A 54803-nucleotide genomic window follows, 5' to 3' on the forward strand; every position below is an offset into this window, starting at 1 on the left:
TCATTCAACCCTCCTTCGGCTTTTCCGGCCGAAATAGAATCGAGCTTCGCCGCAAAGCGCAACCCAGATGTGTGAATGCGATAGCACTTTCGTGGGGGCGAGGAACCCAAGCTGGAGTGAAGCCGCAACCCTTTCCCTCTGCCGGGCCGAGGCAGATCGGCAAATTCGTCGAGGGCGCCACATTTTGTTCTTGCTTTGTGCCGGCAGCTATGCTACTAATTTGGGTATGGTGCCAGTTGGCTCCAACGACCCGCCCGCCGAGGCGGGTTTTTTATTTCTAGCCCTGGACCCTCCCCAACGTTGCCTGCCGACGCCGCCTTTCACATTAAGGCCGGAATTCAGCCTATAAGCGGTCGCACAGGGACATGCCAGACCGGAGCCGCCCGTCCGGTCGACAATCAAGGACCCGCCATGCCTCGTTCTTTCCTTCATGCCCTGATCGCGCTGTTGGCCGTCGCGCTGCCGACAACGGCTTCGGCCGCAGAACCGCAATCCTTCACGGGCGAGTATTCGGTGTCGTTCCTCGGCCTCTCCGTGGCCAAAGCGAAATTCTCCAGCCATTACGAGGGCGACACCTATTCTATCGAGGGCAGCGTTTCCGCCGCCGGGCTCGCCACTTTGTTCGACGATACGAAAGGCACGATCTCGTCGAAGGGCAAGATTTCGGGCAAGCAGTTGCAGCCGCAAGCGTTCCACGCCGACTACACGTCCGGCAAGAAGGCATCGATGATCGACATCCAGTTTGCCAACGGCGTCGTCACCTCGACCAAGGTCGTGCCTGAGCCGAAGAAGCGCAATCCCGAGAATTGGATACCGCTGGCCGGCAGCCATCTCGTATCGGTCCTCGATCCGATGGCCGCGACCGTTATCCATGCCGACAGCCTCGACCAGGTCTGCGGGCGCACGGTGAAGCTCTATGACGGCGAAATGCGTGCCGATCTGAAACTGACCTACGAGTCCAAAGGCTCGATCTCGGTGACCGGCTACAAGGGCGATACGGTCACCTGCAGGCTGGGCTTCGAGCCGGTGGCCGGCTACCGCAAGAACCGCAAGGCGCTGAACTACCTGAAGAAACGCAGCCGCATCATGGTGACGTTTGCACCAGTCGGCCAAAGCGGCGTATATGCGCCGATCCGCGCCACGGTCAGCACGCAAATCGGTCCGTTGACGATCAGCGCGGAGCGGTTCGAAGCGAACGAATAGGCGTGATGGTGCGCCGCCAACGGGCATGGGGGCGACGGGTATGGCGCGCGCAACACTGATCGGCTTCTCCGCGGTCGCCATGTGGGCGCTGCTGGCGCTGCTTACGGATGCTTCGGGCGCCGTGCCGCCGTTCCTGCTTTCGGCAATCACCTTTACGATCGGCACCTGCGTCGGGCTGGTTGCCCGGCTGTTCATGCCGGCAGCCGGCGGCGCCGCGAAGATACCACGCAAAGTCTGGGTGATCGGCATTGCCGGCCTGTTCGGCTACCACTTCTTCTACTTCACCGCGCTGCGCAATGCGCCGGCCGTCGAGGCCAGCCTGATCGCCTATCTGTGGCCGCTGCTGATCGTGCTGGGATCGGCGCTGATGCCTGGCGAGCGGCTGGCCTGGAACCACGTCGCCGGCGCGCTGCTCGGCCTTGCCGGCACGGTCCTGATCGTCACCAAGGGCGGCGGGCTTGCCTTCGACGCGCGTTATGCCTTCGGCTACGCCATGGCCGGCGTCTGTGCGGTGCTGTGGTCGTCCTATTCGCTGTTGTCGCGGCGTTTCCCGTCGGTGCCGACCAGCATCGTCACCTGGTTCTGCGCCGCCACCGCGGCCCTTTCGCTGGTCTGCCATCTGTTGCTTGAACAGACGGTGCTGCCCGCCGGCGCCGGCCAGTGGCTGGCCGTGCTCGGCCTCGGTCTGATGCCGGTGGGGGCGGCGTTCTATGCCTGGGACATCGGCGTCAAGCGCGGCAACATCCAGGTGCTGGGCGCGGCGAGCTACGCCGCGCCGCTGCTATCGACGCTCGTGCTGATTGCCGCGGGCTTCGCCGAGCCGTCATGGCGCATCCTCGCCGCCTGCGTGCTGATCACCGGCGGCGCGGCACTGGCGGCGAAATCGCTGTTCCTGGGCAAGAGGGCCACGAGCGAGGCAAACGCATGATGCCGTTTCCCGGCGGCATCGATGCCAGTGCCAATGCGACGCTGGTGTTTTCGCTGGCGGCGGCGGTGATTTACGCGTTCAGCCTCGGCATGCCGCCGCGCCTTTCGCGATCGGCTGCAAGGACATTGGCGGTTGCGATGTTGGCGGTGCTGGTCGTGCAACAGGGCGGCCCATGGCTGCTCGTCGCCGCGCTGGGCGTCAGCGCCGTCGGCGACGCCTTCCTGTCGCGCGACGGCGAGAAGGCATTTCTTGGCGGCACGGCCAGTTTTCTTGCCGCGCATGTGCTTTATGTCGTGCTGTTCCTGCGTGCCGGCGGCGGCCTCGGGCTGCTTTCGGCCGAGCCGTGGCGGGTAGCGATCGTGCTGGCGATGATCGTGTCGGTGCTGGCCATGCTTTTCGCGCTCCGGCGCCGCGTCGGCCCGGGCTTGCGTTTGCCGATCGGTGTGCATGCCGCGGCACTGCTTGCCATGGGCATTGCGGCGCTCAGCCTGAACAGCGTCTGGGTCGTCGGCGGCGTCGTCCTGCTCATGCTGTCCGACGGGCTGCACGCCGCGGAAAAGTTCCTGCTGCCGGCAATCTCGCCGCACCGCATCTGGGTGCGCCATGCGGTCTGGGCGCTGTATTACGTCGGCCAGCTAGCGATCACGCTGGGTTTCCTGCTGGGCTAGGTGCCTAGGGCGTTCCCGGCAGCCAGCCTGGTTCGGCCAATTCGAAGGCCGCGAAATCGAACCCCGGCGCCACGGTGCAGCCGACCAGGGTCCATTCGCCGAGGCTGCGTGCCGACTGCCACCAGCCTGCCGGCACGACGATCTGCGGCCGCTCGCCTGCGGCAAGCGCCGTACCGAGGATCTCCTCGATGACGGGACCGCCTTCTCGATGTATCGACAGCGCCAGCGGCGCACCGTCATAGAAATGCCAGACCTCGGCCGCGTCCTTGACCCGGTGCCAGGCCGACAATTGGTCCTTCTCGAGGAGGAAATAGATCGCCGTCGAATGGCCGCGCGTGCCTGTCGCGCCGTCGCGAAAGGTCTCGGCATACCAGCCGCCTTCCGGATGCGGCTTCAGGCCGAGCAGGGCGATGATTTCGGCGGAACTGGTCATGACCCTAGCTCCTGGCGCCGCTCAGAAATTGTCCTTGCGCTTGCGGATCTCGGCGAACACTTCGGCGTCGGAGGCCTTCTCCAGGCCGAGATGCCTGCGGATCGCCGGATCGTGCCAGCGCAGGAACGGATTGGTCGACAGTTCCTCGCCGATCGTCGTTGGCAGCGTCGGTTTGCCGTCGGCGCGCAGCGCCTCGATTTTCGCGGCGCGCTCTTTCAGCGCCGAATTGGTCGGGTCGACGGTGAGCGCGAAACGGGCGTTGGCCAGCGTATACTCATGGCCGCAATAGACGACCGTCTCGGCCGGCAGCGCCGCGAGCTTCTTCAGGGATTCGTACATCACCGGCGGCTTGCATTCGAGCAGCCGCCCGCAGCCGAGCGCAAACAGAGTGTCGGCGGCGAATGCCACTTTCGACGCCGGCAGATGATAGGTGACATGGCCGGCCGTGTGGCCGGGTGTGGCGATGACCTCGATCCGCTCGTCGCCGAGGTGGACGACCGAGCCTTGCTCGACAGTTTCGTCAATGCCGGGAATCTTTGCCTTTTCGGCTTCCGGCCCGACAATGCGCAGCTTGAAGCGCTCCTTCAGCGCCAGATTGGCCTCGACATGGTCGAGATGGTGGTGAGTGGTCAGGATCATCGTCGGGGTCCAGCCGGTGCGCTTGATCGCCGCCAGGATCGGCGCCTCCTCGGGCGCGTCGATGAGCGCCGTCTCACCGCTTTTCGGGTCATGCACCAGCACGCCGAAATTGTCGCTGCGGCACATGAATTGTTCGATCTCGACGGGCATCGTATCTCTCCCTTTATTGCCGCAGACATAGGGCGCCTGCCAGCCGATGTCATCTGCCTTTGTTGAACTTGGACTGCTTCGAAGCTACCGTTCCGCCCATGCATTCTGACATTGTCGATCTCCGTTCGTTTTATTCGACCACGCTCGGCCGCCTGGCCGAACGCTCGATCACCATGGCGCTGTCCTCGATATGGGCCGTCGTGCCCAACGAGCGGCTGGTCGGCCTCGGCTACACCTTGCCGTGGCTGGAGCGCTTCGGCAGCGATGCCGAGCGTGTCTTTGCCTTCATGCCGGCAACGCAGGGCGCGGTGGTCTGGCCGGCGACCGGGCCGACGGCGACCGCCCTGGTCTTCGACGAGGAACTGCCGCTGGTCGATTCCTGCATCGACCGCATGCTCCTCGTCCATTCGCTCGAACATGTCGAGAACCCGCGCGAGACGCTGAACGAGATCTGGCGGGTGCTGTCGCCGGCCGGCCGTGTCGTCATCGTCGTGCCCAACCGGCGCGGCGTCTGGGCGCGCTTCGAGCACACGCCTTTCGGCAATGGCCGGCCGTTCTCGCGCGGCCAGCTCACCGAATTGCTGCGCGAAGCGAATTTCACGCCGGCGGCGTGGTCCGATGCGCTGTTCTTCCCGCCGTCGCCGCGACGTTTCATGATGCAGTTTCACAATGTGCTGGAACGCGCCGGCCGGCGCTTCTGGCCGATCTTTTCGGGCGTTATCGTCGTCGAGGCGCAGAAGCGGCTCTATCAAGGCGTGCCGGTTGCCCAGCGCGCGTCCCGCCGTGTCTTCGTGCCGGTTCTCTCGCCGCATGGCGCGCCGACGCTTGGCCGGCTGTCGCGGACCGAACGTCTGGCGCCGCCAAGATGACGCGTTCGTGATCCGACGCAGGCTTTTTCTCACCTATCTGTCGCGGACAGGTTGGCTGCCCGATTGAAGGCATACGCGGTCGATTCTATGACCGGGTTTCAGCACCGCTTCCGAATGCAAGGATCCACTCATGGCTGATCTTCCGGATGTCGAGGCCAGTGCCCAGAAGCTTGCCACGTCGATTGAAGCCAGCAGCCTGCGTGAGCAGCTGGCAACAATCAAATTGGCGCTGACCACCTCGCCAGTGCGAAAGCAATTGTTTTGGGCCGCGATCGGCATCGTCGCAGTCATCGTGGCGAGCTCGATCGGGCAGATTCTGCTCAATCGCTGGAACCAGCCTTTCTACGACGCGCTGGCGCGGCGCGACATGCCGGCTTTCCTGCATCAGCTTCTGGTCTTTGCCGGCATCGCCGGCGGGCTTGTGGTGCTCAATGTCGGCCAGACCTGGCTCGACCAGATGCTCCGCCTGAAGCTGCGCGAGGCGCTGACGCTCGACCTGATCGACGAATGGATGCGGCCGGCGCGTGCCTTCCGGCTGACCCATGCCGGCGCCATCGGCGTCAATCCCGACCAGCGCCTGCAGCAGGATGCCGGGCATCTCTCCGATCTTTCCACCGGCCTCGGCATCGGCCTGCTGCAGTCCTGCATCCTGCTTGCCTCCTTTGTTGGGGTTCTGTGGTCGCTGTCTTCCGGCTTCGTCTTCCACATAGGAGGCCATTCGCTGGCCATACCCGGCTACATGGTCTGGGCGGCGATCCTTTATGCTGGCACCGCCTCCTGGTTGAGCTGGCTGGTCGGACGGCCGCTGATCCGCTTCAACAACGATCGCTATACGCGTGAAGCGGAGCTGCGCTCCTCGGTGGTTCGCGTCAACGAGAACGTCGATGCCATCGCGCTGGCGCATGGCGAGGCCGATGCCAGGCGCCGGCTCGAATTCGATCTCGGCATGGTGCTGGGCGCCATGCGGCGCATCTACAGCGCCCAGATCAATCTTTCCTGGGTTACCGACACCTATGGCTGGATCACTGTCGTCGCGCCGATCCTTGTCGCCTCACCGGTCTATTTTGCCGGCGATATCAGCTTTGGCGGCTTGATGATGGCAGTCGGCGCTTTCAACCAGGTCCATTCCTCGCTGCGCTGGTTCATCAACAATATCGGCGGCATCGCCGATTGGCGCGCTACGCTGATGCGGGTCGCCGACTTCCGCATCGCGCTTGGCGACACCGACGCGCTGCACCATACGGAAAGGCGCATTTCGTTCGGCGAAAACCCGGACGGCAGCCTGACCTTCGAGAAACTCGAGATCGCCTCGCCGGAGGGATGCACCAAGCTTGCCGAGCCGCATGTCGAAATCCGCGCCGGCGACCGGGTCATGCTCACCGGAGATCCGGGCGCCGGCAAGACGCTGTTCTTCCGGGCCATTGCCGGTCTGTGGCCATGGGGCAGCGGACGGATCGGCATGCCGGCCGGAGAAGCGCCGATCTTTGTTCCGCGTACCCCCTATTTCCCGCTAGGCAAGCTGCGCGAGGTGCTCAACCATTCAGACGGCGCTGCGGAGGCGAGCGATGCCGAGATCTCGGAGGTGCTGGCCGATGTCGGGCTGCAACGCCTGTCGTCCTCGCTCGATCGCTCGGCGCGCTGGGAGCGTGAGCTCAGCGACGACGAGCAGCGTCTGCTGGCCTTTGCCAGGCTGGCCTTGCGACGGCCGAAATGGGTGATCATCGACGAGGCGCTGGACGCGTTCGACGGCCCAACGCTGAGGCAAGTGCTGTCGATGCTGGAGAAGCGCCTTCCCGACGCCGGGATCCTCAATATCGGCCGCGGCCAGCACTATGCCCGCTTCTTCCGCCGGGCGTTGACCATCGTCAAGGATGCCGGCCAACCGCCACTCAAGCCGGCCCGTATCAGGGCAGGTGCCATCGAACCGCCCCCGGCTATCGCCTCGGCCGGCCGAAAGAAATAGAAGGCAAGCTTTATTTCGCCGCGATCGCGGCGAAAAACTGTCGCGATCGTTTCAGATGGGAACGTTCCGATCGGCCATGCTTGACGCTCTCGCCCTGCTCGCCTGCCTTGCCTGCACCCCGGCGGCACCTGCGGCCGCGCCGGCCAATGCAATTGTCGTCGATGTCGAGCTGGTGCTGGCCGTCGACATCTCGCAGTCGATGGATGAAAGGGAGTTTGCCCTGCAGCGCGCTGGCTATGTCGCGGCGCTGCGCCACCCCGACTTCATCAACGCCGTGCGTGCCGGCACCTCCGGCCGCATCGCCATCGCCTATTTCGAATGGGCTGGCACCATCCGCGACGATGGGGTCATTGCCTGGCAGGTCGTCGACAGCAAGGAGAGCGCCAACGCTTTCGCCGACAAGATCGCGGCCCGCCCGTTCAGGAGCTTTCGCGGCACCTCGATCTCCGGTGCAGTGGCTTTCGGCGCCGAGCTTTTCGACGGCACGGCCTTCGCCGGCAAGCGCCGCGTCATCGACGTCTCGGGCGACGGCCCAAACAACACCGGCCTGCCGGTCACAACGGCACGCGATGCGGCGCTGGCGAAGGGCATCGTCATAAATGGGCTGCCGATCCTGATCAGCCCGTCACCCACCTTCAGCCATCTCGACCGGTATTATGCCGAATGCGTTACCGGCGGGCCGGGCTCGTTCGTGCTGCCGATCTATGCTGCTTCCGAATTTTCCACCGCCACTCGCCGCAAACTGATCCTCGAGGTCAGCGGCATCGAGTATCCCAAGGTGGATCCGAGGACGATCCGCATCGACGCACCGATCGACTGCCTGCAAGGCGAGCGCGACCGGCGGTTTTTCTCGGACCCATATTTCCCGGAACTTGACCGGTAAGGCTGGCCCAGGCGTAGGCTAGGCTGGCGGCAGGCCGAAGGCCGGGAACAGAGATGGCCCGAGCGGCCCTATGAAGATCGTCAAGGAAGCGATCCCGCCCTCGGCCGCGTCGAACACATGCAGGGAATGGCCCCGCCATTCAGGGCCATCGTGGCTGCGGGAATAAACCCCGACCGCCGGCTGGGCATTGGCGCGGGTGGCCAATGTGCGGAAGCCGCCAAACCTCGGCCAGACGGTCTCGAAGAAACCGCGGATCGCTTCGCGGCCTTGATACCATTCGCGCCAGGGCGGCATTGTATAGATGGCGTCCTCGCGCAGCAGCTCGATCAAGCTGTCGAGATTGGCGGCCTGCCAGGCCTGCATGTAGCGTTCGAGCAGCAGGCCTTCTTCGGGGCTGGGCCGTGATCGGCTGGCCGGCCGTCCCTGAGGATAGCGCGCCGCCAGCGTTGCGCGGGCGCGCTGCAACGCGCTGTTGATCGAAGCCGTCGATCCTCCCAGCAAACGCGCCGTCTCGACAGCCGACCATCCGAGGACGTCGGCAAGCAGCAGCGCGGCGCGCTGCCTGGGCGGCAGATCCTGGATGGCGGCGACGAAGGCGAGCTGGACGGCCTCGCGGCTCTCGTAACGGGCTTCCGGACCTGGCTCGCTGCCGGCAATGTCTGGAAGCTCGGCGTCGGGGTAGGGCTCCAGCCAGGCGATGTCGGCTACCGGCCCGCCTATGGCCGCTCCGTGCGAGGGCGGCCGTCCGGGTTCCCGGAGAATGCGGTGCGCCCTCGACCTCGCCTTGATGGCGTTGAGGCAAGCGTTGGTCGCGATCATGTAGAGCCAACCGCGAACCGAACCTCGCCCGTCGAACTCCGACCTGGCGCGCCAGGCGCGAAGCAACGTGTCCTGGACGAGGTCGTCGGCCTCGTGCAACGAACCCATCATGCGATAGCAATGCAGCTTGAGCTCGCGGCGATGGGCGGCCGTGACCTTCTCGAAGGCCAGCCGATCGAGGATCGGCTGGCCTGCTGGTTCCAGAGGTGGTTGAGCGTCTGTCATGCTACTTTCGGGCTGCATCCGGATTCCGGGTCAGGTTCGCATTACGCGCGCCTCAGGCGGCCGGGGCAAGCCCGCTACCGCTCACCATGAAGGAACTGCCTTGCGGCTGACCGGTGGCCAGCGCGACCACCGCCCGTCCGACATCGGCCGGCGTTTGCATGTCGGTCATGGCGGCGATGAAGTCCGCCGGCTGGATGCCCATATAGGCCGCGATGCTGTCGACGCCGGCCTTGCCCACGCCGGTCTCCGGCATGATGCGCATCGGCGCGAGCGCCATGAAGCGCAGGCCGAGGCCAAGTCGATCGGCCTCCTTCTGGCTATGACCGGCCAGGAACATCTGCATGCGTTTTGCGCCGGCATAGCCGCCGGCGTTCGGTGGTCCGCCGGTCAAGGCCGCGCCGCTGGAGATCAAGACGATCCGGCTCCCCGGCTTGAGCGGACGCCGCAGAGCGGCCCGGCAAAACAGGAACGACGCCTTGACGTCCGTGTCCCAGTTTGCCGAGAACGCCTTCCAGTTCTGTTCGTGCACCGGCGCGGAAGGCGCCAGCGCGCCTGCGCAGATCACCAGCACGTCCGGCTCCAGCGCGCCGAATACCTTGTCGGGGGCGGAGTCCACCGTCGCATCGACCGCGAGCGTCTTCACGCCCGAGACCTCCCAGGCAAATTGCGCCAGGGCCTGTTTTCCGCGGGCGACGGCCAGCACCGTCGCTCTCTCCTTGAGGGCGGCCTCCGCGATCGAGCGGCCGACACCACGGCTGCCTCCGACGACGACGACATTCTGATTTTGCAACGATCCCATGGATCACCTCTCTGTTCCCGGCCGCCGGACCATCCAGGCGCGCTCATCGATAAGGACAGCGCAGGCGCGCCAAAATCATCGGTGCCAGGCAGAAATATCTTCAGGTGACGGCAGCGGCGCGCCGGTTTTGTATTCAGTGTCATTACCTCTGGGGTAATCGACCAGCGCACTAGGTCTCGGCAAACTGCTCCCATCAAGCCGGTTGTCCGGCTTTCGACCATCAGGGAGTTACGCCATGACCGCCTACGCCGTCGCCCATATGCGCCAGGTCACGCCGGGGCCGCAGATCGTCGAGTACCTGCACAAGATCGATGCCACGCTGGAGCCGTTTGGCGGGCGTTTCGTGGTGCACGGAGGCGAGGTGGAAGTCGTTGAAAACACCTGGCCGGGTTACCTCATAATCATCGAGTTCCCCGACAGGCAGCAGGCGCGCGCATGGTACGACTCGCCCGCCTATCAGGAGATATTGCCGCTGCGCACCGGCAATTCCCAATCCGACGTGGTCTTGGTCGACGGCGTCCAGCACCCGCACAAGGCCACCGACGTTCTCGAATAAGGGGGCGATTTGCTACGGTTGGCTTTTATCGTTTCAACAGGAACACCGCCTGCTGGCCGAAAAAGTTCCAGAACCACCACGGCATCGAGAAGCCGATCCGCTGACCGTTGGCGTCGAGCGCGGTTGCCTTTTCCACCGTCGCGCCAAGCTCGTCGCACAGATTGACGAAATCGCGAATGGTGCAGAAATGGATGTTGGGCGTGTCGTACCAGGAATAGGGCAGGTCCTTGGTCACCGGCATGCGGCCGTTGAAGAGCAGCGAAAAGCGCACCCGCCAATGGCCGAAATTGGGGAAGGAGACGATGGCGCGATTGCCGATCCGGAGTAACTCGTCGAGCACCAGCTTCGGATTGCGGGTCGCCTGCAAGGTCTGCGACAAGACGACGAAATCAAAACCCTTGTCGGGATAGAATTGGAGATCCTTGTCGGCATCGCCCTGGATGACCGACAGGCCCCGCGCCACGCATTCGTTGACGCCGCGCTGCGACAGTTCCAGCCCGCGGCCGTCGACCTTCTTGGTCTCCTGCAGCAATTCGAGCAGCAGGCCGTCGCCGGAACCGACGTCCAGCACCCGCGACTGCGGCGGGATGAGATCGGCGACGACTTCGAGGTCGACGCGCTGGGCGCGGTTGACGCTCATGCGTTCGGCTCTTGCCTGGCGCATGGTCCTGATCCGAAAAGTCTGCAACTTTTCGGGGTCATGCGCCAAGCCCTCTCGCGCGCGCGGCCGAGGCGATGAAGCCTCTGATGGCGGCGAACAGTTCCGGCTCGTCGAGCAGGAAGGCGTCGTGGCCGCGGTCGGTCTCGATCTCGACGAACGAGACCGAGGCGCCGGCCGCGTTCAGCGCGTGCACGACCGAGCGGCTCTCCTCGGTCGGGAACAGCCAGTCGCTGGTGAACGAAACCAGGCAGAAGCGCGTCTTGGTGCCGGCGAAGGCATCGGCCAGACGGCCGCCATGGTCGGCGGCGAGATCGAAATAGTCCATCGCCCGGGTCATGTAGAGATAGGAGTTGGCATCGAAGCGGTCGACGAAGGTCATGCCCTGATGGCGCAGATAGCTCTCGATCTGGAAGTCGGCATCGAAGCCGAAGGTCAGCGCTTCGCGGTCCTGCAGGTTGCGGCCGAACTTGCGGTGCAGCGCTGCTTCCGACAGATAGGTGATGTGGGCGGCCATGCGCGCCACAGCCAGCCCCTTTTCCGGCCGCTTGCCATGCTCGAAATACTTGCCGCCATGCCAGTCGGGGTCGGCCATCACCGCTTGCCTGCCGACCTCGTGGAAGGCGATGTTCTGCGAGGAATGGCGGGCGCCGGTGGCGATCGGCAGCGCCGAGAAAACGCGCTCGGGATAGCTGGACGCCCATTGCAGCACCTGCATGCCGCCCATCGAGCCGCCCAGCACGCTGAACAGCTGTTCGATCCCGAAATGCTCGACCAGCATCAACTGCGCCCGCACCATGTCGCGGATGGTGATGATCGGCAGGTCGAGCCCGTAAGGCTTGGCGGTGGCGGGATTGGTCGAGGCGGGGCCGGTGGAGCCGAGGCAGCCGCCGATGACGTTGGACGAGATGACGAAGAAACGGTCGGTGTCGATGATCTTGCCGGGGCCGATCAGCACTTCCCACCAGCCCGGCTTGCCGGTCACCGGATTGGTGTTGGCGACGTGCTGGTCGCCGGTCAGCGCATGGCAGACGAGGATTGCATTGGAGCGGGCGTCGTTGAGCGTGCCATAGGTCTGGTAGGCGATCTGGAACGGCGACAGCAGCGTGCCGGCGTCGAGCTTGAGCGGCTTGTCGGCGCCGAAACGCAACACCGGGCTCGACGGCTGGTCGGCCTCGTTGTTGGTTTTTCGCGCGCGCAAAGCGACCATCACATCTCCTTGCCCGGCCTTCAGCTGTCCACCGGTCTGGGCAACCGCCAGCCAGGGCAACAAAAAACCGGCCATGCCTTCGCAAAGCCGGTTACAGGATGCAAACGGCCCTTTAGCAAGTTGTTTAACGTGGCTGCAAGCCGACCGGCCAAATCACCACGGAACTTTCGCTGCTCTTCTAGGACTGACGCATGGCTTCGTCAACGGCAAGTTCTTGATCCCGAATTGCCGCCCCTCGACATTCCGGGCCACGGCTTGTATTTCCGCTGCGGCCTCCGGATGGAGGCACTCTCGACGGATTTCATGGAATGAGCCAGACACCGGATCAGACACGTCCAAGGCCCCGCGCCGGCATCATGGAGATCGAAGCCTATGTGCCCGGCAAGAGCGCGGCGCCTGAAGGTGTCGCCAAGGTCCACAAATTGTCGGCGAACGAAAACCCGCTCGGCCCTTCGCCAAAGGCGATAGAGGCCGCGCGCGCGGTCGCCGACAAGCTCGCGGTCTATCCCGACGGCAGCGCCAGGCGCCTGAGGGAAGCGATCGCGGAGGTGCACGGGCTCAACCCGGCGAACATCGTCTGCTCCAACGGCTCCGACGAGATTCTGGGCCTGCTTGCGCAGACCTACCTCGCGCCCGGCGATGAAGCCATCATCACCGAACACGGCTTCATGGTCTACAAGATCTACATACAGTCGGCCGGTGCCGTCCCGGTAACGGTCAAGGAGACCGATGAACGCGCCGACATCGATGCGATCCTAGCCGCGGTGACGCCGCGCACCAGGATCATCTTCCTTGCCAATCCAAACAATCCAACCGGCACCTACGTGCCGTTCCAGGAGGTGCGCCGCCTGCATGCCGGCCTGCCGCGAAACGTGCTTCTGGTGCTGGATGCCGCTTACGCCGAATACGTCCGGCGCAACGACTATGAAGCCGGCGTCGAGTTGGTGGGCAGCGCGGAAAACGTGGTCATGACCCGCACCTTCTCCAAATTGGGCCTGGGCGGCGCGCGGATCGGCTGGATGTATGCTCCAATGCACGTCATCGACGCGATCAACCGCGTGCGCGGGCCTTTCAACGTCAATGCGACGGCGATCGAGGCCGGCATCGCGGCGATCCGCGACCGCGCGCACATCGAACGCAGCGTCGCGCATAACGAGACCTGGCTGGCCTGGCTGAGCGAGCAATTGGCGGGGCTTGGGCTGCGGGTGACGCCGAGCGTCGGCAATTTCATCCTCATCCACTTTCCCGAGGACAAAAAGCATTCGGCGGCGGCCGCCGACGACTACCTCTGCCAGCGCGGCTACATATTGCGGCGCGTTTCCGGCTACGGTTTTCCCAACGCGCTGCGCATGAGCATCGGCACCGAAGAGGCCAATCGCGGCGTTGTCGCAGCACTCGCGACATTCCTGAAAAGCTAGAGCACCATGACTTCACCGATGTTCGAAAAGATCGCGCTGGTCGGCATCGGCCTGATCGGCTCGTCACTGGCCCGCGTCATCCGCCGCGAGGGGCTCGCCGGCCAAGTCGCGATTTCGACGCGCAGCGACGCGACGCTGGCAAGGGCGAGCCAACTCGGCCTTGGCGACACCTACACGACGGATGCCAAAGAGGCGGTTCGCGACGCCGATCTGGTTATCGTTTCGGTGCCGGTCGGCTCTTCAGGTACGGTCGCCGAGGAGATCGCGCCGGCGCTGAAGAAGGGCGCCATCCTCACCGATGTCGGCTCGACCAAGGCCTCGGTCATCGCGCAGATGCAGCCGCATGTGCCTGATGGCGTGCACTTCATCCCCGGCCATCCTTTGGCCGGCACCGAAAAATCGGGACCGGATGCCGGTTTTGCCGAACTGTTCGAGAACCGCTGGTGCATCTTCACGCCGCTGCCCGGCACCGATCCTGCGGCACTGGAAAAGCTCTCGGAATTCTGGCGCCGCTGCGGCTCCAACATCGACACGATGGACCCGCAGCATCACGACATGACGCTGGCCATCGTTTCGCACCTGCCGCACATCATCGCCTATAACATCGTTGGTACCGCCGATGATCTGGAGTCGGTGACCAAGTCCGAGGTCATCAAATACTCGGCTTCCGGCTTTCGCGACTTCACCCGTCTTGCGGCGTCCGACCCGACCATGTGGCGCGACGTCTGCCTGCACAACAAGGACGCCATTCTCGAAATGCTGGCGCGGTTTTCCGAGGATCTTTCCTCGCTGCAGCGGGCCATCCGCTGGGGCGACGGCGAAAAGCTGTTCGACCTGTTCACCCGCACCCGCGCCGTCCGCCGCTCGATCATCGAGGCCGGCCAGGATATCGACGTACCCGATTTCGGCCGCCAGGCAGTCGAACACCCGCCGAAGGGATAAGCCGCTGCAGGCCGGTTGCAGGCCAGACCTCTAGTCGAGCGGCTTGATCTTGCCGAGCGGGATGAAGCCGAGCGAGGCCTTGCCCCTGACGATCTTCAGCGGCATCGACGGCTGGTTGCCGAGCAGCGCCAGTCCGGCAAAGCCGGTTTGGATCTCTTTCTTCTGCTCGGGGATGGCGGTGGCGAGGATCGCCGCCACGGCCTTTGGATCATTGAGCCTGATCGTCAAGTCGGCATTTATGAGACCGTCGTCATCGACCGACAGGGGTCCGGAAACGGTGATGCGCGCAGTTCCGGACGACAGATCGAGCTCGTGGATTTCGGCCGCCTGGCCGCGCAGGCTCTTCGGATTTGCCTTGATCAGCGTCACGCCGTTCTTCAGCGTCACGTCGCCGCTGCCGTCGAGCGGCGGCAAGACGCGCCCGTCGATGGCCGCCGCGTCGATTTCGAGATCGGTGAAATTGCCGGCATAGTCGATGTCCGGGCCGTTTGGGCGCAATTGCCCGATGGCAGTTCCGGCGCTGAACAGCGAGACGGGATCGGTGTCGTCTGCCGGATCGGTCTGGCCGGACAGGCCTTCTGCCTGCAGCGAGAGGCGTCTCGGCAGCGGCCAGGAGAGCTTCATGTCGGCCCGCAGATTATCCCAGTCGATCCAGAGCGGGGTCATGCCGGGAACAGAGGTCCTGAGCGGCCCCCTGAGCTCGGCGGCAGGCGACAAAAGCCGGGTGATCTGCGTGGCGGCGTTGATCTTGCCTGTCGATGCCGCGACGTTGCGGCTGTCGTCCTCGTAAGCCAGGCTGTCGCAGGAAAGGGTGAAGCTGAAGGGATAGCCGCTGACCGCGAGATTGGCGCAGTCGGCCTTGATGCCGTTGCCGTCGAGATCGGCGACCGCCTTGTCGGTTGCACTCTCGACCAGGTCCGCCAGGTAGAACCAGCCGGCGCTGTAGATGCCGAACAGCACGAGGATGAAAGCAGCAAGCCACAACAAGCGGCGACGTTGGCTGGGCGGCGGGCGCTCGTCACTTGACGTCATGCTGCGGCTTTCGTTAACGCGGGTGGCACGGGCGGGCTGTCGCTTGCGGCAACAACAGGTAGACGGACTGAAACACCACCGGTGGAGTGGTTCGTCACAATCAGGCTTGGCGATATGGGCGATTTTTGGGTTTTTGGCTACGGCTCACTGATCTGGCGGCCCGGATTCGCGCATGTCGAGACGCGGCGTGCCCGCCTGCATGGCTACCGCCGTTCGCTCTGCGTTTATTCTTTCGTGCATCGCGGCACGCGCGAACGGCCGGGCCTGGTGCTCGGGCTCGACCGCGGCGGCTCCTGCATCGGGCTGGCGTTCCGGGTCCCAGGCGAGCTGCGCAACGAGGTCATCTCCTATCTGCGCGAGCGTGAACTGGTCACCAACGTCTATCTCGAACGTGTGCTCAGCGTTCGCCTCGACAAGAGTGAAACGGATGGGAGCGAGACGGTCGAAGCCGTTGCCTATGTCGTGGACCGCAGCCATGAGCAATATGCCGGTGCGCTCGACCCGGCCGAGGCGGCGGCCGTCGTTCGCGGCGCCGTCGGCCAGTCGGGCAGGAATGAGGATTACGTGCTCAGCACGCTGGAGCACCTCGAAGCACTGGGTATAAGCGATCACTGGCTGGAAGACGTGACGAGACGGATCGCGTCGTAGCTTCGGTGTCGTGACGCGGGCTACATCCTGAAAATCTGTTTGCCAAGATCGGCGCGATCCAGGCTGTTTGCCACGGCAAGCTTGAACCCGGTCAGCGCGTGGAGACCGCCGACAGGAATGTGGAAGCCCGGCTGGCCGAAGATGTCGATGATCTCGCGTAGGACAGGCCGGTCGGCTTCGGCCGGCGGCGAAAAGAAATAGCGATAGATATTCGCCCTGATCTCGACGCCGCTCAGCAAGACATCGAAATTGTGCAGTTCGAAGCGCTCGGCACTCATGCCGCCATTGATCACCATCTGTCCGCCAAGCGCCAGGGTGCGGATCAATTCGCCGCTGACAGGTCCGCCGACATTGTCGATAATCCCGTTCAATCCGGCGCCACCGGTGATATCCATCACCGCTTCCCGGATACTTGCCTTCAAGTCCGAAAGGTCAAGAATGGCGGCGACGCCAAGCGTTTTCAGGTCGAAGCTTTGGTGCGAGCGCCGCACAAGTGCGATGACGTTGATGCCGCGTCGTTGGGCGAACTGCATCACCATTGTCGAAATCGACGAATAGCCGGCCGTGACAGCCAACCACTGGCCGGGCCGCACACGGGAATCCGTCAGCAGATCCCACGCGGTAATGGGGTTCACCATCTGCCCGGCGCGTTCGACGGGATAGCCGGCAGGCAACAGGATCAGCCGTTCGGCGGGAATGGCCGCGTACTCGGCCCAACTGCCATAATAGCTGAACGCTACAAGCGTGCCCGGTTCCAACGGGACGTTTGCGCCGACGGCCTCGACGATGCCGGCGCCATGATTTCCGGCGATCTGCTGGGGAAAATGCGGCTTCTTCGGTTCGGGATAGAGGTTCTGGATAAACAGGAAGTCGCCCGGATTGATCGAGGCCGAGACCATCCTGACCAGCACCTCGCCGTCGCCGATCCGCGGCATCGGCAGGTCGCCCATGTAGAGCACGTCGCGCGGCGAACCGATGGCGTCAAATACAATTGCTTTCATGCCGTTCTCCATAACAAACGATCCGAGGCCAACAGTCTGGGCCCGGCCAGACCGTTCCGAGACTTGCGTCGGCGCCGCGGAACCTACGATCGGCCGGCAAAAGTCAGAATTGGCAGATTTGACAATCTATGTGCTAAACTTGCCAGATCGTTTCTTCAGAGGCTGCTGGTTTGGATATCCGGGACGCGGCGCGGCGGGTCGCGGTTTTGTGAAGCGCCGGCGGGCTGGAAAGGAGGCTATGCGTTTGACGTCGCCGCGGCGCGACATAGGTTAGCCCGGTCGGCGGCTCCCACCCGCCCCAGCATGAATCATCATGGAGATCAGCCTTGCAGAAGCGTCGTCTCGGTCGCACCGACCTATCCATCGCGCCATTGGTTCTGGGCGGCAACGTGTTCGGCTGGACTGCCGATGAGAAAACCTCGTTCGACTTGCTCGACCGCTTTGTCGACGCCGGTTTCAACGCCATCGATACGGCCGATTCCTATTCGCGCTGGATTGCCGGCCACCAGGGCGGCGAATCCGAAACCGTCATCGGCAAATGGATGAAGAGCCGTGGTAACCGCGACAAGGTTGTCGTCATCACCAAGGTCGGTTCGGATATGGGACAGGGCAAAAGGGACCTGTCCGCCGCCTATATCGAAAAGGCCATCGACGCCTCGCTGAAGAGGCTGCAGGTCGATACTGTCGACCTCTATCTGTCGCACTGGCCTGATCCGGCCACCCCTTATGAGGAAACGCTCGGCGCTTACCAGAAACTGCTCGACAAGGGCAAAATCCGCTATGCCGGCGCCTCCAACCTCGACGCCGCCCAGTTGCGCGCCGCACTCGACGTGGCAAGCCTGCGCGGCCTGCCGCGCTACGAGGTGCTGCAGCCGGAATACAATCTCCACGACCGCTCGTCCTTCGATGGTCCGCTGCGTGACCTGTGCGTGGCCGAGGACATCGGCGTCATCACCTATTTCAGCCTCGCCAAGGGATTTTTGAGCGGCAAGTACCGCAGCGAAGCCGACCTCGGCAAAAGCCCGCGCGGCGGCGGTGTGAAAGGCTATCTCAACGCGCGCGGCATGCGCATTCTCTCAGCGCTCGATGCCGTTTCAGCCAGACATTCGGCCAAGCCGGCGGAAGTGGCGCTTGCCTGGGTAATGGCGCGGCCCGGCGTCACCGCTCCGATCGCCAGCGCGACGACGCTCGACCAGGTCGACAGCCTGGTGCGTGCCGCGTCGTTGCAGCTCAGCCCGGACGATATCGCCGAGCTCGACAAGGCCAGCGCATAGCCGCGCACGATCGTTCAAGACCGGCACCGCTGCCTTGTCCTACCGTCCCTGCATCGTCACAGGATGCAGGACGCCGCATGGCCGGACAGGTTCTTCTCGATCAGCAGCTATGGCAGCAATTGCTGGCGCTCGTGCTGGCATCGGCCATCGTCATGGGCAGCCCGGGGCCGGCGACGATAAGTGTCACCGCGGTCGGTGCCGCGTTCGGCCTGCGCGATTCGCTCCGCTATGCCTCGGGGATCGTTGTCGGCACGGTCCTCGTGCTTTTGGTGGTGGCGACGGGCATCATGGCTGTTCTCACCGCGCTGCCAAAGGTCGCAGCGCTGCTGGCGGTTGCTTCGGCAGCCTACATCCTCTACCTGGCGTTCAAGATAGCGACGGCGCCGCCACTGACGGCGCGCGTCGGTGGAGTGGCGCTTCCCACCTTCCTTGGCGGGTTCCTTCTGGCGGTTGCCAACCCGAAAGCCTATGTGGCGATTGCCGCCGTGTTCGCCGGCGCGTCTTCCGGCGCCGGCGGTCTTGGTATTTCAGCCAAGCTGACGGTTCTCGCCTTGATGATCGTTGCCATTCATCTCTTGTGGCTTCTCGCCGGCGCGGCTTTTGCACGTTTGCTGCGCCAACCGCTGGCCTCGCGGATCATCAATCGGGTGTTTGCGGTGACGCTGATTGCAACAGCCGCCCTGGCTGCCCTGCCGTGAGCCCTTCTGGCATCCGCGGCCGTTGCCTCAGCCTTTCAATTCAGGTTTCGCGTCCAGCTCACCAAGCCGTTTCACCGCCGTCGGCGGCATCGGCGGCGGGTACGGCGTCTGCGACGCCTCGACGAGGAGCTGGTCGCAGGCGGCCTCCGTCTCGGCGATCAGCCGTTGCATGAATTCGTCCTTGCCGAGGCCGGGCGGGATCGGCGGCAGGAAGCGCGCCTTGATCGTGCCGGGATAGCGCAGGAATTTGCGGCGCGGCCAATAGAGGCCGGCGACGTGAGCGACCGGCACCACCGGAATGCCAAGTTGCGCATAGAGTTCGACGATGCCGTATTTGTAGACCGGTTCGTCGCCCGGCGCCCGGCGGGTGCCCTCGGGATAGATGATCAGCTGGCGCGGATTGCGCGCCAATTCCTGTTTGGTCGCGGCGATCACCGTCCTCAATGCCTTCGAGCGGCTGCCGCGGTCGACAGGAATCATCCGCATCTTCAAAATGTACCAGCCGAAGAACGGGATCCAGGTCAGCTCCCGCTTCAATATGTAAACGGGATCGTCGAGATACGGCAGGAAAGCGATCGTGTCCCAGAAGGACTGGTGCTTCGGCGCCAGGATGAAGGAGCCTTCAGGCAGGTTTTCCTGGCCCATGATCTCACTTCTGGTGCCGGCGATCTTGTCGTAGAGCCACATGCTGGTGCGCGACCAGAATTTCGGCACGAACCAGGCGCGATGGCGCGGCGACAGGAAATAATACGGGGTCCAGAGGATCATCTGGACGATCAAATTGAGGTAGAAGGCGAGATTGAACGCCAGCGAGCGGAGATAGAGCATACAGCGATTGCCCGGTGAGGAGGTGTGCGTTGGTTACACCAAGCGCCGGCAAAAAGGAAACGCTGCGAGGCGGGCGATCGGCCCGGCCTTGCGATGGGCCGTCTTCGTCACGTTTGCCACGCCGCCTGCAGCAGGCGCTGTCTCAGGCGCGGGGCGGCGAAGTCGAGGAATGCGCGCAGCTTCACCGGCAGTAGCCCCTGGCCGGCATGGACGAGGCTCACCGGCCATGGGTCTGGCTCAAACTCTTGCAACACCGGGCGCAGCGTACCCGACCGGACGGCGGTGGCGATCTGGTAGGAAAGCAGCCTCGTCACGCCGACGCCGGCAATCGCCGCATCGATTGCTGCCTCAGCCGTGTTGACCCGTAACCTGGAGCGGACCGGCACGCTGAATTCAGTCTTGCCGGTGGCGAAGCTCCAGGCTGCGGCGGTGAGCCCTTCGAAGGTGATGGCACTGTGTGCTGCAAGCTCTTGCGGCGTTTGCGGTGTGCCGTGCTCGGCGAGATAGGCCGGGCTCGCGCAAACGACGCGGCGGATCGAACCCAGGCGGGTGGCGATCAGGCTCGAATCGGCAAGCTCGCCGATGCGGATGGCGAGATCGATGTGCTCTTCGACCAACTGGGTTATCCGGTCGGCGAGTGTCAGCCGCACACTTACCTCAGGATAGACGGAGAGGAAGCCGGTGATGACCGGTAGCACATGCAGGCGGCCGAAGACGATCGGCGCAGTGACGATCAGTTCGCCGGTCGGGGCGCTGTATTCGCCGGCGGCTATTCGCTCGGCCTCGCCGACCTCATCGAGAATGCGACGACAGGCGGCGAGATACGCGTGGCCTGCATCGGTCAGCGACAGCTGCCGCGCCGAGCGGTTCAACAGCCGTGTCTTCAGGTGCCTTTCCAGGTCCGAAACCTTGCGGCTGACCGTCGTCAGCGGAATGCCGAAGCGGCGCCCGGCAGCCGAGAGGCTGCCTGTCTCCGCCGCGGCAACGAAAAGCGACATAGACTGGAGGCGATCCATAGTTCTCCCGAAAAATTTGCCCTTCCGAAAAACGGAAGGGTAGATTGCAGATATGGCATCTGCATCTCGAAGACGGAAGGCCCTATTTCGTGGGCGAACAATGCAGCGCAACTCGGCGCGTAAAGGAGGGCTTCCATGAACGCTCACACCAGCGATGTCGCCTTCACCCCGACGGTGAAGGCGATCCAGGCCCGCAAGGGCTCGCGCCAGGCCTATGCCCGTGTCGAGGAGCGTGGCGGCTGGCAGGCGGTAATCACGCCCGATCTCGCCGCCTTCATCGAGGGGCAGACCAGTGTCTTTCTGTCGACCGCCAATGCGGACGGGCAGCCTTACATCCAGCATCGCGGCGGGCCTGCCGGTTTCCTCAAGGTACTCGACCAGCGGACGATCGGCTTTGCCGATTTTTCCGGCAACAGGCAGTTCATCACCCAGGGCAACCTCAGCGACAACCCACAGGCTTTCCTGTTCCTGATCGATTATGCGCACCGGCAGCGCATCAAGATCTGGGGCAAAGCGCAAGTCGTCGAGGGCGATGCCGAGCTGACGGCAAAGCTGATGCCGCAAGACTATAAGGCGCGACCCGAGCAGATCATCCTGTTTACGGTTTCGGCTTGGGATTCAAATTGCTCGCAGCACATACCGCAGCGTTTCGAAGCGGCCGACGTGGCGGCGGCGCTCGGCGAACGCGACAAGCGCATCGAACGGCTCGAACGGGAGATCGCACGCTTGCGATCGGATGCAGCGGCCAGGGGATAAGAGCAAGGGAATAAAAGTGCCGGTGCCGTTCAGCTTCCGCCCGCGGCGTCGGCCAGCGTCACGCTGTCGGTTCGCTTCACCGGCATGATGCCGCGCGCCAGCGCCAGCAGGTATTTGTTGTATTCGGTGAACAGCACGCGCAGCGCTCCCGGTTTGGTCAGCCAGCCGCCATTCTCGAGGTTGGTGTTGACCACCGGATAGGGCTCGAGCCTTGCGCCGTGCAGCAGCCGGCCCATTTCCAGCAGGCTGCGCGGCATGTGATAATTGTTGGTGACGAGAATGACGGTGCCGTAGGCATGGTCCTCGACCCATTTGGCGCTTTCCTCGGCATTGCCGATCGTGTCGAGCGCGGCGCGGTCGATGTCGACGCAGCAGGAAAACAGCCTCTTGTCGCCGCCGGTCGCGGCCTGAAGCTGGCGGCGGCTGGCGGAGGGATGGACGCCGCTGATCAGCAGCCGCTCGCCCTTGCCTGAGGCAAGCAGGCCCATCGCAGCGTCGAGGCGCGACTGGCCGCCGGTCAGCACGATGATAGCGTCGGCCCTGGCCGGATTGGCGGGCGTCGTCAGACGGCTGACGGTATTGGCGAACCAGCCGAAGCCGGCGATAAACAGCGCCATAAAGGCGAGCAGAAGGAGAGCCGAGATGCGCAAGGAGCGGGCTGCCAGCAGCCGCCCATGTTTGGCGAACTGATCCGGCTTGGCAAATTCATCAGGCTCGGCGAATACGGGCGGGCGCGCAACCAGCACTGGCATGCATCCAGCGGTATCGGTCGAGTCCCGAACGTCCATCATGAAATGGTTAATCCCGAAAATACGGCCTTTGGTAGGAAAAAAATGCAATTTTCGTGACGATGAGTTTTCATCCGTGATCGATCTTTCCTTTAGCCGGCGTCCGGCTGGCGAATGTCGATGTCGCTGAGATAGGTAACCACGGTGAAATGGGAGGTTGCCGCCGTCAGCGCGCCGATCACCAGCACCATGACAGCGACCCCGAGATAACCCGCCGAGCCGATGGCGAAATTGCCGAACAGGGCAGTCGCCTGATCGGCCTGCGGTGTCGCCATGTTGCGTGACGACCACCAGGAGAAGACGATGAAGACGAGGATCGCCGCGGCGCCGCCTGCCGCGGCGCCCTTCATGCCGGTGACCAGAAAATGCCGGCGGAATTCGCGCGCGATGAAGCGCGCCTCGGCGCCGACGAAATGCAGCACCTCGATGATGTGACCATTGCCGGCCATGGCGCCGCGCGTCGCGAATACAACGGTCAGCACCGTCGCAGACAGCATCAGCGCCAGCACTGCGATACCGATCGTAACCGTGGTGCGGGCCATGGCAACCAGCCGGTCGACCCAGGTGCGATGATCGTCGAGCGAGGCGCTCGGCAGCTTCGGCGTGATTGCCGCGCGCAGTGCGGCGAAATCGGGCGGACTATTCTCGTCGATGGTGATGATGATCAAGCGCGGCACCGGCAGCTCATCGATGTTCAGGCCCGAGCCCAGCCAAGGCTCGAGCAGCCGGGCCGTCGCTTCGCGGTCGACGATCCTGGCGCTCTTCACGCCGGGGAATTCGCCGGCGATCTGCGAGGCCAGTGCAAGTGCAGCCTCCATGTCGAGGCCGTCGACCGGCTTGATCTGGATGGTCGCTTCGCGCGAGATCTGGTTCTCCCAGACGGAGGCGGTGTCACGCACCAGCGTGACTGCGCCAAACGTCAGGCAGGATAGAAACGTCATGATGGCGATGACCAGCACCAGCGCCCGGCCGGCGATGTTCTGCGCCGGCACGATCGGCGCCATTTTGCGCTGGACGCGGGGCTTTGCCGCCGCGGCGTCCTGACCCTCGAAATGTTCGACGGAGAGCTCAGTCATAGATGTCCAGCCTTCCGCCGGCCAGGATCATTCGCCGTGCATCGACCTGTTCCATCAGGCCGAGGTCGTGTGTGGCGATCACCACGGCGGTGCCCAGCCGGTTGAGCTCGATGAACAACCGCAGCAAGCGTCGCGCCAGCGGCGGGTCGACATTGCCGGTCGGCTCGTCGGCGAGCAGGATCTCGGGCTGCTCGATCAACGCCCGGGCTATCGCGGCGCGCTGCTTCTCGCCGCCAGACAGCACCGGCGGCAGCACATGCATGCGCTCGCCGAGGCCAACCCATTTCAGCAGCTCGGTGACGTCGGTGCGGTAGGTCGCCTCCTCGCGGCCGCGCACGCGCAGCGGCAAGGCCACGTTCTCGTAGGTGGTCATATGGTCGAGCAGGCGAAAATCCTGGAACACCACGCCGATGCGTCGTCTCAGATGCGGCAATTCGGTACGCGAGATGCGCGAGCGGTCCTTGCCGAAAATGGTGATCAGGCCGCGCGTCGGCTTCAGTGACATGAACAAAAGCCGCAGCAACGTCGTCTTGCCGGCGCCTGAAGGCCCGCTCAGGAACTGAAAGGAGCGCTCCGGAATGTGCAAGGAGATGTCGCGGAGAATCTCCGGACCCATGCCATAACGGAGGCCGACATTTTCGAAGCGGATCACTTTCGACGACCTGAAATTCTCGGCGGCAAGATGCCAGCCCCTTCTGTGGAAAGACCATCGGCCGGCATGGTTAACCGACGGTTAATTTGGGGGCTTTTCGAGCGAGTCACAGGGGTTCCGGTGGGGAAGCGTTAACCATTTCCGTTTACCCAAAAGAAACGAACAGCGAACAGGTGCCGTAGTGTTGGGCCATGATGGCTGAGGATCGAACCGCGCGCCCGGTTTCCGGCGAAATCATGACCGATCCGGCCGCCGAGCCGGAACGCATCATGCATGACGTGACCGCCGACGTCATCGATGCCGACTATGAGGTGCTGCCCAGCCATTTTACACGTCCAGACTTTACGCCGCCGCCTGCGCGCATGATTTCCACGCCTTCGATCGAAGGCATGGACATGTTGCGCAAGCCCGAAACCGCCATCGAACGGCCGTTGTGGGTGCATGGTGGGCCGATCTTCTGGATTGTCGGCGTCGGTGCCGCCTTTGCCGCTTTCTGGATTTCGGGCGGCCATGCGCTGGTTCGTTAGAGCGGCGGCAGAAAATCAACAGGTCACCAGATAAACGATTCGCGACGCGCTGGGATATCCGACCGTTCGCGGGCGCCCTGCGAAAGATTTGGCCTTGCCAGATGGCACGACAGGCCTAGAAACGGGTTGAAGACCGTTTCGGTCGGCTTCGCCTGCAAAGGCGATCATTTCTGGAAAGGCAGCCAATGCCAGTTGTGCGCGGCAAGGACATCGAAGTCCTGTTTTCGGCGTCCGCCATCGCGCGGCGGAACCTGGAACTTGCCAAGGAGATCGCCGGGCACGACTACCACGACCTTCTGGTAATCTCGGTGCTGAAGGGATCGTTCATCTTCGCCGCCGATCTTATCCGTGCCATGCACGATGTCGGCCTGTCGCCGGAGGTCGAGTTCATCTTCATCTCCAGCTATGGCGCCGGCACGACCAGCGGTGAGGTGAGGGTGCTGCGCGACATCGACAACGAGGTCGCCGGTCGCGATGTGCTTTTGATCGACGACATTCTGGAATCCGGCAAGACGCTGAGTTTCACCCGCGACCTCATGCTGTCGCGCGGCGCGCGGAGCTGTGCCATCACCGTGCTGCTCGACAAGCGCATGCGCCGCCAGACCACGCTCAACGCCGACTATGTCGGCTTCGACTGCCCCGATTATTTCGTCGTCGGTTATGGCATGGACGTCGCCCACGCGTTTCGCGAATTGCCTTTTGTCGGCGTCGTCAAGGGCGACGCCTAAAAGCGAGTCGCGCTCGACCGGCCTTATGCGACGCGCTTTAGGTCCTTGTTTTATATCGCAAAACCGCTGCACACTTTTGCGCGGCATGCATTGGTTGGGTTGTCGCCGCTCGCGGTTCAGAAAACATCAACTTTTCCCCGCCAAATATCCTGCCCATGGCAAAGCTCCTGATCGTCGAGGATGATGAATCCGTCCGCACTCTCGCCGCTCGTGCGCTCGAACGCGCCGGGCATAATGTCACTGTTGCCGCCGACGGCGCACATGGCCTTTCTCTGATCCGGGCGGCGCAAGGGAGCTATGACCTTGTGCTGTCCGACATCCGCATGCCGGAAATGGACGGCATCGAGATGGCCAAGGCGGCAGCGGCGCTGTTCCCGGCGATGAAGATCATGCTGATGACCGGCTATGCCGACCAGCGCGAGCGCGCCGAGGAATTGAACGGCATTATTCTGGACGTCGTGCAAAAGCCGTTCACGCTGGCTGAAATCCGCGCCCGCGTCGAACAGACGCTCGCCTGCTTCGCCTAAAGCCCAAGGCCGACCGCCTTCAGGCAGGGTCGCAGGTCGCCGCAATGGCTGGCGCGCCGCTCCGGCGCCGGCTGGCATTGAGCGCAAACAGGCCGGCGCCGATGATGAGGGCTGCGCCGGTCGCCGTCGCTGGTCGCGGCACTTCGGCAAAGAACAGAAAACCCCATAGCGGCGACCAGATGATACCGGTGTATTCGAAGGTGGCGACGCTGTTGGCGGGCGCCAGCCGGTAGGCCTGCGACAACAGGATCATGCCGGCCGAGGCAACGAAGCCGCATGCTCCCATCTTGAGCAGATCCGGCGTCGTCGGCCAGACCCATGGCCGGACGAGGAATTCGAGGCTCGGATGCATGGCGTGGTCTATGCCTGCCAGCCAAAACAATCCCGCCACCAAGGCGGCGCCGACCAGATAGGCGCCGTTCTGATAGAACGCCATGACAGTCGAGGATTCGGTGTCGCCGATCTTGCGTGCCATCAGCTGCGAGAAACCGTAGAGCAGAGCCGAGCCTAGCGACAACAGCGCTGCCCAGTCGAACAAACCGGCACCCGGGCGCACCATCACCAGCACGCCGAGCATGCCGACCAGGACGGTGGCGAGCGCCTGCCAGGACACGCGTTCGCCGAGATAAGGGCCGGCCAGCGCCATGATGAACAGCGGCGCCATGAAATAGAGCGCTACCGCGTCAGCCAGCGGCAGGGCGGCGATTGCCAGATAGTAGGCCGTATAGGAGGTGAACTGGATGAAGGCGCGCATCGTCAGCATGCCGAACCGCTTCGACAGGATCGCCTGCAATCCGACATCGGCGTGGACAAGGAAAACCAGGATCGGCAGGGCGACGATCGAGCGGATCGCCATCACCTCGGTGACCGGATAGTGGCTCGACACCGCCTTGACCAGCGGATCCTGCAGCGAAAAGACCAGCACGCCGAGACAGAGGCTGAGGATGCCGAGCACAAGCCGATTCTGCATAGGCGCTCCTGATCTCCCGCGTGCGCGGCCGAAAGCAGGTCTGCATCCGGGTAAAAAGAACCCGCCACCGTTTCGGGCAGCGGGTACGAGTGAGGACTTTGATTGGTCCGCAGCCGATTTCGCGGCCGCATATCCAATGGGTAAGGCGACTATCGTCCGCCGTTTGACATGTTGCAAACGAATTGGAATGATGCCAGCAATCAGATTTCCTTATGGCGGGCACATGCGACCCAATCTCGACAGCGACCTGTTGCGCACCTTCGTGGCGGTCGCCGACACCGGCAATTTCACCAAGGCGGCGGAGCGGGCCGGCCGCACCCAGTCGGCGGTCTCGATGCAGATGAAGAAGCTCGAAGGCATGGTCGGCGACAGCCTGTTCGAGCGCGGCTCGCGCGGTGTGGCGCTGACGCGGCGCGGCGGCGAGCTCGTCGCCAACGCCAGGCGCATCGTTTCACTGCTCGACGAGACGGCGGCATCGATGGTCGCGGCGCCGCTTGGCGGGCCGGTGCGCATCGGTATCCCGGAGGAATATGGCCACGCGATCCTGTCGCGCGCGCTCGGCGCCTTTGCCAAGCGCCATCCTCAGGTCGACATCACCGTCCGCTACGCGCATTCCGGTGCGCAGATCGCGGCGCTCGCCGCCGGCGATCTCGATCTGGCGGTGGTGTTCGAATGGCAGGATCTGTCGGGCGGTGAAGTGCTGATGCATGACCCGACCGTATGGGTGACGTCGGAGCTGCATCACATGCATGAGGAGCGGCCGGTGCCGATCGCGCTCTACAACCGTGCCGGTTGGTGCAAGGATTTCGCGATAAAGTCGCTGGAACAGCGCGATCTCGCCTATCGTGTCGCCTACACCAGCGATACCAACGGCGGCCTGCGGCTCGCCGTCACCTCCGGGCTGGCGATTGCGCCGATCTCGCGCAGCAACATCCCGGCCGGCTGCCGCGAGCTTACGGCCGCCGACGGGTTCGGCGACATCGATTCCTCGAACGTGGTGCTGCGGCGCAACCCGAACGCTTCCGGCGAGGCCATCGACGGTATGGAAGAGGCGATCCGCGAAGCGTTCACCAACCGTTAAAGCATGCCACTCGGTCCGGCGATGGCGGCCGACCCGGACCCCGCGCAGCGATCTTCCGAATATAGGCAGCCCTACTTCAGCTCCAGCAACCGCTCCAGATAGCTACGCTCGATATCGGGGCTGAGCGCATTGCCGAGCCGCTTGCGGATTGCTTCGAGGATCTGGCGGGCACGCTGCACATCGATCTCGTCAGGCACCCTTACCGAACTTCCGTCGTCGGGACCCTCGCTGGTGCGGGGCCGCCCGAGCGGGTCACGGTCGGCATTCTGCTGGCGTCCGCCTTGCCCGTTGCCGCCCTGGTCGCCTTGCATCGCCTGCAATTGCTTCATCATGTCCTTGGCGCCCCTGCGCAAGGCTTCCAATGCGCGGCCCTGATGACCGACGGCCTGGTCGCCTTCGCCCTCGCCGAGCGCCTGTTCGGCATTGCCCATGGATTTGCCGGCCTCGCCAAACCCCTCATTGGGGTCGAGGCCCATGCCTTCGAGGCTCTTCCTCAATTGATCGAGCTCGCTCTGCAGCTTGCCCTGACCTTCCTGCAATTGCTTCAGCGCATCAGCAAATTCCTGCGGCGTCATCGGGTTCGGCCGGCCGAGCGGATCGCGGTCGTCACCCGGGCCGGGTTTGCCCTCTTCGCCCATCGGGCCTGGCTCACCGTTCTCGCCGAGCTGCTCGTCGCGGTTCTGCCCGCGCTGTTGCTGGCCGCGCTGCATCTGGTCCATACGGAAAGTGTCGTTCATCATCTCCTGCTGGCGCCGCATGATCTCGCCCAGCTTGTCCATTTGCTGGCGCATCTCGCTGTCTTGCTGGCCGCCTTGCTGCTGGCGGCCTGCCTGCAGATTGTTCATCATGTCCTGCAGTTCGGACAGCAATTGCTGCGCCTGGTCGCGATTGCCGGATTTCGCCAGGTTCTCGATCTGGTCCATCATGCGGTCGATGTCGCTCTGGCGCAGTTCCTGGCCGTTCTGCTGCATCTGTGGCGCATTCGGATTCTGCTGCGCCCGCGCCGCGAATTCCTGCAGGAACTGGTTCATCGCCTCGCGCAGTTCCTTCATCGCCTTTTCGATCTCTTGGTCGCTGGCGCCATTCTTGATCGCATCCTGCAGCGCTTGCTGCGCCTGGCGCAGCCGCTTCTCGGCCGCCGAAAGATTGCCTTCCTCGATACCGAGCGCGATCTCCCAGAGGTAAGCGACCTCGTCGCGCAACTGGTCGTCGCTGTCGGCCATCTTCAGCCGGGTGCGGGCGCTCATGATGGCGAGGTAGTGCGCCATGTTGTCGAACGTGTCTTCGGGCCTGAGCGTGATCGCATCCATCAGGTCGAGCACTCGGTCCTTGGCATAGGCGTCGAGCGCCAGTATGCGGCGCTGCTCGACCACCGCCCGCGCCAACGGGTTGGAGAATGGCCGCTCCGGCATCACCAGCGTCTTGGTTTCGCTGGTCGCCGTGTGTCCGGCACCGTCGGTGGCGACAAGCGACAGCTTGACGTTGCCGCCGGCCCAGACATGGTCGGTCAGGTCCTTCGTCGTCCTGGCGGCATTGGCCTTGCCGCCGCGGCGCGGTAACGTCAGCGGCATTTCCGGCGGGCCATAGAGCGGATGCGCGTTGGGCGCCGGCGGATCGGCCAATGCGAAAACCGCCTTTGCGGAGGCCGCGCCATAGTCGTCGTCGATCTGGTAGTTGAGCTCGAAAGCACCGTTGACGGCGCGTTTCGGCTCGCCGACAAAGCGGATCTGCGGCGGCTTGTCGGGAATTATGGCGAAGGCCCAGCGGCCGAGCTCGCCGTCGCCGGACTGCAGCGTCAGCGTGCCATCGGCCGTCAACTTGCCGCTGAACTGGCGCACGGTGGAAGGCGTTGCCGGACTTGCCTCAGTCTTGGCGGCTTGCGGCCCGGTCGGATCGATGGCGCGGGTGTTACCGCCGGTGTCGGCGTAGCTCAGCGTTTCCTCGCCCGAACCGCCGGTGACGCGCAGGGACACGTCGCTGCCCTCCGGAACAGTGAAGGTCGCCGCCGTTTGAGTGGCGTTGTTGGCCAGGGCCGGGGCGTTCAGGAATACCGGCGGCCTGCCGGTATAGGCCGGCGGCGTCACCCAGGCATCAATGCGCGGCGGCACGACGTCGCGGGCGGCACGGGCAACAAAACCGTCGCTCAGCCTGCCGCCCGATGGCCCAAAGGAGAAGGCAAAGGCAGTTACCAACAAAAGCGCGGCAACGGCGCGCAGCGCCCACGGGTCGCGTTCCGGCACGCGTGTGCGCGGCACGTCGCCGCCAAGCTCACCCAGCCGGTCCGCCATGCGCCGCTGATGCTCGCGCCACAGGGCTTGCGAAAAAATGCTTTCCTTGCCGCTCGGGCGATCGGTCTGGACCTGCACCGGGCTGTGCAGCAATCGGTTGGCCGCCTCGATGCGGCGGTCGACCTCGGCACTGGATGGCGTGCGGAAGAAACGCAGCGGGTAGAGTGCGGCAAGAGCTGCGACGCCGAATGCCGTGATGAGACCGATCCGCGCCAGATCGGGCAAAAATGGGAACAGGCCGAGCCACGAGATGCTGAGGAACAGGCTGGCGACGACGATCAGTGGCAGCAGCAATGGCCAGCCGCGTTCGACGATTATCGAGACCTGCGTTCCCAGCCGGCTCAGGGCAAGTCGCCTGGCCAGACTGCGATCGCTGGTGAAGATGGGTCGTTGTGTCATCGGCCCTTCCTGGCCGGGCGGATAGCCCGGGCCTCACGAGTCTATCGCATGGGCCCGAAAAGTCGATTTTCGGGAAGCACGATGCGAAGACCTAAAATCTTAGCGCGTACTTCGTGCGTCCAACCGGATGCACATCGTCCTAAGGATACCAACAAACACGGCGAAGGCGAGGCGGTTCCCCAAAACGTGAACAATAATGCCCCGGATATTGTCAGAATTTCGCCGGATTGGCGTTTGCGCCGCAGACCAGCACGGCAACGCGCTCGCCTGCAGCCGGTGCGTAGCGGCCGGACAGGAGCGCCGCGAAGGCGGCCGCACCACCCGGCTCGGAGATGATTCGCACGCGGTCCCAGAGCGCCGCCTGGGCGGCGATAATGTCGTCGTCGCCGACAAGGATCGAGCGCTCGACGAATGCCTCGGCGATAGGAAACATCATTTCGCCGACACGCTTCGGCGCGAGCGAATCGGCGGCGATGCCCTCCGCCGGCGCGTCGACGGGTCGGCCCGCCTCGAAGGCGCGATGAAGCGTCGGCGCACCCTCCGGTTCGACGGCGATGATCCTGATGCGGCCGGAAAACCAGGCGGCGATGCCGCCGATCAGGCCGCCCCCACCGACGGCGACCAGCAGGGTGTCGAGCTTCGGCAGGTCGGCCTCGATCTCGAGGCCGAGCGTGCCTTGCCCGACCAGCGTCTCCTCCTGGTTGAAGGCGTGGATCTGCAGCGCGCCGGATTTTTCGGCGAAGCTCTCGCTGGCGGCCAGCGCCTCGGCATAACGGGCGCCGCCGACGATCAGCTCGGCGCCGTAACCGCGGATGCGGTCCAGCTTGGCCGGCGGGCTCACCTCGGGAACAAAGATGGTCGCCTTGTGGCCGAGCCGCATGGCGGCATAGGCGACGGCGGCGCCGTGGTTGCCGCCCGATGCGGCGACGACGCCGGCCGCAGGAACCGGCCGTTCGAGGAGATTGGTGAACGCACCACGCGCCTTGAACGAGCCGGAATGCTGCAAGCACTCAAGCTTCAGGTCGACAGGTAGAGGCGGGCGGCCGAAATCGGCCATGTCGACGCGCAGCACCGGCGTGTGGCGCACGTAGGGCCGGATGCGCGGCTCCATTGCAGCGATGCGCTCGCGTGTGATCGTGTGGCCGTGCGGCATGCTTTCACTCCCCAGAGCTGACATTCAGAGTTGACATTACTTAGTAACTTGGCAAAGTACCTAAATGCAAGAGGTCGACGTCTTCAAAGCGATTGCCAACGAGCGCAGGCTGCAGATCCTCGATTGGCTCAAGGACCCGCGCGCGCATTTTCCGCCGCAGACGGACGGCGATCTGGTCGAGGACGGCGTCTGCGCGCTGCTGATCGCGGAAAAGCTGGGGATCACCCAGGCAACGCTCAGCGAGCATATGCGCGTGCTCACCCAGGCAGGGCTTTTGCGCAGCAAGCGCATCAAGCAGTGGATATTCTATCGCCGGAACGAGGACAGAATCGCCGAGACCAGGGCGCTCATTCAGCACCGGCTGTAGCTGCAGAGTTCTACTTCAACCAGTCCGGCACCGAATCCAGTCCGATCAGCTCGTCATAGGTCCGGCGCGGGCGCACAACGTGGAAGCGGTCGCCGTCGACCAGCACTTCCGGTACCAGCAGCCTGGTATTGTAGGTGCCGGCCTGGACGGCGCCATAGGCGCCGGCGGTGGCGACAGCGATCAGGTCGCCGGATTTCAGCCGGGGCAGGTCACGGTCGAGCCCGAGATAGTCGCCGGTCTCACAAACCGGGCCAACGACGTCGACCTTCATGCGTGGTGCTGCGGCCGGCTGCTGCGCCACCGGCCTGATGTCGTGGAAAGCGTCGTAAAGCGTCGGCCGGATCAGATCGTTCATCGCGGCGTCTACGACGAGGAAGTTCTTGGCGTCGCCGTCCTTCACGAAGATCACCTGCGAGACCAGGATGCCGGCATTGCCGACGATCAGCCGGCCTGGCTCGAACATCACTTTCAGCCCAAGTTTGGCAACATGCTTCCTGACGATCTGGGCATAGGCATCGGGCAAAGGCGGCGGGTTGTTGTCGACGCGATAGGGAATGCCAAGGCCGCCGCCGACATCGATGTGCTCGATGGCATGACCGTCGGAGCGCAAGGCGCCGACCAGCTCCACCAGCAGCGTAAAGGCGTCGTCGAAGGGCTGCAATTCGGTGATCTGACTGCCGATATGGGTGTCTATGCCGGTCACCTTGATGCCCGGCAGCTCAGCCGCGCGGGAATAGACCTTCCGCGCCTGTTGCCAGGGAATGCCGAACTTGTTCTCGGCCTTCCCAGTCGAAATCTTCTTGTGCGTCCTGGCGTCGACATCCGGATTGATGCGCAGCGAGATCGGCGCGATCTTGCCCAGCGCGGTGGCGCGAGCCGACAGCAGCTCCAGCTCCGGTTCGGATTCGACGTTGAAACAGAGAATGCCGGCCGAGAGCGCAAAATCCATTTCGCGCGCGGTCTTGCCGACGCCCGAAAACAGGATCTTGCTTGCCGGGATGCCGGCCGCCAAAGCGCGGCGCAATTCGCCCTCCGAGACCACGTCGGCGCCGGCGCCGAGCCTTGCCAGCACCCTCAGCACGGCCTGGTTGGAATTCGCCTTCATGGCATAGCAGACGAGAGCGTCGAGCCCGGCAAAGGCCTCTGTGAAGACGCGAAAATGCCTGGTCAGCGTCGCCGTCGAATAACAATAGAACGGCGTGCCGACGCTGGCGGCGATGTCTGATATCGCCACGTCCTCGGCATGCAGCGCGCCGTCGCGGTAGTCGAAATGGTTCACGAGATTGGTCCGAAAAATCAGAGCAGCGGGTCGAGGATGAATTTCTTGTCCTCGACAGGTTTTTCCGGCTCCGGCGGCAAAGGTTGCTTGGCCTTCTCGGCGTCCTTGCGGGCCTGCACGGCTGCCGCGTAGGGCGTATCGAGCGCAGCCTTCCTGCCGCAAGCCGCAACGGTGGCCATTGCTGCCACCAGCGCCAGCGTCACCAAAATCCTGCTTCCGGTCATCGTGCCATCCGTCCGAAACTGTTGCCCGCAGCCGCTTCTAGCCGAGTTTTGCGGCCATTGCACCCCGCGTTCTACGCCTTGGCGAGCCGCTTTTTCCAGTAGCGGATCTGCCTGCGCACCTCGGACGGCGCGGTGCCGCCGAAGCTTGTGCGGCTCTTCACAGAATTCTGCACGGCGAGAACCGAAAACACGTCGGCGCTGATACCGGGGTGAATGGACTGCAGGTCCTCCAGCGAAAGCCTGTCGAGCCCGACCTTCCTGTCCTCGGCCAGCGCCACCGCCCGGCCAGTGATATGGTGCGCCTCGCGGAACGGCAGGCCGAGCGTGCGCACCAGCCAATCGGCGAGGTCGGTCGCAGTCGAATAGCCGGCGCCGGCCGCCTTTTTCATCGCGGCAGTGTTCACCGTCATGTCGCGCATCATGCCAGTCATCGCCGCCAGCATCAGGTCGAGTGTCTCTGCCGCATCGAAGACGGATTCCTTGTCTTCCTGCATGTCCTTGCCATAGGTCAGCGGCATGCCCTTCATCACCGTCAGCAGACCGACCAGATGGCCGGTGACGCGGCCAGTCTTGCCGCGAACCAGTTCGGCAGCGTCGGGGTTCTTCTTCTGCGGCATGATCGAGGAACCTGTCGAGAAACTATCCGACAGCCTGACGAAGCCGAATTGCGGCGTCGACCAGATGATGATCTCTTCGGCCAGCCGCGACAGATGCGTCGCGCAGATCGCCGCCAGGCCCAGGAACTCGAGCGCGAAATCGCGGTCCGAAACGCTGTCGAGCGAATTGCGCATCGGCTCGCGGAAGCCAAGCGCCTTCGCCGTCTGGTGCCGGTCGATGGGAAAGCTGGTGCCGGCAAGGGCGGCAGCGCCGAGTGGGCTTTCATCCATCCGCTCGATCGCGTCGCGTACGCGAGACAGGTCGCGCGCAAACATCTCGACATAGGCCATGCAGTGGTGGCCGAAGGTCACCGGCTGCGCTGCCTGCATGTGGGTGAAGCCCGGCATGACCGTTGCCGCATGCTCCTCGGCCCGATCCAGGAACGCCGTGATCAGTCCCTTCAGCGCCTCGGCGACGCGAAAGCACTCGTCCTTGACCCACAGCCTGAGGTCGACCGCCACTTGGTCGTTGCGCGAGCGGGCGGTATGCAGGCGGCCGGCGGCGGGGCCGATCAGATCGGCCAGACGAGCCTCGACATTCATGTGGATGTCTTCCAGCCTGGTCGAGAACTCGAATGTGCCGGCCTCGATCTCTGCCAGGATCGTGTTCAGTCCGTGAGCGATTTTTTCTTGATCGGCCGCCGAAATAATGCCCGTTTGCGCCAGCATCTGGCTATGGGCGATCGAGCCGCGAATATCCTGCGCATAGAGTTTGCGGTCGAACGAGATCGACGCGTTGATCGCTTCCATGATTGCGGCCGGACCCGAGGCAAAACGTCCGCCCCACATCTGGTTGCTGGCCTTCTTGTCGTTCATCGCTATAACCCGTGCTCCGGAGCAATTTTTCAAAAATGGCAGACGGCAATAGATTTTTCCCGGCTTTGCGTCTCATCCTCGCCGCTTTGGTTGCGGGCGTGCTGGCCGGCGCGGTCGCGGTATATGTCAGGGAAAGCAGTTCTGGCAACAAGGCGCCCGCGCAAGTGGCCGCCGGCGGCGGCAAGGACGACGTCGCCTGCGCCGCCAAGACCGACCGTGCCAAGAAGATCGCCTCCGCTGCCACCGGCCAGGTTGCCGCGCTTTTGCCGGCGGATCCGCCGCAATCGCTGAAAAGCCTTGCCTTCAACGGCCCGGACGGCAAGCCGACGACGATCGCCGATCATGCCGGCAAGACGGTGCTGCTCAATCTGTGGGCGACATGGTGCGCACCTTGCCGCGCCGAAATGCCGGCGCTCGATGCGCTGCAGAAGGAGATGGGCAGCGATGCGTTTCAGGTTGTTGCCGTCAACGTCGATGCCGGCGACGATGCCAAACCGAAGAAGTTCCTGGAGGACACCGGCGTCAAGTCGCTCGGCTACTATCGCGATGCCACCATGGCGCTGTTCAATGACGTCAAGACACGTGGCCTTGCGCTCGGTCTACCCGTCACCATGCTGATCGATCGGCAAGGCTGCCTGATCGCCCATATGAACGGCCCGGCCGAATGGTCGGGGCCGGATGCCAAGCGTCTGGTCGAGGCGGCGCTTCAGCCAGGATAGGCTCAGACCGTGCGCAGGCGCGGCTTGAGCACGGCAATGCTTGCGCCGCGTCGGCTGGCGGTGCGGATTGCCGGAGCGGCCACGCCCGTCAGTTCGCCGAATGTTTCGATCGGAGCCGGTTTGCCGAGGTAATAGCCTTGCCCGATCTCGCAAGCCTCGGCGTCCAGGAACTGCAATTCACCCGGCGTCTCGATGCCCTCCGCAAGGACTGGCAGGCCGAGACCGCGTCCAAGCCCCAGCACGGCGCGAACGATCGCCGCGAACTGGGCGTTCTTGTCGACCGATTTGATGAACGACCCGTCGATCTTGATCTTGTCGAAGGGAAAGGCGCTAAGGTTGGACAGAGAAGAGTAGCCGGTGCCAAAATCGTCCATCGCCACATGCACGCCAAGCGCCTTGACCTGCCTCAAGGTTGCGAGCGCGCGCGGCATGTCCTTCACCAGGGCCGTTTCGGTGATCTCCAGTTCGAGCCTGCCGGGGGCCAGGCCGGATCTCGACAATGCGTCGTGCACCTTGCGGCTGAAGTTCGGATTGTGAAGTTGCACGGCGGAGACGTTGACGGCGACCATTAGCGGGTTTGTCCAGCGAGCAGCATCGTTACAGGCCGTCGTCAGCACCCAGTCGCCGATCTGGGCGATTGCGCCACTGTCCTCTGCCACGGGGATGAAAACGGCCGGAGAAATGTCACCCCGCTCCGGATGCTGCCAACGGACCAGGGCTTCGAAGCCGATCATCCTGCCGCCGCGGATCTCCTTCTGCGGCTGATAGACGAGGTGGAACTCCTTGCGGGCGATCGCCTGGCGCAGTTCATGCTCCATCACGCGCTTGTCGCGGGCCGCGGTGCCCATGGCTATCTCGAAAAACCGATAGGTGTCCCGGCCTTCGGTCTTGGCGCGATGGAGTGCCGTATCGGCATGGCTGATCAGTCCGGCCTGGTCTTCGGCATCCAGCGGAAAGAAGGCGATGCCGATGCTGGCCGAGACGAGGCCGGAGCCGACCGAAACCCTGTTTTCCTCGCGGATCGCCGCCAGCAAGTCCTCGGCTATCCTGCCTGCGGCCAGGGGGTCGGGGAGGTTCGGAGCTATGATGGCAAATTCATCGCCGCCGAGACGTGCGAGCATCTGTCCGTGGCGCGGGATGCCGGAAATGCAGTGCGCCAGCTTCTGCAGCATGGCATCGCCGGCGCCGTAGCCATAGAGGTCGTTGACCTGTTTGAACCGGTCGAGGTCAAGCAGCAGGAGCGCCAGATATCCGTCCTTGCCGCCACGATCCATCGATGCGAATTCTGCTTCCAGCCGGGAAGAAAAGCTCCGCCGATTGGCAAGCCCGGTAAGTGGATCGAAATGCGCGAGGCGGAGGATCTCTTCTTCCGCCTTCTTGCGCTCACGGATGTCGCGGACGGCAAGCACCGTATGAGGCCTGCCGCAGTAGGTGATCTTCCTGGCGATCAGCTCGACAGGAATTCTCGCGCCGTCGCTGCCCCTTAATTTCGCTTCCTGCGCCTGTTCGCCGAAGCCGGATATATCGGCTGCGCTCCGTCCGTCGAAAAGCTCGCCGAGTTGCATCGTGTTGAGGGTGGCTGTCGCTGTTCCGGTCAGCTTAGCCATACTGTCATTGGCGCTGACGATGCGGGTGCCATCGCAAACGATCAGACCTTCCACCGCGGCATTCGCGAGATCGTGCATGCGATCGGCCTCGAGCTTCTGGCGGCGAAAGCGCAGGTCGATCCACAGGGCGGTGCCCGACAGCACAAGGATTATCAGGCTGGCGACCGCTGCAGCAAAGGCCTGGGAAACGGGATCGATTGAATGTGCCGATATTTCAATCGCGGAATCCGGAATGATCGACACCGCGGCCATCGCGATGAAATGCAGGCTGCAGATCGCCAGCGTCAAAAGCGCGGCGCCGCCGAGAGTGGCGAGCGCTGACGGGCGGCGCAAGACTACAAGAAGCGCCAGTGCCGCAAGGGTCACGCCGGCCAGAAGCGATATCGCGACAAGGAGCAGGTTCCATACGACCCGGCCTTCGACCTCGAAAGCGGCCATGCCGATGTAGTGCATCGTCGCGATGGCGCCGCCCAGGATGGCGCCACCGACGAGGAAATGGTCGATGCCGCGGCGCAAAGTGGCGACCCACATCCCAAGCGCGGTCAGGATGACGGCGGCGGCAAGCGAAAAGGCGGATAATGCCGGATTGTATGCGTTAGGTATTCCCGGCGTAAACGCGGTCATGGCGATGAAATGCGTCGCCCATATGCCGAACCCGGTCGAGGCCGCGGCGATCATCAGCCAGGCAAGCCGGTTTCGCTCGGTCGATCGGCCGACATGCTTAAGGAGATTAACCGCTGAGAAGCAAGAAATTCCACAGACGAGTGCGGCAAGCGCAACCAGTCTCGGATCGTGCTGACTTACAATACAATTATAGACCGTCAGCATCCTGGTTCACTCGGTCTGCCAAATCTAACAGGGGAGGTGCGACTGATTAGCTCTTGGAGATTTTAACGAATGGTTAACCCGCGGGCCATGAGGCGGGTCTTCGGGGGAAAACCGACGCCGCTGCGCCGAAAAGGCGGTGATGTAGTTTCTGACGCCGCGTTCGGTAGCGAGTGCACTTTAGTAAAGAATGATGTTCATTGATCCGCAACAAAACCGTTGTCCGATTGTCATCAGCGCCACATATTGGCTTTGCGGAAGTGCCCCTTTCGCCAATGACAAACGGGAGATGAAACATGAAGTTCTTCGGCTTCGCGGCCGGTATTGCCGCCACCTTGACCCTGCTTTCCACCACATCCGCCTTCGCCGTCACGCAGATCAGTTGGTGGCACGCCATGACCGGCGCCAACGCCGAGGTCGTTGACAAGATCTCCAAGGATTTCAACGCCAGCCAGAGCGACTATGAGCTCGTTCCGGTGTTCAAGGGCACCTATCCAGAGACGCTGAATGCGGGCATCGCTGCATTCCGCGCCGGCCAAGCGCCCGATATCCTCCAGGTGTTCGATGTCGGCACCGGCGTGATGATGGCGGCCGAGGGTGCGATTAAGCCGGTGGCCGATGTGATGACCGGTGCCGGGATGACCTTCGACAAGAGCCAGTATCTGCCCGGCATCGTCGGCTATTATTCGAAGCCGGACGGCACCATGCTGTCGTTCCCCTACAACTCTTCCTCACCGATCCTCTACTACAACAAGGACATCTTCCAGAAGGCAGGCCTCGACGTGAAAAATCCGCCCAAGACCTGGAACGAGGTGTGGGAAGCTGCCAAGAAGATTAAGACGAGCGGCGCCGCCTCTTGCGGTTATACCTCGACCTGGCTGACCTGGATCCACTTGGAGAATTTCGCGGCGTGGAATGACGTGCCTTGGGCCAGCCAACAGAATGGCCTGGCCGGCGGTGATGTCGAACTCAAGATCAATGCGCCGATTTTCGTCAACCACTTCCAGGCGCTCGCTGACCTGGCCAAGGACGGCACGTTCAAATATGGCGGACGCACCTCCGAAGCCAAGCAGATATTCCTCGCCGGCGAATGCGGCATCTTCACCGAATCGTCGGGCGGCCTCGGCGATATCGTCAAGTCCGGCATGAACTATGGCATCGGCCAGCTTCCTTACGACAGTGACGCCAAGGGGGCCCCGCAGAACACGACGCCGGGCGGTGCCAGCCTGTGGGTGTTCGGCAACAAGTCGGACGAGGAATACAAGGGCGTTGCCGCCTTCTTTGCCTATCTGTCCAAGACCGATGTGCAGGAATATCTGCACCAGAAGTCGGGATACCTGCCTGTGACGCTCGCCGCATATGAGGCGACCAAGAAATCAGGCTTCTATGACAAGAACCCCGGCCGCGAGACACCCATCCTGCAGATGATCGGAAAGTCGCCGACCGACAATTCGAAGGGCGTGCGCCTGCCGAATCTGCCGCAGGTGCGCGATATCCAGAACGAGGAGCTGGAGAAGATGCTGGCCGGCCAGCAAACCGCCCAGCAGGCGCTCGACAATGCGGTCGCGCGCGGCAACGCCGCGATCAAGGAAGCCCTGGACAACTAACGAGACCATCACGGTTAAAGCGCGTCGCGTTTGAATGGCCACATGCTACGCGCTTTAAGCTCTTGTTCTTATGAATGTCGTTATCCCAAAACCGCTGCGCACTTTTGGGCGACATGCATTAGTCGGTTGGAATATCGCCCGCGCGAGCGCGCGTGGGCGATGCCTGGATAGCGAGGGAAATCAGCCTGTCTGCACGCATCGTCTTTCCCAACAAGATCCTGCCCTACCTGCTGGTGGCACCACAACTCGCCATCACCCTGGTTTTCTTCTACTGGCCGGCCGGTCAGGCGCTTTACCAGTCGATGCTCAGGCAAGACCCGTTCGGGCTGAAGAGCAGGTTCGTCTGGTTTGCCAATTTCCGGAAGGTGCTGGCCGATCCGGCCTACCTCAACTCGATCAAGGTCACAGTGGTGTTCTCGCTTGCAACCGCGATCGTTGCCATGGTTGCGGCCCTGTTGCTGGCGGTCATGGCCGAGAAGGCCGTGCGCGGCAAAGGCCTCTACCGCACACTATTGATATGGCCTTACGCCGTGGCGCCGGCGATTGCCGGCATGCTTTGGCTTTTCCTGTTCAATCCCTCGATCGGCTCGTTGGCCTATTTGCTGAGAAGCCTCGGCATCGCATGGGACCCACTGCTCAACGGCAACCACGCCATGATCCTGCTGGTGTCGGCTGCTGCCTGGAAGCAGATCAGCTACAATTTCCTGTTCTTCGTCGCCGGCCTGCAGGCGGTGCCGAAAACGCTGATCGAAGCGGCGGCCATGGACGGCGCCGGCGAAACCAAGCGCTTCTGGACCATCGTCTTCCCGCTGCTTGCGCCGACAACCTTTTTCCTGCTGGTCGTCAACACCGTCTATGCCCTGTTCGACACGTTCGGCATCGTTCATGCCGTCACCGGCGGCGGGCCGGGCAAGACGACCGAGACGCTGGTCTACAAGGTCTACAATGACGGCTTCGTCAATCTGATCCTGGGCGATTCGGCGGCGCAGTCGGTCATCCTGATGGCCATCGTCATCGCGCTCACAGCGATCCAGTTCCGCTATGTGGAACGCAAAGTCCATTACGGCTAGGGCAGCGATGATCGGCCAGTCCCCGCTCCGCACCTTCATCGCCCATGCCGTGCTCATCCTCGGCATATTGATCGTGGCTTTTCCGATCTACTACACCTTCGTGGCCTCGACGCACACGCTGCAAACGATCCTCAAGCCGCCGCTGCCGCTGTTGCCCGGCGGCCAGCTATTGAACAATTACAGCGAGGCGCTGTTCGGCGGCATCGGTCGTATCGGCGGTGTTAGCGTCGGCAGGCTGCTCCTCAACACCACCATCATGGCGCTCGGCGTCGCGGTCGGAAAGATCTTCATTTCGATCCTGTCAGCCTACGCGATCGTGTTCTTCCGCTTTCCGCTGCGCATGACCTTCTTCTGGCTGATCTTCATCACCTTGATGCTTCCAGTCGAGGTGCGCATCCTGCCGACCTACAAGGTGATGGTCGATCTCGGCATGATCGACACCTATGCCGGCCTGATCATCCCGCTGATCGCCTCGGCCACCGCAACGCTGCTGTTTCGCCAGTTCTTCATGACCATACCGGGTGAATTGGTCGAGGCGGCGCGTGTCGACGGTGCCGGGCCATGGCGCTTCTTTTTCGATATTCTGGTGCCCCTGTCGCGGACAAACATCGCCGCGCTGTTCGTGATCCTCTTCATCTATGGCTGGACGCAGTATCTTTGGCCGCTGCTCGTCACCAACAGCAACGACATGAACACCATCGTCATCGCGCTGAGAAAGATGGTTTCCTTTGCCGATGCCGACACCCAATGGCACCTGGTGATGGTCACGGCAATGCTGGCCATCGTGCCGCCGATCCTCGTCGTGGTGCTGATGCAACGCTGGTTCGTGCGCGGCCTGGTCGAATCCGAAAAGTGAGAAGCTAATGGCGGCCGTCGATCTGAAGGACGTGAAAAAGGTCTATCCCAGCGGTGTCGAGGCAGTGAAGGGCGTCTCCATCGCCATTCCCGACAAGGAGCTTTGCGTGCTGGTCGGCCCATCCGGCTGCGGCAAGTCCACGCTGCTGAGGATGATCGCCGGGCTGGAGACGATTTCTGCCGGTACAGTCGCCATCGACGGCAAGGTGGTCAACGCCATTGGCCCGACCGAACGCGACATCGCCATGGTGTTCCAGAATTACGCGCTCTACCCGCATATGAAGGTCTACGACAACATGGCCTATGGCCTGCGCAACCGCGGCACGCCGAAGGACGAGATCGACAGCAGGGTACGCTCGACAGCCAAGGTGCTGGAGCTTTCGGCGCTTCTCGATCGGCGCCCGCGCGAGCTTTCCGGCGGTCAGCGCCAGCGTGTCGCCATGGGCCGCGCCATCGTGCGCAACCCGAAGGTCTTCCTGTTCGACGAACCGCTGTCCAACCTCGATGCGAAATTGCGCGGGCAGATGCGCATCGAGATCAAGAATCTGCAGCGCTCGCTTGGCGTCACCTCGGTTTATGTCACGCACGACCAGCTTGAGGCGATGACGCTGGCCGACATCCTCGTGGTCATGAACGCCGGACTGGTCGAGCAGACCGGCGCGCCGCTTGATGTGTACGAGAAGCCGGCCTCGACCTTCGTCGCTTCGTTCATAGGTGCACCGCCGATGAATCTGCTGGCGCTCACAGGGGCCTTCCCAAGCTTGGTATTGGCGGACGGTACTGTGATTGGCTTGGCGCCTCGACAGGGCAAGGCGGTGACACTCGGCTTTCGTCCGGAGGACGCCGATATCACCTTCGCGGCAGAGGCGCCGGCCGGCGCGCTCGGGCTGCCGGCGACAGTGGAAGCGGTCGAACCGGTGGGTGCCGAAAGCTTTCTCCATTGCGTGGCAGCCGGCAGCCGCATCGTGGTGCGCGTCTCAGGCCGCGCCAGCGCCAAGCCAGGCGACCAATTGCGCGTCGTGGCCAGGTCCGAAAAGCTGCATTGGTTCGATCAGGCCGGCAAACGGGTCGATTGAGACTGGTCTTTCATCTGCCGAGCGGTGCTATGCGTGTCCAAAACCGTTCAGGCAAACACATGCGCCTTGCCCGACACGGTCAGCCGGACGATCTCGCCGATCGCCGGCGCGTCCATGCCCGGCTTGCGCAGGATCAACGGCGTGTTGCCGATGGCGGCGGCGTCAGGCGGATCGGGGCTGTTCAACAGACGCACCGCGATGGTGCACATCGAGCCGGCGAACTCCGATTCGGTCACCTCGCCGAACAGCATGTCCGGCGTGCCGGACATGCCTTCACGCGATGTGCGTTTCAGCAACACCTGCTCCGGCCGCAGCATGATGCGGGCGACGTCGCGCCGCTCCGGGCTGTCGACGGCGATGCGGCCAAGCGGCGAGATGGCGAAGCCATCGGCGATCCTTGCCGGCAGGACGATGGCGTCGCCGAGGAACTCGGCGACCATCCTGTCCTTCGGCTTGAAATAGAGCTCGCGCGGCGTGCCGACCTGCGAGAAGTTGCCGTCGCGCATCACCGCGACCTGGCTGGCGAATGACAGCGCCTCGGCCTGGTCGTGGGTGACCAGAATGGTGGTGATGCCGGCTGTTTCGAGGAGCTCGGCCACGGCCTTGCGCATCGAGGCGCGCAGGCCGGTGTCGAGCGCCGAGAATGGCTCGTCGAGCAGCATCAGCCGCGGCTTCATCGCCATGGCGCGGGCGAGCGCGACGCGCTGCTGCTGGCCACCGGAGAGTTCGTGCGGGCGGCGCTTCAGGATCCCTTTGTCCAGCCCGACGACATAGGCGAGCTCAGTGATGCGCTCACTGCGCTTTTCCTCGTGACGGCCCATGCCGAAGCCGATATTGGCGGCGATGCTCAGATGCGGGAATAGAGCGCCGTCCTGCGCCACCAGCCCGATGCCGCGGCGATGCGCCGGCACGGCCGTGTCGCCATCGGCCAGCACCTCGCCGTCGAGCACGATGCGGCCCTGGTCCGGCGCCTCGAAGCCGGCGATCAGCCGCAGCAACGTGGTCTTGCCGCAACCGGACGGTCCGACGATTGCCGTACGGCTGCCGCTGGCCACGCTGAGATCGACGCCGGCAAGTGCTGCGACGGGCCCGTAGTGCTTGTGGATGCCGCTCAGCTCGAGAAAGCTCATCGCCCGGCCATCCGCTTCGACTGGACGTAGAGCAGCCAGGTCAAGGGCAGCGACATCGCCACCATGATCAGGGCATAAGGCGCCGCCGACGCATAGTCGATCTCGCCGCTATAGGACCAGAACGCCATGGCCAGCGTGCGGGTGCCGTTGGGCGCCAACATCTGGGTTGCGGTCAATTCGTTCATGATACCCAGCGCGACCAACGCCATGCCGGCTGCGGCGCCCGGCGCCGACAGGCGGATGGTCGTCGACCACAGCGCCTTGAGCGGCGACCGGCCGAGGCTGGAGGCGGCGCGCTCGAGCTCGACCGGCGCCTGTGCGATCGACGCCCTGAGGCTAATCAGGGCGCGTGGCAGGAACATCAGCGCATAGGCGACCAGGATGGTGAACAGGGTCTGGTAGAGCGGCATGGCGATACGCACGGCGGTGGTGACCAGCGCCAGGGCGATGACGACGCCGGGCAACGCGCCGACGATATAGTTGCAGCCCTCCAGGACGCGTTGCAGCCGCCCCGGCGCGCGGATCGAAATCCACGCCATCGGCATTGCCGCGACGGTGGCGAGCAGCGCGCCGGCAATCGCCAGGAACAGCGTCTGGCCAAGCGCCAGGCCGATCTCGTCGAGCCGCCAGACATCGGCGCCGCCGGCCACAAGCCAACGGCCGATAGTGACGAACGGCACGCCGAGCGCCAGCAGCGTGGTAATGGCGGGCAGCAGCAGGCAAGGAATGGTGGCGCGCCCTAGGTTCGTGCGCTGCTGGTGGCGCGCGGCACCCGAGCCGACGCGGGCATAGCGCTCCTCGCCGCGCACCAGCACCTCCAGCCCGAGCAGCACAAGGCAGCAGGTCACCAGCACGCCGGCCAGCGTGTTGGCGGCGGGACCGTTGAAGGTCGACTGAAACTGGTCGACGATCGCGGTGGTGAAGGTGTCGAAGCGGATGAAGACATAGAGCCCGTATTCGGCCAGGAGATGCAGGCCGACCAGCAGGGAGCCGCCGCAAATGGCGAGCCGGAGCTGCGGCAGCACGACACGCCTGAACACACGCCACGGGCCGAGACCAAGGGCTGCCGCTGCATCCTCGAGAGCGGGATCGAGCCGACGCAAGGCCGCCGCCACCGGCAGATAGAGGAACGGGAAATAGGCAATGACCGACACAAGCACGCCGGCCCACAGGCCGTGCAGTCTGGGCACCATGGTGATCCAGGCGTAACTGTGGACGAAGGCGGGAATGGCGAGCGGCGCGACCGACAGCCAGGCCCATAGGCGGGCACCCGGCAGATCGCTGCGCTCGGTCAGCCAGGCCAGCGCCACCGACAGCACGATCGAGATCGGCACCGCCAGCACCACCAGCAGGCTGGTGTTGACCAGAAGTTCGCCGACGCGCGGCCTGAACACCAGCGCCGCCACGGTTTCCCAGCCGGTGTGCATCGCCACCCAGACGATGAAGGCAAGCGGCAGCAGCGCAACCAGCGAGACAAAGACGGCGGCCAGCGAAATCCATGAGACCGACCAACGACGTGCCCGCACGGCCGTGGTGTCGGCCGGCAAGCCTGGGCGTGCGAGATCGATCGTAGATTGCATCAGATCAGACGTTGTGCCAGCTCCGCCCGGAGGCGGAAACGATCGGCGGCGGATAATCTCGCGAGTAGCTTGTGGTCATAGGCAAATGCCATCTTGAAAACAGAGCGCTCGCGCGGAAAGCGAATTCCCACAGGAGCGCAGTCGGTTGCCCTTTTAGGACGAACGCCGGCTAAAGCAAGCCGGCCGCCGTCATCAGGTCGGTCACCTTTTTCGAGTTCAGCGTCGTCGCGTCGACTTTCGGCGCCTGCAGATCGGCCAGCGGCACCAGCTTCGGATTGGACTCGGCGCCCTTGCCGACTGCGTATTCGAAGGAATCACCCGTTTTCAGCACGTCCTGGCCGCTCTTGCCGGTGACCCATGTCAGGAAAGCCTGCGCTTCCTTCGGGTGCTTGCTCGAGGCCAGCACGCCACCGCCGGAAACCGAGACGAAAGCGCCGGGATCCTGGTGCTTGAAATAGTGCAACTCGACGTTCTTGCTGTTTTCGCCGGTCTTGGCCTGATCGCCGTAGTAGTAATAGTGATAGATCACGCCGCCTTCGACCTCGCCGGCATTGACCGCCTTCATCACCGTGCTGTTGCCCTTATAGGCGGTAAAATTCTCCTTCATTGCCTTTAGCCATTCGGCCGTCGCTGCCTCACCCTTGAGCTGCAGAAGCGCGCTGACGATCGCCTGGAAATCGGCGCCGGAGGGCGAAGCGGCCCAACGGCCCTTCCAGCTCGGATCGGCGAGATCGAGCAGCGATTTGGGCAGCTGGTTGGCGGTCAGCTTGGTCTTGTTGTAGGCAAAGACGGTGCTGCGCGCGGCGACGCCGACCCATTTGCCGCTCGCCGGCTGGTACTCCTGCGGAACCTGGGCCAGCGTCTCGGTGTCGACCGGTGCGAACAGGCCGGCCGCCTCGACCAGCGCCATGGCCGGCGAATTCTCCGTCAGGAATACGTCGGCGGGCGAAGCGGTGCCTTCCGCAACGATCTGATTGGAGAAATCGCTGTCGCCGCCATTGCGGACGGTGACCTTGATGCCGGTTTCCTTGGTGAATCCCTCCGCCCAGGCCTTGGTCAGGTTTTCGTGCTGGGCGTTGTAGACGACGATGCCCTCGTCCTCTGCTATTGCCGGGCCGGCGATCAGGCTGATTGCAAGTGCTGTCGCACCGGCAAGGGCGGAAAGAGCATACTTCATGGCGTCGTCCTCGATTCCGATGGTCTTTGGCTTTGCAAGCTGCACCTACCAATACCTGACTAGTGCAGTCAACATTGCTGGCCCACTCAATTGCTCAAAAGGAGCAAACTTTCGTGATGTTCAGCTAATTTGCCTTGGACATTATTTCGCCGGCCCCGTAACAAATCAGCGCCGAGACGCGAATATCGGGGAGTGAACTCTTGTGAGCGGCAAGGACGAAGCCGAGCTTTCACGGCTGCTGCGGGCCGCGATCGCCGGAGACGAAAGGGCCTATGCCGACTTTCTGCACCGGATCGCCGCGCTCGTTCGTGGCTTTGCCCGGCGCAAGATTGTGCAGGGCGGGGTGGATCCCGAGGATGTCGTGCAGGAAACCTTGCTGGCCATTCATGTGAAACGACACACCTGGCGCCGTGATGCGCCGGTGCTGCCTTGGGTCTATGCAATAGCCCGCTTCAAGCTGATCGATGCGTTCCGGCGGCGCGGCCGGCGGATCGAGGTCGAGATCGACGAAATCGCCGAGACCTTTGCCGAGCGGGAATCGGAGACGGTGAGCGAGCGCGACGTCAACCGGGCGCTTGACAGCCTGTCGCCGGCACAGCGTTCCGTCGTCTCGGCCGTATCGGTCGAAGGCCGGTCAATCGGTGAGACCGCGGCCAAATTCGGCATCAGCGAGACGGCTGTGCGGGTGTCACTGCACCGCGGGCTTGCCGCCATTGCCAAACGGTTCAGGGCGGGGCGGGAATAACATGAGGACCGAAGATCTCATCAAGGCGCTCGACGCCGATGCCCGCAGCGAGGCGCTGCCGCTAGGCGCCGCCTGGTGGCTTGCTGCCAGCGCGGCCATCGTGATCGCGGCCGCGGTTTTCTGGCTGACGATCGGCCCGCGCCCCGACATTGCGATCGCTATGCACACGATGCGGTTCCTGTCCAAATTCGTCTTCACGATTGCTCTTGCCGCCAGCGCCTTTGTCCTGGTGCGTGGACTGTCGACGCCCGGTGCATCGACCGGCCGGACGGCAAGCTGGATGATCGCCGCGCCGCTGCTGGTGCTTGTGGCCGTGATTCTCGAACTCTTCGCCGTGCCTGCGTCCGACTGGGGCACACGCTTGGTCGGTACAAACATGGTCATCTGCCTGACCTTCATTCCGTTGATCGGCATCGGCCCGCTTGCCGTCTTTCTCGCGGTGCTGCGCCATGGCGCGCCGACACGGCCGGTGCTTGCCGGTGCGGCGGCGGGCCTGCTTGCCGGCGGGCTGGCGGCGACCTTCTATGCGGCGCATTGCTTCGACGATTCGCCGCTTTTTGTCGGCACCTGGTATACGATCGCAATCGCCGGCCTTGCCGTGCTCGGGGCGGTCGGCGGACGGCTTTTCGTGCGCTGGTAGCGATAGGGATCAGCGCGTCGGAACGGGATGCTCGCCGCGATAGTCGTAGAAGCCGCGCCCGGTCTTGCGGCCGAGCCAGCCGGCCTCGACATATTTGACCAGCAGCGGGCAGGGGCGGTATTTCGAATCCGACAGCCCGTCATGCAGCACCTGCATGATCGACAGGCAGGTATCGAGCCCGATGAAATCGGCAAGCTGCAGCGGCCCCATCGGATGGTTGGCGCCGAGCTTCATAGCGGTATCGATGGCGTCGACCGAGCCGACACCTTCATAGAGCGTGTAGATCGCTTCGTTGATCATCGGCAGCAGGATGCGGTTGACGATGAAGGCCGGGAAATCCTCCGAGACGGTGATCGTCTTGTCGAGTTGCTTCACATATGTTTTTGCCGCTTCGAAGGTCTGGTCCTCGGTGGCGATGCCGCGCACCAGTTCGACCAACTTCATGACCGGAACCGGATTCATGAAATGTATGCCGATGAAGCGTTCAGGGCGGTCGGTCTGCGAAGCCAGCCGCGTGATCGAGATCGATGACGTGTTCGTCGCCAGGATAGCCTCGGGGTTGAGTTGCGGGCAGAGCTGGGCATAGATCTTGCGCTTGACCGTCTCGTCCTCGGTCGCTGCTTCGATCACCAGATCGGCGCCCGCAAGGTCGGCCATGGCCGGTGCCGCCGAAATGCGCGCCATCGCCTCATTGCGCAGCTTTTCCTCGAGTTTGCCGGAGCCGACCTGACGGGCCATGTTGCCGCTGATAGTAGCGATGCCCTTTTCGATGCGGTCGGGCGAAATATCGTAAACCAGCACCTTATAGCCCGCCAGCGCCGACACATGGGCGATGCCGCCACCCATCTGGCCCGCGCCGATGATGCCGATCGTCTCGATCTTGCTCATTACCCGATCCCGTCGAGGCCTTTGCGGCCCGTTTTTTGTGCAGTGCAAACTAAAAGGGCGGGGCGACTTCGTCTACCCCACCCCTCAGAATTTAATACGCTTTGGCAGAAGGCGTCAAAGCGCCTTTTGCAGTTCCGGCAGAATGACGAAGAGATCGCCGACGAGACCGTAGTCGGCGACCTGGAAGATCGGCGCTTCCTCGTCCTTGTTGATGGCAACGATCACCTTCGAATCCTTCATGCCGGCAAGGTGCTGGATAGCACCGGAGATGCCGACGGCAATGTAAAGGTCGGGCGCTACCACCTTGCCGGTCTGGCCGACCTGCCAGTCGTTCGGCGCATAGCCGGCATCGACGGCGGCGCGAGATGCACCAACCGCCGCACCGAGCTTGTCGGCGACCGGCAGGATGACCTCCTGGAACTTTTCGGAGGAGCCCAGCGCACGGCCGCCCGAGATGATGATCCTGGCCGAGGTCAGCTCTGGACGGTCGGTCTCGGAGAGCTTGTTCTCGACAAAGCTCGACAGGCCGGGATTGGCCGGCGCCTGGACCGTCTCGACCGGCGCGGAACCGCCCTCGGGTGCTGCCTGGAAGGAAGCGGTGCGCACCGTGATGACCTTCTTGGCGTCACTCGACTGCACCGTCTGGATGGCGTTGCCGGCATAGATCGGCCGCTTGAAGGTGTCGGGCGACACGACTTCGATGATTTCCGATATCTGGGCGACATCGAGCAGCGCCGCCACGCGGGGCGCGACGTTCTTGCCCGACGAGGTCGCCGGCGCGATGATCGTCTCGTATGGCTCAGCAAGCGAAACGACGAGTGCCGCCAGCGGTTCGGCGAGACGCTCGGTCAGTTCGTCGGCGTCGGCGAGCAGCACCTTGGTGACGCCCTTGAGCTTGGCGGCGGCGTCCGCTGCCGGCTTGGCACCTTTGCCGGCAACCAGCACATGCACGTCCGAACCGATCTGCAGCGCCGCCGAAAGCGCCTTGGCGGTCTGGTCGGAAAGCGTCGCGTTGTCATGTTCGGCAATCAGAAGAATTGTCATCTCTTTATTCCTTGATCCACTTCAGTGGGGACGTTCGAATTCATGTCAGGCCGAGTCGAAAACGGTTGGGTTCGAGAACCGGAGCGGAGCGTACTTCAGTAGGTGAGCACCGGAAGCGGAGAACCCTGCCGTTTGCAGGCCGGCATCACATGAATTCCTACAGCACGCCGGCTTCATTCTTCAGCTTGTCGACCAGTTCGGCGACGCTCTTGACCTTGACGCCCGCCTTGCGGCCGCCCGGCTCCTCGGTCTTGATCACCTTCAGCCGCGGCTTGACGTCGGCGCCGTAGTCGGCAGGGCTCTTCTCGTCGAGCGGCTTCTTCTTGGCCTTCATGATGTTGGGCAGCGACGCGTAGCGTGGCTGGTTCAGCCGCAAATCGGCCGTGACGATTGCCGGCATCTTCAGTTCCAGCGTCTGCAGGCCGCCATCGACCTCGCGCGTCACGGTGGCCTTGTCACCGTCGAGCACGATCTTGGAGGCGAAGGTGCCCTGAGCCCAGCCGAGAAGTGCGGCCAGCATCTGGCCGGTCTGGTTGGAATCGTCGTCGATCGCCTGCTTGCCGAGAATGACCAGGCCGGGCTGTTCTGCCTCGACGACGCCCTTCAGTACCTTGGCGACGCCCAGCGGCTCAGTCTGCTCGTCGGTCTTGACCAGGATGGCGCGGTCGGCGCCCATGGCGAGCGCCGTGCGCAACGTCTCCTGTGCCTGCTGCGGCCCGATCGATACGACGATGATCTCTTCGGCCTTGCCAGCTTCCTTCAGCCGGATCGCCTCTTCCACCGCGATCTCGTCGAACGGGTTCATCGCCATCTTGACGTTGGCGAGTTCCACCGCCGAACCGTCCGCCTTCACCCGGACCTTGACGTTCGCATCCACAACCCGCTTCACGGGCACAAGGATCTTCATTTGCCTGTCACCTCTTTCACGATAGTCTCTTTACGCTCGTCGGGCGCGCTATAGCAGCGTGCACCTCTTCAGAGTTGTCGAAAGCCGACATTCCGGACGGAATTCTGGTCTTCGCCACGCCAGTAGGGTGGCGCTTCCGTAGTTGCGGCGACCTCGCGCGTCAATATCCGGGGCGCACTCGGATCTTCGGCGAAGCACTCAAATCGGTTCAGTCCGGACCGGAAACGGTCCCCCTGCCCCAGCGCGGCGCCGGCTGCGCAGGTTGTGGGTCGCTTGGCGCCGGCTCCACGGCTAGGGGCACCGGACCGGCGACCACGGCCGGCTCCTCGTCTGCGCCGGCGAGCAGCGGCACGCCGCGGCTGCGCAAGATAAGCACCAGTACGGCTCCAGCGATGATGCCGCCAATATGGCAGGCCCAGGAAACCTGATCCTCGCCTCCCTGGGCAAACATGAAGATCTGGAACAGGATCCACAGGATGAGCGGTATGAAGGCCGGGATGCGCAACGGGATGCGTGCGAAGACCAGCACCCATACCTTCACCCGCGGATAAAGGATCAGGTAGGCAGCGACGACACCGGCGATGGCGCCCGACGCGCCGATCAGCGGCACTTGCGAATCCCAGGCAACCAGACCCTGGAAGAAAGCGCCGGCGATGGCGCAAAGCAGGTAGAAGACGAGATAGCGGACATGGCCGAGTGCATCCTCGACATTGTCGCCGAACACCCACAGGAACAGCATGTTGCCGCCGAGGTGGAAGATATCCGCGTGCAGGAAGGAATAGGTCAGATAGCTCAGGCTCTCCGGAATGACGACAAATTGCGGAGCGAGCTCGACGCTGTCATGCACAACAGACGGGATGAAGCCGAGGCCCAGCACCGCGGCGTTGGCGAAGTCCTCGCCGCCAAGCGTTGTGACAAAGTAGATCAGCACGTTTAGCGCGATCAGGCTGATCGTCACATATTGCAGCTTGATGTGCCGCAGCCGGTTGGTGTCGTAAAGCGGGATGAACATCGGGCCTCTCCCGCTTCCGGCGGATTCAGCGGTTCTTGCCGGGAACCCATAGCACGTCGGCGTTTCCGTTGTCATTGACCGCGCGTGCGGCGACGAACAGAAAGTCCGAGACACGGTTGATGTATCTTATCGCCTCGCGGTTGACGTGCTCGTCCGGGTCTTGCGACAGCGCCACCATGATGCGCTCGGCGCGGCGGGCCACCGTGCGGGCGAGGTGAAGGGCAGCCGCTGCCGGCGTACCGCCGTTGAGCACGAAGGATTTGAGCGGCTCAAGGTCCTTGTTGAAGAGGTCGATATCCTGTTCGATGCGGTCGGTCTGCGAGGCGATGATGCGCAACGGCTCGTAGTCGAGCGGCTTGCCATCATCGGGGACTGCCAGATCGGCGCCGAGATCGAAAAGGTCGTTCTGGATGCGGCCGAGCATCGCATCGATCGCCGGATTTACTGCCGCTGTATGAATGCGGGCCATGCCGATGCAGGCATTGGCCTCGTCGACGGTGCCGTAGGCCTCGATTCGAAGGTCGGATTTCAGCCGCCGCTCACCAGAGCCGAGGCCGGTGGTGCCATCGTCGCCGGTGCGGGTGTAGATCTTGTTGAGCTTGACCACGGGTTACCTCCCGGCTGGTGGCTGCTGCGTCACTTACGGGTGAAATATACCGCCAGCATGATCAGCACCAAGGCCACGAACTGCAACAGCACGCGCGTCTGCATCAGCTTGTTGGAGGTCATGCTGGAGCCGCCGCGCATCATGTTGATGAGACCGCGGATCAGCACGATCACCACGGCAACCATGACGAGAACGGCGAGGATGTTGAAGACGGTTGCCATGGTGTGTCCCAGGTGAATTGCGTTCAGGCGCGTTTGGCGAGCAGACGGTAGAGTATCGATGACGGCACGATGCGTTTAAGGATTGCGCCGATCCTGGCCGGCACCGTTACCACATAATGCGGGCGCGGGCGCCGCGACAGAAGGGCATGGCGCAAGGCGGCATAAACCACCTCCGGCCCGGGCTTCAGCCGCGATGTGCTGCCGCCGGCCCGCAGCCGTTTGAGTTGCGCCGCATAGGCGAGGCGATGAACGGAATTCTCATGATCGATATTTGCCAGGAACCATGCAAGGCTGTTGCTAGCGATCTTCGATTTCACCGGCCCCGGCTCAATCAGCGAAACATGGATGCCGCTGCCGAGGAGCTCTTGATAGAGGGACAGCATCAGCCCTTCGATAGCGTGCTTCGATGCCGAGTAGGCGCCGCGAAAAGGCACCGGCGCGAGGCCGAGGATCGATGAGCAATGAACGAGACGACCATGGCCCTGGCGGCGCATCACCGGTACGACACGGCGAGTGAGATCATGCCAGCCAAAGACATTGGCCTCGAACTGCTGCCGTAAAGCCTCGACCGGCAGGTCCTCGACGGCGCCGGGCTGTCCGTAGGCGCCGTTGTTGAAGAGCGCATCGAGCCGGCCGCCGGTCCGTTCCAGCACCGACGCCACCAGCGCCTCGATCGATCCGGGCTCGGTGTAGTCCAGATAAAAGGCCTCGATGCCGTCGGCCTCTAGCGCGGCGATATCTTCGGGCTTTCGGGCCGTTGCGAACACCCGCCAGCCTTCCGCCTTCAGCGCTCGGGCGCAATAGGCACCTATTCCGGAAGAGGCACCTGTGACAATGATGGTGCGCAACTTTTCTCCGGGAGGAATGGTGGTTTGACCTAGGGTTGTCATTTACCGCAAACCCTTCCCATATTCGCGGCGTCGGGACAATCGAAGGGAACGCGGTTCTTGTTGCGGAAGATCGTAGCCCTCAAACGCGTCCTCTACGACGCGCTCGGCCATTTCAACACCGACGACGGCTGGGCAATGGCCAGCCATCTGGCGATCACCGCGCTGATGGCGCTTTTTCCTTTCCTGATCTTCGCCACGACGCTGGCGAGTTTTTTCGGTGCGCAGGCTTTCGCCGACACCGCCGTGCACCTTGTATTCGACACATGGCCGGAGCAGATCGCCAAACCGATCGCGCGCGAAGTGCTCAACGTGCTTACCGTTCGGCGCAGTGACCTGTTGACCTACGGTATCGTGCTTGCCGGATACTTCGCCTCGAACGGGATCGAGGCGCTGCGCACTTCGCTCAACCGCGCCTATCGTGTCTCGGAAACGCGCGGCATCATCTACCGGCGAGTGCAGAGCATCATCTTCGTGCTGATCGCGACGGCCGGGTTTTTGGCGATCAGCGTGCTGCTGGTCTTCGCGCCATTGCTGGCACGGCTGGCCGAGTCGCATTTCGAATGGATAAAACCCTATATGGGCACGATCACGCTGTGGCGTTACGTTATAGCCTCGGTCGTCATCATCGGCGGTCTGTTCGCCGTGCATTTCTGGTTGCCGGCCGGCAAGCGCCGCTTCGTTTCGATCGTGCCTGGCATCATCTTCACGCTGGTCGGCTGGCTCATCGGGTCGACCATCTTCGCCGCCTATCTCGATCATTTCTCGTCCTATGTGACGACCTATGCCGGCCTCGCCTCGATCATGATCGCCGTCGTGTTCCTCTATATCGTCTCGGCGATCTTCATCCTCGGTGGCGAGCTCAACGCCGCGATCAGCCGCTATTTAGAGGCACGTGCCCGCGTCGGCGGCTGAGCCGTCGCCAGCCCGACGCCGAGCGTCGCGATCGCCATGCCGGCGATCTGGAGCGGGCTCAATTGCTCACCGAACAATGCCCAGGCGATGACCGCGGTGACGGCCGGCACGAGGTAAAACAGCGAGGCGACTTTCGACATCTCG

Annotated in this window: 57 protein-coding genes and 1 riboswitch (1 of these 58 running past the window's edge); of the genes, 26 read left to right on the top strand and 31 right to left on the bottom strand. The window is 63.4% G+C overall.

Going from position 1 to position 54803, the window contains the following annotated elements; genetic code table 11:
* Nucleotides 1-411: 411 nt before the first annotated feature.
* Genes NKG60_RS26930 through NKG60_RS26940 form a run of 3 tightly spaced genes read left to right on the top strand, consistent with a single transcriptional unit; the run spans nucleotide 412 to nucleotide 2799 of the window.
* The gene (locus NKG60_RS26930) at nucleotides 412-1203 is read left to right on the top strand and encodes a DUF3108 domain-containing protein (RefSeq protein WP_352669003.1); all 792 of its coding nucleotides are present in this window, start codon (nucleotides 412-414) and stop codon (nucleotides 1201-1203) included.
* Nucleotides 1204-1243: 40 nt separating this feature from the next.
* Nucleotides 1244-2131 carry an aromatic amino acid exporter YddG gene (yddG, locus tag NKG60_RS26935; RefSeq protein WP_352669000.1) on the top strand — a complete coding sequence of 296 codons (888 nt, stop codon included), beginning with the start codon at nucleotides 1244-1246 and terminating at the stop codon, nucleotides 2129-2131.
* The gene (locus NKG60_RS26940; RefSeq protein WP_352668998.1) at nucleotides 2128-2799 is read left to right on the top strand and encodes a lysoplasmalogenase family protein; all 672 of its coding nucleotides are present in this window, start codon (nucleotides 2128-2130) and stop codon (nucleotides 2797-2799) included. Before yddG ends, NKG60_RS26940 begins: the two co-directional genes overlap by 4 nt.
* Before the next feature lie 4 nt (nucleotides 2800-2803).
* Here NKG60_RS26940 and NKG60_RS26945 read toward each other — a convergent pair whose 3' ends face one another.
* Nucleotides 2804-3232, bottom strand: coding sequence for a cupin domain-containing protein (locus NKG60_RS26945; protein WP_352668996.1), 429 nt, complete (start codon nucleotides 3230-3232; stop codon nucleotides 2804-2806).
* Between the two features lie 21 nt (nucleotides 3233-3253).
* A complete protein-coding gene (gene gloB, locus NKG60_RS26950) occupies nucleotides 3254-4021 on the bottom strand; it encodes a hydroxyacylglutathione hydrolase (protein WP_352668994.1) in 768 nt (255 codons plus the stop codon).
* 98 nt (nucleotides 4022-4119) lie between these two features.
* Here gloB and NKG60_RS26955 point away from each other — a divergent pair, with 98 nt between their 5' ends.
* The 3 genes from NKG60_RS26955 (at nucleotide 4120) to NKG60_RS26965 (ending at nucleotide 7736) form a co-directional block, all read left to right on the top strand.
* Nucleotides 4120-4890, top strand: a complete 771-nt coding sequence (locus NKG60_RS26955) for a class I SAM-dependent methyltransferase (protein ID WP_352489400.1) — start codon at nucleotides 4120-4122, stop codon at nucleotides 4888-4890.
* Nucleotides 4891-5020: 130 nt separating this feature from the next.
* Nucleotides 5021-6853, top strand: a complete 1833-nt coding sequence (locus NKG60_RS26960) for an ABC transporter ATP-binding protein/permease (protein ID WP_352668991.1) — start codon at nucleotides 5021-5023, stop codon at nucleotides 6851-6853.
* A gap of 76 nt (nucleotides 6854-6929) precedes the next feature.
* Nucleotides 6930-7736, top strand: coding sequence for a DUF1194 domain-containing protein (locus NKG60_RS26965; protein WP_352668989.1), 807 nt, complete (start codon nucleotides 6930-6932; stop codon nucleotides 7734-7736).
* An 18-nt stretch (nucleotides 7737-7754) separates the two neighbouring features.
* On the opposite strand, the gene NKG60_RS26970 is transcribed toward NKG60_RS26965, so the two are convergent.
* On the bottom strand, nucleotides 7755-8780 hold the full coding sequence (locus NKG60_RS26970; protein ID WP_352668988.1) for an RNA polymerase subunit sigma-70: 1026 nt from the start codon (nucleotides 8778-8780) through the stop codon (nucleotides 7755-7757).
* A 52-nt stretch (nucleotides 8781-8832) separates the two neighbouring features.
* Nucleotides 8833-9579: an SDR family NAD(P)-dependent oxidoreductase gene (locus NKG60_RS26975; RefSeq protein ID WP_352864567.1), complete on the bottom strand. Its 747-nt coding sequence runs from the start codon at nucleotides 9577-9579 to the stop codon at nucleotides 8833-8835.
* 235 nt (nucleotides 9580-9814) lie between these two features.
* Here NKG60_RS26975 and NKG60_RS26980 point away from each other — a divergent pair, with 235 nt between their 5' ends.
* Complete coding sequence (locus tag NKG60_RS26980; RefSeq protein WP_352668984.1) at nucleotides 9815-10135, top strand: DUF1330 domain-containing protein; 321 nt, start codon at nucleotides 9815-9817, stop codon at nucleotides 10133-10135.
* Between the two features lie 25 nt (nucleotides 10136-10160).
* Here the strand turns inward: NKG60_RS26980 and metW are convergent, their stop codons facing one another.
* Both metW and metX read right to left on the bottom strand, forming a co-directional pair.
* Nucleotides 10161-10775 (bottom strand): methionine biosynthesis protein MetW, encoded by a 615-nt coding sequence (gene metW / locus NKG60_RS26985; RefSeq protein ID WP_352489406.1) that lies wholly within the window; start codon nucleotides 10773-10775, stop codon nucleotides 10161-10163.
* Nucleotides 10776-10833: 58 nt separating this feature from the next.
* Nucleotides 10834-12003, bottom strand: coding sequence for a homoserine O-acetyltransferase MetX (gene metX / locus NKG60_RS26990; RefSeq protein WP_352467542.1), 1170 nt, complete (start codon nucleotides 12001-12003; stop codon nucleotides 10834-10836).
* Between the two features lie 92 nt (nucleotides 12004-12095).
* Nucleotides 12096-12173, bottom strand: a riboswitch (SAM riboswitch).
* Nucleotides 12174-12311: 138 nt separating this feature from the next.
* Between metX and hisC the strand changes: the two genes are divergently transcribed.
* Together hisC and NKG60_RS27000 are read left to right on the top strand one after the other, a co-directional pair.
* On the top strand, nucleotides 12312-13421 hold the full coding sequence (gene hisC, locus NKG60_RS26995; RefSeq protein ID WP_352976030.1) for a histidinol-phosphate transaminase: 1110 nt from the start codon (nucleotides 12312-12314) through the stop codon (nucleotides 13419-13421).
* Between the two features lie 6 nt (nucleotides 13422-13427).
* Nucleotides 13428-14363: a prephenate/arogenate dehydrogenase family protein gene (locus NKG60_RS27000; protein ID WP_352668980.1), complete on the top strand. Its 936-nt coding sequence runs from the start codon at nucleotides 13428-13430 to the stop codon at nucleotides 14361-14363.
* Between the two features lie 30 nt (nucleotides 14364-14393).
* Here NKG60_RS27000 and NKG60_RS27005 read toward each other — a convergent pair whose 3' ends face one another.
* Complete coding sequence (locus NKG60_RS27005) at nucleotides 14394-15395, bottom strand: DUF2125 domain-containing protein (RefSeq protein ID WP_352668979.1); 1002 nt, start codon at nucleotides 15393-15395, stop codon at nucleotides 14394-14396.
* A gap of 114 nt (nucleotides 15396-15509) precedes the next feature.
* Between NKG60_RS27005 and NKG60_RS27010 the strand changes: the two genes are divergently transcribed.
* Complete coding sequence (locus NKG60_RS27010) at nucleotides 15510-16043, top strand: gamma-glutamylcyclotransferase (protein WP_352668977.1); 534 nt, start codon at nucleotides 15510-15512, stop codon at nucleotides 16041-16043.
* 20 nt (nucleotides 16044-16063) lie between these two features.
* Here NKG60_RS27010 and NKG60_RS27015 read toward each other — a convergent pair whose 3' ends face one another.
* Nucleotides 16064-17044, bottom strand: a complete 981-nt coding sequence (locus NKG60_RS27015) for a quinone oxidoreductase family protein (RefSeq protein WP_352668975.1) — start codon at nucleotides 17042-17044, stop codon at nucleotides 16064-16066.
* Between the two features lie 326 nt (nucleotides 17045-17370).
* On the opposite strand from NKG60_RS27015, the gene NKG60_RS27020 reads away from it, so the two are divergent.
* Both NKG60_RS27020 and NKG60_RS27025 read left to right on the top strand, forming a co-directional pair.
* Nucleotides 17371-18318, top strand: coding sequence for an aldo/keto reductase (locus NKG60_RS27020; protein ID WP_352668973.1), 948 nt, complete (start codon nucleotides 17371-17373; stop codon nucleotides 18316-18318).
* A gap of 77 nt (nucleotides 18319-18395) precedes the next feature.
* Nucleotides 18396-19016, top strand: coding sequence for a LysE family translocator (locus NKG60_RS27025; RefSeq protein ID WP_352668971.1), 621 nt, complete (start codon nucleotides 18396-18398; stop codon nucleotides 19014-19016).
* A gap of 27 nt (nucleotides 19017-19043) precedes the next feature.
* On the opposite strand, the gene NKG60_RS27030 is transcribed toward NKG60_RS27025, so the two are convergent.
* Together NKG60_RS27030 and NKG60_RS27035 are read right to left on the bottom strand one after the other, a co-directional pair.
* On the bottom strand, nucleotides 19044-19844 hold the full coding sequence (locus NKG60_RS27030) for a lysophospholipid acyltransferase family protein (RefSeq protein ID WP_352668969.1): 801 nt from the start codon (nucleotides 19842-19844) through the stop codon (nucleotides 19044-19046).
* 107 nt (nucleotides 19845-19951) lie between these two features.
* Nucleotides 19952-20860 carry a LysR family transcriptional regulator gene (locus NKG60_RS27035; RefSeq protein ID WP_352668967.1) on the bottom strand — a complete coding sequence of 303 codons (909 nt, stop codon included), beginning with the start codon at nucleotides 20858-20860 and terminating at the stop codon, nucleotides 19952-19954.
* Between the two features lie 135 nt (nucleotides 20861-20995).
* Between NKG60_RS27035 and NKG60_RS27040 the strand changes: the two genes are divergently transcribed.
* On the top strand, nucleotides 20996-21616 hold the full coding sequence (locus NKG60_RS27040; RefSeq protein WP_352668965.1) for a pyridoxamine 5'-phosphate oxidase family protein: 621 nt from the start codon (nucleotides 20996-20998) through the stop codon (nucleotides 21614-21616).
* Nucleotides 21617-21645: 29 nt separating this feature from the next.
* Here the strand turns inward: NKG60_RS27040 and NKG60_RS27045 are convergent, their stop codons facing one another.
* From NKG60_RS27045 to ftsE, 3 genes are all read right to left on the bottom strand, one after another.
* Nucleotides 21646-22407 carry a YdcF family protein gene (locus NKG60_RS27045; RefSeq protein ID WP_352668963.1) on the bottom strand — a complete coding sequence of 254 codons (762 nt, stop codon included), beginning with the start codon at nucleotides 22405-22407 and terminating at the stop codon, nucleotides 21646-21648.
* 89 nt (nucleotides 22408-22496) lie between these two features.
* The gene (locus NKG60_RS27050; protein WP_352505094.1) at nucleotides 22497-23480 is read right to left on the bottom strand and encodes a cell division protein FtsX; all 984 of its coding nucleotides are present in this window, start codon (nucleotides 23478-23480) and stop codon (nucleotides 22497-22499) included.
* Nucleotides 23473-24132 (bottom strand): cell division ATP-binding protein FtsE, encoded by a 660-nt coding sequence (gene ftsE, locus NKG60_RS27055; protein ID WP_023677923.1) that lies wholly within the window; start codon nucleotides 24130-24132, stop codon nucleotides 23473-23475. The genes NKG60_RS27050 and ftsE overlap by 8 nt, the downstream gene beginning before the upstream one ends.
* A gap of 236 nt (nucleotides 24133-24368) precedes the next feature.
* Between ftsE and NKG60_RS27060 the strand changes: the two genes are divergently transcribed.
* The 3 genes from NKG60_RS27060 (at nucleotide 24369) to NKG60_RS27070 (ending at nucleotide 25914) form a co-directional block, all read left to right on the top strand.
* A complete protein-coding gene (locus NKG60_RS27060) occupies nucleotides 24369-24659 on the top strand; it encodes a hypothetical protein (RefSeq protein WP_352668960.1) in 291 nt (96 codons plus the stop codon).
* Between the two features lie 185 nt (nucleotides 24660-24844).
* Complete coding sequence (gene hpt / locus NKG60_RS27065) at nucleotides 24845-25387, top strand: hypoxanthine phosphoribosyltransferase (protein WP_352864560.1); 543 nt, start codon at nucleotides 24845-24847, stop codon at nucleotides 25385-25387.
* Between the two features lie 155 nt (nucleotides 25388-25542).
* On the top strand, nucleotides 25543-25914 hold the full coding sequence (locus tag NKG60_RS27070; protein ID WP_352668957.1) for a response regulator: 372 nt from the start codon (nucleotides 25543-25545) through the stop codon (nucleotides 25912-25914).
* Nucleotides 25915-25933: 19 nt separating this feature from the next.
* Here the strand turns inward: NKG60_RS27070 and NKG60_RS27075 are convergent, their stop codons facing one another.
* Nucleotides 25934-26884 carry a DMT family transporter gene (locus tag NKG60_RS27075; RefSeq protein WP_352668955.1) on the bottom strand — a complete coding sequence of 317 codons (951 nt, stop codon included), beginning with the start codon at nucleotides 26882-26884 and terminating at the stop codon, nucleotides 25934-25936.
* Nucleotides 26885-27107: 223 nt separating this feature from the next.
* Here NKG60_RS27075 and NKG60_RS27080 point away from each other — a divergent pair, with 223 nt between their 5' ends.
* Nucleotides 27108-27965 carry a LysR family transcriptional regulator gene (locus NKG60_RS27080; RefSeq protein WP_352668952.1) on the top strand — a complete coding sequence of 286 codons (858 nt, stop codon included), beginning with the start codon at nucleotides 27108-27110 and terminating at the stop codon, nucleotides 27963-27965.
* Between the two features lie 71 nt (nucleotides 27966-28036).
* Here NKG60_RS27080 and NKG60_RS27085 read toward each other — a convergent pair whose 3' ends face one another.
* Together NKG60_RS27085 and NKG60_RS27090 are read right to left on the bottom strand one after the other, a co-directional pair.
* Complete coding sequence (locus NKG60_RS27085) at nucleotides 28037-30652, bottom strand: TIGR02302 family protein (protein ID WP_352668951.1); 2616 nt, start codon at nucleotides 30650-30652, stop codon at nucleotides 28037-28039.
* Between the two features lie 211 nt (nucleotides 30653-30863).
* Entirely contained in the window at nucleotides 30864-31805 is a 942-nt protein-coding gene (locus tag NKG60_RS27090) for a threonine/serine dehydratase (RefSeq protein ID WP_352668950.1), read from the bottom strand.
* Between the two features lie 64 nt (nucleotides 31806-31869).
* On the opposite strand from NKG60_RS27090, the gene NKG60_RS27095 reads away from it, so the two are divergent.
* On the top strand, nucleotides 31870-32172 hold the full coding sequence (locus tag NKG60_RS27095; protein WP_023677929.1) for an ArsR/SmtB family transcription factor: 303 nt from the start codon (nucleotides 31870-31872) through the stop codon (nucleotides 32170-32172).
* A 10-nt stretch (nucleotides 32173-32182) separates the two neighbouring features.
* On the opposite strand, the gene lysA is transcribed toward NKG60_RS27095, so the two are convergent.
* From lysA to argH, 3 genes are all read right to left on the bottom strand, one after another.
* Nucleotides 32183-33451: a diaminopimelate decarboxylase gene (lysA, locus tag NKG60_RS27100; protein ID WP_352976039.1), complete on the bottom strand. Its 1269-nt coding sequence runs from the start codon at nucleotides 33449-33451 to the stop codon at nucleotides 32183-32185.
* A gap of 17 nt (nucleotides 33452-33468) precedes the next feature.
* Nucleotides 33469-33675 (bottom strand): hypothetical protein, encoded by a 207-nt coding sequence (locus NKG60_RS27105; RefSeq protein ID WP_352668945.1) that lies wholly within the window; start codon nucleotides 33673-33675, stop codon nucleotides 33469-33471.
* 71 nt (nucleotides 33676-33746) lie between these two features.
* Nucleotides 33747-35147, bottom strand: a complete 1401-nt coding sequence (gene argH, locus NKG60_RS27110; RefSeq protein WP_352668943.1) for an argininosuccinate lyase — start codon at nucleotides 35145-35147, stop codon at nucleotides 33747-33749.
* Between the two features lie 35 nt (nucleotides 35148-35182).
* Here argH and tlpA point away from each other — a divergent pair, with 35 nt between their 5' ends.
* Nucleotides 35183-35866, top strand: coding sequence for a thiol:disulfide interchange protein TlpA (gene tlpA / locus NKG60_RS27115; RefSeq protein ID WP_352668941.1), 684 nt, complete (start codon nucleotides 35183-35185; stop codon nucleotides 35864-35866).
* A gap of 2 nt (nucleotides 35867-35868) precedes the next feature.
* On the opposite strand, the gene NKG60_RS27120 is transcribed toward tlpA, so the two are convergent.
* Nucleotides 35869-38301 (bottom strand): EAL domain-containing protein, encoded by a 2433-nt coding sequence (locus NKG60_RS27120; protein ID WP_352976042.1) that lies wholly within the window; start codon nucleotides 38299-38301, stop codon nucleotides 35869-35871.
* Nucleotides 38302-38594: 293 nt separating this feature from the next.
* On the opposite strand from NKG60_RS27120, the gene ugpB reads away from it, so the two are divergent.
* From ugpB to NKG60_RS27140, 4 genes are all read left to right on the top strand, one after another.
* Complete coding sequence (gene ugpB / locus NKG60_RS27125; RefSeq protein WP_352668939.1) at nucleotides 38595-39905, top strand: sn-glycerol-3-phosphate ABC transporter substrate-binding protein UgpB; 1311 nt, start codon at nucleotides 38595-38597, stop codon at nucleotides 39903-39905.
* A gap of 185 nt (nucleotides 39906-40090) precedes the next feature.
* On the top strand, nucleotides 40091-40975 hold the full coding sequence (gene ugpA / locus NKG60_RS27130) for a sn-glycerol-3-phosphate ABC transporter permease UgpA (protein ID WP_352864585.1): 885 nt from the start codon (nucleotides 40091-40093) through the stop codon (nucleotides 40973-40975).
* Nucleotides 40976-40982: 7 nt separating this feature from the next.
* On the top strand, nucleotides 40983-41831 hold the full coding sequence (gene ugpE, locus NKG60_RS27135) for a sn-glycerol-3-phosphate ABC transporter permease UgpE (protein ID WP_352668937.1): 849 nt from the start codon (nucleotides 40983-40985) through the stop codon (nucleotides 41829-41831).
* A gap of 7 nt (nucleotides 41832-41838) precedes the next feature.
* Nucleotides 41839-42906, top strand: a complete 1068-nt coding sequence (locus NKG60_RS27140) for a sn-glycerol-3-phosphate import ATP-binding protein UgpC (RefSeq protein WP_352668935.1) — start codon at nucleotides 41839-41841, stop codon at nucleotides 42904-42906.
* Between the two features lie 47 nt (nucleotides 42907-42953).
* Here the strand turns inward: NKG60_RS27140 and NKG60_RS27145 are convergent, their stop codons facing one another.
* From NKG60_RS27145 to NKG60_RS27155, 3 genes are all read right to left on the bottom strand, one after another.
* The gene (locus NKG60_RS27145) at nucleotides 42954-44036 is read right to left on the bottom strand and encodes an ABC transporter ATP-binding protein (RefSeq protein WP_352668933.1); all 1083 of its coding nucleotides are present in this window, start codon (nucleotides 44034-44036) and stop codon (nucleotides 42954-42956) included.
* Nucleotides 44033-45616, bottom strand: coding sequence for an ABC transporter permease (locus NKG60_RS27150; protein ID WP_352668930.1), 1584 nt, complete (start codon nucleotides 45614-45616; stop codon nucleotides 44033-44035). The genes NKG60_RS27145 and NKG60_RS27150 overlap by 4 nt, the downstream gene beginning before the upstream one ends.
* 169 nt (nucleotides 45617-45785) lie before the next feature.
* Nucleotides 45786-46793 (bottom strand): iron ABC transporter substrate-binding protein, encoded by a 1008-nt coding sequence (locus NKG60_RS27155; RefSeq protein WP_352668928.1) that lies wholly within the window; start codon nucleotides 46791-46793, stop codon nucleotides 45786-45788.
* Nucleotides 46794-46995: 202 nt separating this feature from the next.
* On the opposite strand from NKG60_RS27155, the gene NKG60_RS27160 reads away from it, so the two are divergent.
* Together NKG60_RS27160 and NKG60_RS27165 are read left to right on the top strand one after the other, a co-directional pair.
* Nucleotides 46996-47538: a sigma-70 family RNA polymerase sigma factor gene (locus NKG60_RS27160; RefSeq protein ID WP_352668926.1), complete on the top strand. Its 543-nt coding sequence runs from the start codon at nucleotides 46996-46998 to the stop codon at nucleotides 47536-47538.
* Nucleotide 47539: 1 nt separating this feature from the next.
* A complete protein-coding gene (locus tag NKG60_RS27165) occupies nucleotides 47540-48178 on the top strand; it encodes an NrsF family protein (protein WP_352668924.1) in 639 nt (212 codons plus the stop codon).
* A 9-nt stretch (nucleotides 48179-48187) separates the two neighbouring features.
* On the opposite strand, the gene NKG60_RS27170 is transcribed toward NKG60_RS27165, so the two are convergent.
* The 7 genes from NKG60_RS27170 to NKG60_RS27200 all read right to left on the bottom strand — a co-directional run bounded on the left by NKG60_RS27170 (nucleotide 48188) and on the right by NKG60_RS27200 (nucleotide 53747).
* Nucleotides 48188-49066, bottom strand: coding sequence for a 3-hydroxybutyryl-CoA dehydrogenase (locus NKG60_RS27170; RefSeq protein ID WP_023677945.1), 879 nt, complete (start codon nucleotides 49064-49066; stop codon nucleotides 48188-48190).
* A 114-nt stretch (nucleotides 49067-49180) separates the two neighbouring features.
* Nucleotides 49181-50110, bottom strand: a complete 930-nt coding sequence (locus NKG60_RS27175) for an electron transfer flavoprotein subunit alpha/FixB family protein (protein WP_352668921.1) — start codon at nucleotides 50108-50110, stop codon at nucleotides 49181-49183.
* A 157-nt stretch (nucleotides 50111-50267) separates the two neighbouring features.
* A complete protein-coding gene (locus NKG60_RS27180) occupies nucleotides 50268-51017 on the bottom strand; it encodes an electron transfer flavoprotein subunit beta/FixA family protein (RefSeq protein ID WP_023677947.1) in 750 nt (249 codons plus the stop codon).
* Nucleotides 51018-51225: 208 nt separating this feature from the next.
* Nucleotides 51226-52029, bottom strand: coding sequence for a rhomboid family intramembrane serine protease (locus NKG60_RS27185; protein ID WP_352668919.1), 804 nt, complete (start codon nucleotides 52027-52029; stop codon nucleotides 51226-51228).
* Between the two features lie 25 nt (nucleotides 52030-52054).
* Nucleotides 52055-52636 (bottom strand): cob(I)yrinic acid a,c-diamide adenosyltransferase, encoded by a 582-nt coding sequence (locus NKG60_RS27190; RefSeq protein ID WP_352976047.1) that lies wholly within the window; start codon nucleotides 52634-52636, stop codon nucleotides 52055-52057.
* 29 nt (nucleotides 52637-52665) lie between these two features.
* Nucleotides 52666-52857, bottom strand: coding sequence for a twin transmembrane helix small protein (locus NKG60_RS27195; protein ID WP_023677950.1), 192 nt, complete (start codon nucleotides 52855-52857; stop codon nucleotides 52666-52668).
* A gap of 23 nt (nucleotides 52858-52880) precedes the next feature.
* Nucleotides 52881-53747, bottom strand: coding sequence for an SDR family oxidoreductase (locus tag NKG60_RS27200; protein WP_352668915.1), 867 nt, complete (start codon nucleotides 53745-53747; stop codon nucleotides 52881-52883).
* 57 nt (nucleotides 53748-53804) lie between these two features.
* Here NKG60_RS27200 and NKG60_RS27205 point away from each other — a divergent pair, with 57 nt between their 5' ends.
* A complete protein-coding gene (locus NKG60_RS27205) occupies nucleotides 53805-54659 on the top strand; it encodes a YihY/virulence factor BrkB family protein (RefSeq protein WP_292656768.1) in 855 nt (284 codons plus the stop codon).
* Here the strand turns inward: NKG60_RS27205 and NKG60_RS27210 are convergent.
* A protein-coding gene (locus NKG60_RS27210) for a DMT family transporter (protein ID WP_352668914.1) crosses the window boundary here: on the bottom strand, nucleotides 54626-54803 show its 3' end. 713 nt of this gene lie beyond the right edge of the window; 178 of the gene's 891 nt are visible here — the last part of the coding sequence; its start codon lies beyond the right edge, outside the window — the gene reads right to left on this strand; its stop codon occupies nucleotides 54626-54628. The genes NKG60_RS27205 and NKG60_RS27210 overlap by 34 nt on opposite strands.

The organism is Mesorhizobium sp. M1428 (assembly GCF_040317515.1).
Classification (GTDB): Bacteria; Pseudomonadota; Alphaproteobacteria; order Rhizobiales; family Rhizobiaceae; genus Mesorhizobium.

Bases quoted from the DNA above. Each gene is read 5' to 3' on its own strand.
- NKG60_RS26930 (WP_352669003.1), top strand. From the start codon at position 412: ATGCCTCGTTCTTTCCTTCATGCCCTGATCGCGCTGTTGGCCGTCGCG.
- yddG (WP_352669000.1), top strand. From the start codon at position 1,244: ATGGCGCGCGCAACACTGATCGGCTTCTCCGCGGTCGCCATGTGGGCG.
- NKG60_RS26940 (WP_352668998.1), top strand. From the start codon at position 2,128: ATGATGCCGTTTCCCGGCGGCATCGATGCCAGTGCCAATGCGACGCTG.
- NKG60_RS26945 (WP_352668996.1), bottom strand. From the start codon at position 3,232: ATGACCAGTTCCGCCGAAATCATCGCCCTGCTCGGCCTGAAGCCGCAT.
- gloB (WP_352668994.1), bottom strand. From the start codon at position 4,021: ATGCCCGTCGAGATCGAACAATTCATGTGCCGCAGCGACAATTTCGGC.
- NKG60_RS26955 (WP_352489400.1), top strand. From the start codon at position 4,120: ATGCATTCTGACATTGTCGATCTCCGTTCGTTTTATTCGACCACGCTC.
- NKG60_RS26960 (WP_352668991.1), top strand. From the start codon at position 5,021: ATGGCTGATCTTCCGGATGTCGAGGCCAGTGCCCAGAAGCTTGCCACG.
- NKG60_RS26965 (WP_352668989.1), top strand. From the start codon at position 6,930: ATGCTTGACGCTCTCGCCCTGCTCGCCTGCCTTGCCTGCACCCCGGCG.
- NKG60_RS26970 (WP_352668988.1), bottom strand. From the start codon at position 8,780: ATGACAGACGCTCAACCACCTCTGGAACCAGCAGGCCAGCCGATCCTC.
- NKG60_RS26975 (WP_352864567.1), bottom strand. From the start codon at position 9,579: ATGGGATCGTTGCAAAATCAGAATGTCGTCGTCGTCGGAGGCAGCCGT.
- NKG60_RS26980 (WP_352668984.1), top strand. From the start codon at position 9,815: ATGACCGCCTACGCCGTCGCCCATATGCGCCAGGTCACGCCGGGGCCG.
- metW (WP_352489406.1), bottom strand. From the start codon at position 10,775: ATGAGCGTCAACCGCGCCCAGCGCGTCGACCTCGAAGTCGTCGCCGAT.
- metX (WP_352467542.1), bottom strand. From the start codon at position 12,003: ATGGTCGCTTTGCGCGCGCGAAAAACCAACAACGAGGCCGACCAGCCG.
- hisC (WP_352976030.1), top strand. From the start codon at position 12,312: ATGAGCCAGACACCGGATCAGACACGTCCAAGGCCCCGCGCCGGCATC.
- NKG60_RS27000 (WP_352668980.1), top strand. From the start codon at position 13,428: ATGACTTCACCGATGTTCGAAAAGATCGCGCTGGTCGGCATCGGCCTG.
- NKG60_RS27005 (WP_352668979.1), bottom strand. From the start codon at position 15,395: ATGACGTCAAGTGACGAGCGCCCGCCGCCCAGCCAACGTCGCCGCTTG.
- NKG60_RS27010 (WP_352668977.1), top strand. From the start codon at position 15,510: ATGGGCGATTTTTGGGTTTTTGGCTACGGCTCACTGATCTGGCGGCCC.
- NKG60_RS27015 (WP_352668975.1), bottom strand. From the start codon at position 17,044: ATGAAAGCAATTGTATTTGACGCCATCGGTTCGCCGCGCGACGTGCTC.
- NKG60_RS27025 (WP_352668971.1), top strand. From the start codon at position 18,396: ATGGCCGGACAGGTTCTTCTCGATCAGCAGCTATGGCAGCAATTGCTG.
- NKG60_RS27030 (WP_352668969.1), bottom strand. From the start codon at position 19,844: ATGCTCTATCTCCGCTCGCTGGCGTTCAATCTCGCCTTCTACCTCAAT.
- NKG60_RS27035 (WP_352668967.1), bottom strand. From the start codon at position 20,860: ATGGATCGCCTCCAGTCTATGTCGCTTTTCGTTGCCGCGGCGGAGACA.
- NKG60_RS27040 (WP_352668965.1), top strand. From the start codon at position 20,996: ATGAACGCTCACACCAGCGATGTCGCCTTCACCCCGACGGTGAAGGCG.
- NKG60_RS27045 (WP_352668963.1), bottom strand. From the start codon at position 22,407: ATGATGGACGTTCGGGACTCGACCGATACCGCTGGATGCATGCCAGTG.
- NKG60_RS27050 (WP_352505094.1), bottom strand. From the start codon at position 23,480: ATGACTGAGCTCTCCGTCGAACATTTCGAGGGTCAGGACGCCGCGGCG.
- NKG60_RS27060 (WP_352668960.1), top strand. From the start codon at position 24,369: ATGACCGATCCGGCCGCCGAGCCGGAACGCATCATGCATGACGTGACC.
- hpt (WP_352864560.1), top strand. From the start codon at position 24,845: ATGCCAGTTGTGCGCGGCAAGGACATCGAAGTCCTGTTTTCGGCGTCC.
- NKG60_RS27070 (WP_352668957.1), top strand. From the start codon at position 25,543: ATGGCAAAGCTCCTGATCGTCGAGGATGATGAATCCGTCCGCACTCTC.
- NKG60_RS27075 (WP_352668955.1), bottom strand. From the start codon at position 26,884: ATGCAGAATCGGCTTGTGCTCGGCATCCTCAGCCTCTGTCTCGGCGTG.
- NKG60_RS27080 (WP_352668952.1), top strand. From the start codon at position 27,108: ATGCGACCCAATCTCGACAGCGACCTGTTGCGCACCTTCGTGGCGGTC.
- NKG60_RS27085 (WP_352668951.1), bottom strand. From the start codon at position 30,652: ATGACACAACGACCCATCTTCACCAGCGATCGCAGTCTGGCCAGGCGA.
- NKG60_RS27090 (WP_352668950.1), bottom strand. From the start codon at position 31,805: ATGCCGCACGGCCACACGATCACACGCGAGCGCATCGCTGCAATGGAG.
- NKG60_RS27095 (WP_023677929.1), top strand. From the start codon at position 31,870: ATGCAAGAGGTCGACGTCTTCAAAGCGATTGCCAACGAGCGCAGGCTG.
- NKG60_RS27105 (WP_352668945.1), bottom strand. From the start codon at position 33,675: ATGACCGGAAGCAGGATTTTGGTGACGCTGGCGCTGGTGGCAGCAATG.
- argH (WP_352668943.1), bottom strand. From the start codon at position 35,147: ATGAACGACAAGAAGGCCAGCAACCAGATGTGGGGCGGACGTTTTGCC.
- tlpA (WP_352668941.1), top strand. From the start codon at position 35,183: ATGGCAGACGGCAATAGATTTTTCCCGGCTTTGCGTCTCATCCTCGCC.
- NKG60_RS27120 (WP_352976042.1), bottom strand. From the start codon at position 38,301: ATGCTGACGGTCTATAATTGTATTGTAAGTCAGCACGATCCGAGACTG.
- ugpB (WP_352668939.1), top strand. From the start codon at position 38,595: ATGAAGTTCTTCGGCTTCGCGGCCGGTATTGCCGCCACCTTGACCCTG.
- ugpE (WP_352668937.1), top strand. From the start codon at position 40,983: ATGATCGGCCAGTCCCCGCTCCGCACCTTCATCGCCCATGCCGTGCTC.
- NKG60_RS27140 (WP_352668935.1), top strand. From the start codon at position 41,839: ATGGCGGCCGTCGATCTGAAGGACGTGAAAAAGGTCTATCCCAGCGGT.
- NKG60_RS27145 (WP_352668933.1), bottom strand. From the start codon at position 44,036: ATGAGCTTTCTCGAGCTGAGCGGCATCCACAAGCACTACGGGCCCGTC.
- NKG60_RS27150 (WP_352668930.1), bottom strand. From the start codon at position 45,616: ATGCAATCTACGATCGATCTCGCACGCCCAGGCTTGCCGGCCGACACC.
- NKG60_RS27155 (WP_352668928.1), bottom strand. From the start codon at position 46,793: ATGAAGTATGCTCTTTCCGCCCTTGCCGGTGCGACAGCACTTGCAATC.
- NKG60_RS27165 (WP_352668924.1), top strand. From the start codon at position 47,540: ATGAGGACCGAAGATCTCATCAAGGCGCTCGACGCCGATGCCCGCAGC.
- NKG60_RS27170 (WP_023677945.1), bottom strand. From the start codon at position 49,066: ATGAGCAAGATCGAGACGATCGGCATCATCGGCGCGGGCCAGATGGGT.
- NKG60_RS27175 (WP_352668921.1), bottom strand. From the start codon at position 50,110: ATGACAATTCTTCTGATTGCCGAACATGACAACGCGACGCTTTCCGAC.
- NKG60_RS27180 (WP_023677947.1), bottom strand. From the start codon at position 51,017: ATGAAGATCCTTGTGCCCGTGAAGCGGGTTGTGGATGCGAACGTCAAG.
- NKG60_RS27185 (WP_352668919.1), bottom strand. From the start codon at position 52,029: ATGTTCATCCCGCTTTACGACACCAACCGGCTGCGGCACATCAAGCTG.
- NKG60_RS27195 (WP_023677950.1), bottom strand. From the start codon at position 52,857: ATGGCAACCGTCTTCAACATCCTCGCCGTTCTCGTCATGGTTGCCGTG.
- NKG60_RS27200 (WP_352668915.1), bottom strand. From the start codon at position 53,747: ATGACAACCCTAGGTCAAACCACCATTCCTCCCGGAGAAAAGTTGCGC.